We start from the raw sequence: 55,135 nt of genomic DNA, 5'->3' as shown, positions 1-55,135 counted from the left end.
GGAAGTCCATGACCACAGCCGAGGCCCCGACCGGCCCGACCGTCACCACCCGCATCCCCGCCCGGCTCGACCGCCTGCCCTGGTCCCGCTGGCACTGGACGATCGTCATCGGCCTGGGCACCGTGTGGATCCTCGACGGCCTGGAAGTGACGGTCGTCGGCAACATCGCGAGCCGGCTGTCCGAGCCGGGCAGCGGGCTGTCGATCTCCTCCGGGCAGGTCACCGGCATCGCGGCCGCGCTGTACGTGGCGGGCGCCTGCGTCGGAGCCCTGTTCTGGGGCCGGATGACCGACCGCTTCGGCCGCAAGAAGCTCTTCATGATCACCCTGGCGGTGTATCTCGCGGCGACCGCCCTGACCGCCGTGTCCACCGAGGCCTGGTGGTTCTTCGTCTTCCGCTTCCTGACCGGCTTCGGCATCGGCGGCGAGTACGCGGCGATCAACTCCGCGATCGACGAGCTGATCCCGGCGAAGTACCGGGGCCGCGTCGACCTGGTCATCAACGGCAGCTTCTGGCTGGGCGCGGTCGGCGGCTCCCTGCTGTCGATCGTCGCGCTGAACACGGCCCTGCTGCCCGAGAACCTCGGCTGGCGCCTGACCTTCGCGCTCGGCACCGTCCTCGCCCTGGTCATCCTGCTCGTCCGCCGCCATGTGCCGGAGAGCCCGCGCTGGCTGCTGATCCACGGCCGGGAACGCGAGGCGGAGGACATCGTCTCCTCCATCGAACGGCAGGTCGAGGCGGACAAGGGCGAGCGGCTCGCGGAGCCCGAGGGCGAGCTGGAGATCCAGCAGCGGGGGACCGTCGGCTTCCTGGAGATCGCCCGCACGGTGTTCGCGAAGTACCGCAAGCGGTCCGTGCTCGGCTTCTCCCTCTTCATCGGCCAGGCGTTCCTCTACAACGCCATCACATTCGGCTTCGGCGCGATCCTCACCAAGTTCTTCGACGTCCCGTCCGACCGCACCGGCTACTACTTCGCCGTCATCGCCATCGGCAACTTCTGCGGCCCGCTGCTGCTCGGCAAGCTCTTCGACACCGTGGGCCGCCGAGTGATGATCTCCTCGACCTACCTCCTCTCCGGCCTGCTCCTGTTCGGCACGGCCTGGCTGTTCGACCGTGGATCGCTGAGCGCGACCACCCTGACGGCGTGCTGGTGCGCGGTGCTGTTCTTCGCCTCGGCGGGAGCGTCCAGCGCCTACCTGACCGTCTCCGAGGTCTTCCCGATGGAGACCCGGGCGATGTCCATCGCCTTCTTCTACGCCCTCGGCACCGCCGCCGGCGGTATCAGCGGCCCTCTGCTGTTCGCCGACCTCACCAACACCGGCAAGGTCGGCGACACGGTCCTCGCCTTCCAGATCGGCGCCGGCCTGATGTGCGCGGCCGGCCTGGTCGCCGCGTTCCTCGCGGTCGACGCCGAACGCCGCTCCCTGGAGGACGTCGCCCGCCCGCTCTCGGCCGCGGCGGGCAAGGCGAGGGCGATGAGGAAGGGCCGCAAGGACGCCGCTCGCTCCGGGACGTCGAGGACGTCGAGGACGTCGCAGGGGCGGACGGCGTAGGGGATGCGGGCGCGGGGGCGTGCTGTTACGAGCCCTCGCTCCCGCGCCGCGCCCGGTCCCGCCGCCGCAGCATGAGCAGCCCCCCGGCCACGGCGGTGACGCCCGCGGCGGCGGACCAGCCGAGGAGGTCGCTGGAACCGGTGGCCGCGAGGTCGTGGCCGGAGCCGGAGCCGGAGCCGGTGGCGGGCGAGGGGGAGGCGGCCGACTGCGGACGGGCCCCGGAGCCGCTCGTGGACGTCTTGGCGCTCGCCGCCGGAGTGGGCGCGGCAGTCGGGTCCGCTGCCTTGTCCCGCGTGTACGCCAGCGTGCCGAAGCCGAGCTGGTCGTACCCGCCGCTGTTCGGCCCGTAGTCCCCGCCGCCGCCCTCGGGCGCGGCCTTGGCGGCGATCCGGGTGAGGTAGGTGGCGGACAGCCCCCGGCGCTTGGTGTAGTGGTTGGCGATCATCGCCCAGATCGGCCGGGTCATGCCCGGGTCGACGCCCGCCGCGGCACTGGCGGTCTCCGAACCGGACCAGCCGCCCACAGCCCCCTTCTTCCGAGTGTTGGCGGTATAGGGCACACCGCCGCCCAGACTCCACTTGGCCACGTACTGCGCGCCCTTCAGGAAGCGGCTGTCGTCGTACCCGTACAGGTCGATCCCCTGGTTCCAGGCCATCTCGCAGACGGTGCCCATCAGACCGACGCCGAGCAGCGCGTGCCCCTGGTCGCGGCCGGCCTCCAGCCACTCGGCGAGCCCGTCCTCGTGCACGACGGGAATCGCGTTCTTCACCGAGCCGAGCCCGGCCCCGCTCTTGAAGTACTCCACGACCCGCTCGACCTTGTCCCGGTCGTCGCAGAAGATCCCGGTGGCCAGCACACAGGCCATGGCGGTCAGATCCCAGTTGGGCCAGTAGTTGGTGATCACGGCGCCGTTGTGCTGGGTCAGGAAGGACTCGCCGAGCGGCGAGAAGACATCGCGCAGCACCTTCTTCGCCCCCGCCAGGTCGAAGCCGGGGTGGTCGCGGACGAGCTCCGCCGCGTTGGCGAACTGGTAGCCGTACAGCCCCGCCGCGAGGAACCGGTCGGCGCTGCCCGCGATCGACGTCAGCTTCGCCGACCAGGCGTTGAGGATCGCCACGGCGGTGTCCGCGTACACGCTCTCGCCGCTGACGTGGTGGCGCAGGGCGTTCTGGTAGGCGGCGTGGATGTCGTTGTAGAGGATCGCGTAGTTCTGCGGGCTGCCCGCCCCCCGGTACACGGTCGCCTGCGGGTTGGCCCGCCAGCCGCTCTGCGCGTGCCGGTTGGCGGTCAGCTTGGCGAATCCCGCCGTGTAGGGCGCGGCACCCGCCTTCACCTTGGCCGCCATGCGGCCGAGGTCGGTACGGGTGTGCAGCAGCCCGGGGTGCGCGAAGGCCCCGCCGGCGGCCACGGCCGAGGGGGCGCCGCCGCCCACGACGGCGCCCGCGGCTCCCACGGTTCCTACGGCTCCCGCGGCCTTCAGCAGCCCGCGGCGGGTGAGGTGTCGAGTCTCGTGCATGCCCCGGAGACGGGACGCGGCCCCGCCGATAACAAAAACCGCAATCGCAGCCGCACCGCAGCCGCAGCCGCAGCCGCAGACTCATGGTCATGCTCCGGTGGTCGACCCCGGCCGCACGATCATCAGGACCGTCACGGTGGCCCACAGCAGATTGAAGATCCCGGTGAACATGGCGAGCCGCGCGGTAGCCTCGCGCGTACCGCCGCCCTCCACCAGCGCACCCTGCCCGGGCAGCACCAGCGCGACCAGCACGAGCGCGGCGAGCGCCGTCAACGCGATCGACACGATGAGCCAGGCGCTGCCCAGCACACCCATGTTGCTGGCGGTGGCGAACCCGAAGACCGGGACGGCGACACCGACGACGGCGTACACCGTGCAGATCCGGTGCAGCAGCCGCACGGTCTCACCGGCCCGGAGATCGTCAGGCGCGGCCAGGGCCCGCCGGGCGGCGGGCGGAAACATGCTGGCGGCGACGGTGACGGGCCCGACGGCGACGATCGCGGCGAGGACATGGACGGCGAGGAGGAACTTGTTCACGGGCTGACGCTAGGCCGCGCGATGATCTTGCGACAGTGGCGTTATCGCCAGCATCCAACGGAAAAATGCCAGCCCTGCTTCATCCGCCCCCGGCCGCCTACGCCCGTCGGTCGGCGACCGCCCAGGAGGCCAGCGCCACGGCCCCGGCGACCCCGAACACCGAAGGCCACGCCCCGACCTTCTTGGCCAGCGGATGTGACCCGGCGAACGCGGCGACGTAAGCGGCGCTCAGCGCACCCGCGGCCTTCCCTCCGGCCTGCGCGCGCCACTGCTGAGCGGCCGACACCCCCGCGACGGCCAGAACAACCCCGCCGAGCTGCCGCTTCTTGGTCCAGCGGGCGACACCGTACCCCCCGACGAGCCCCGCAGCGGCCACCACAGAACTGGGAACCTTGGCCATACCAGCCTCCTTCTGTCGTCTGCGCCGAAACTAACTCGCGGATCGTCGACTCGCTGAACCTGAGTCGGAGGTTGTCAACTTTCCTCTTCGGGGTTATATAAGAAGGCGTAGGGCATCGCACCCAACACCGAAGAGAGGAGTGACCCGTGATGCTCATGCGTACAGACCCGTTCCGCGAACTCGACCGTCTCGCGCAGCAGGTCCTCGGATCCGACGCCCGCCCCTCCGCGATGGCGATGGACGCCTACCGTTCCGGGGACGATTTCCTGGTCCACTTCGACCTCCCCGGCGTCGACCCCGAGACGATCGAACTGGACGTCGAACGCAACGTCCTCAACGTCCGCGCCGAGCGCAGGTCCCCCGCCCCCGAAGGCGCGGAACTACTCGTCGCCGAACGGCCCACGGGCTCCTTCACCCGCCAGCTCTTCCTCGGCGACACCCTCGACACGGAGCGCATCGACGCCTCCTACGAGGCCGGAGTCCTGACCCTGCGCATCCCGGTGGCCGAGCAGGCCAAGCCGCGCCGCATCCAGATCACGGGCGGCGACACCGGCCGCACGCAGATCAGCGGCTGACCGCACCAGCTGACCGAACCAGCTGACCGCACCAGGAAAGAAGCGTCCCGCGGGCGATCCCCCTTCCCTCGCCCGCGGGACGAGGTCACCCAGGCAAGGGAGCTCACACACGATGACCGCGACGACGGTGCCGACCGTGACAGTGCCCAGAGTGACACTGCCGACGCCGACGACACTGAGCGGACCACCCACACCGCACGAAACCGCACCCGGCGCACGGCCCGAAGGAAACACCTGGACGGACCTGATCGACAAAGTCCAGGAAGCCGGCCGCTACCCCACGCGCCGGGAGGCGGAACACATCACCCGCACGGTCCTTTCCGCCCTCGGTGCCCACGTGATCGGCGACGAACGCGTGGCCCTGGCCCGCGCCCTCCCCGAGGAGGCGGCGAAGACGGTGGCCTCCCAGATCCCGGCCACCCACCCCCGGACCGCCCCCGAGTTCGTCGACTCGGTCGCGGCCCGCATCGAGGGAGCGACCCCCGCCATGGCCCGCTGGGACGTCAGCTCGGTCCTCAGCGTGCTCCCTGACCTGGTCGGCGACGACCTGATCACCCGCATCATCGCCCAACTCCCGCCCGGCTACGCCCTGCTGTTCGGCCGAGCGGACCTGTCCCGCACCCCGTAGCCACTCGCCGACCATCCGCCGGGCCGGGCCGCCGCGCCGCGGAATCGGTGTGGCGGCGGCCCGGCTCACCGGGCGACCATGCCCCCGTGCCCCCACATCCGACAGCCCCCGCGCGCCACCTCACCACTCCGGACGGCACCCGCATCGCCTACCGCGACCACACCCCACCCGGCGCCCGCCTCGGCCGCCGCCCCGTCCTCCTCCTCCACGGCCTGGCGGGCCACATGGGCGAATGGGACGACCTGGCCGCCCGCCTCCTCGCCGACGGCCACCGCGTGGTGACGTACGACGCGAGAGGCCACGGCGACAGCACGCGCACACCCCCGGACATGACGCGAGCGGCGGCGGTGGCCGACGCGGTGACCCTGATCAACCATCTGCGCCTGGCCCCCGCGACCCTCGTCGGCCAGTCCCTGGGAGGCCTGACGGCCTTGCTGCTGGCGGCGAGGCACGCCCCTCTGGTCGACTCCCTGACCCTGGTGGAGGCAGGCCCCGCGGGGCGCAAGCCGGGCCTCCCGGCCGAGATCGGCGCCTGGCTGGACAGCTGGCCGCCCGTCTTCAAGTCGAGGCAGGAGGCACTTGCCTTCCTCGGCCACGAAGCATGGATGAAGGGCTTGGACGAACGGGAGGGCGGCTGGCACTCGAGGCTGGACCGCAACACCATGATCGCAGCAGTCGCGGAACTGGCGACGGACGACTACTGGACAGACTGGTCGCGCATCGCCTGCCCGACGCTGGTCGTCCGCGGCGAGAACGGAACGATGCCGCCCGCCGAGGCGGCCGACATGCGCAGCCGTCGCCCCTCGACCCGGATCACCGTCATCACCGACGCCCGCCACGACGTCCACCTGGACCAGCCTGAGTCGCTGTACGAGACGATCGCCCGCTTCTTGAACGACTGAGGCGGCTCAGACCCGCTCGAGCGGCCGATGCGGCCCCTCCGGCACGCTCACCTTGATCACGTCACCCGGCCGCACCACGCCACCCTCCCGCACGACGCCCATGATCCCGGCCTTCCGCACAAGGCTCCCGTCCTCACCCCGCCCGACGACCTGCTTCAGCAGCCCCCGCTGAAAGTTGTCGATCTGCAGACAGGGATTCCGCAACCCGGTCACCTCGACCACGGCCTCGTCCCCGATCCGCAACAGAGCCCCGGTCGGCAGCGCCAGCAGATCAATCCCCCGGGTGGTGATGTTCTCCCCGAGCTCCCCGGCCGCGACCCGAAAGCCCGCACCGCCCACCTCCCCGAACAGCTCCTCATGGATGAGGTGCACCTGCCGCAGATTGGGCTGAGTGGGATCCTGAGCGAGCCGGGACCGGTGCTTGACGGTCACCCCGGAGTGCACATCCCCTTCGACCCCGAGCCCGGCGAGCAGGTTGATGTTCTCCCGGTTCGGCTTGCTGAACGAGTACTCGCCGTTACTGCTGACAGCCGTGACCACCGCGTTCATGCTGGGCCCCCTTTTCCCATCACGTCAGACGTCACACGTTACTCACCAGGAGCCGGTAACCCACATCGATGGCCTCGAGCCCCAGCAACTCAGCATGCCGCGCGTGCCACCGCCCGCTCGCCAGGTCCCCGGCAAGCCGTTCCAGCCCTGGCGCGATGACGTCTTCCCCGGTCTGCGCACACAGCGAAATCCCCGCCCGCACCTCCGGATCGAGATAAGCCTCGGGCCGACGCCAATAGGCAGCCCCGAACCCATCCGTACAGTCATGAGGCACAGGAACGTTCTCGACCCGAGCCCCACCGAGCAGCTCGGCCAAGACCTCCACCGGCACGGCCCGCGAGTCATCGAACGCAACGGCCTCCGGCAGATACTCCCGCACAAGCCAGAACCGCTCCCGAAACACAACCTGATCCCAGGTCAGCACGACAACCCGCCGCCGAGCCACCCGCCGCAACTCCCGCACCCCCGCGGCCAGATCCCTCCAGTGATGCACGGTAAGCAACGCCATCACGGCATCGGCCGCCCCATCCCGCACCGGCAACCGCTCCGCGACCGCCTGCACGGCCGGCGCGGCCCCCACCGGCCGCTGATCCACCATGACCCGACTGGGCTCCACGGCAAGCACAGTCACCTCCGGCTCATACGACCCGGCCCCCGCCCCCACGTTGATCACATCAGCCATGCCATCCAGCGCGGCATGAATCCGCGAACCGATCCGCGGATCGGGCCGCCGGGTCCGCGCATACGTCGTACCGAGTGAGTCGTAAAGCGCCACACCGCCAGTATCAGAGCCGACGCTACGGCCCGTCACCCACCTTCGCGCCAAGTCACCGCGTCCCAGCACCGGGGCGGAGCCTGCCGCCCTCGTCGAGATCGTCCAGTACCGCGGGCAGACCGACGCTCAGCATCTTCCGCCGCACGCGACCCAGGAACTGGGCCATGAAAAACCCGCCGACGCCCGTGAAGCCCGTGTGGTCATAGCTGAAACGTGTGCCCTCGGCATGCGGCTCAACCCGGTAGGCGACTTCGGTCGTCTCGCCACCCCCGGGGTCGGTCCACGAGTAACGCAGCAGCCGCGGCTCGTCCACCTCCAGCACGACGCAGTCGACGATGCCGCTCCAGCCGGGCTTCGGCTTCGCGACGAACCGGAACCCGGCGCCGACGGTGGTGGTGAACCCCTCCGGCCGCGCACCGGCGCCGGTAGCGGTCCACAGCGGGATGAGCGCGGGGTCGGTGAGGGCGCGCCAGACCTTGGCGGGGGAGTGGGGGTAGTCGCGAACTATGTGGATGGCGCTCATGAGGACTCCCCAAACAGTCGGACGCAAAGCCACGTCATTTCTACAGCAACTAAAAATTTATAGTAGCAGTAATAATCTAGTCACTGGATAGGCTGAGGCCATGAGCACAGTGGACTGGACGGCCTGGCACCCACAGACCAGGGAGCCCGGGACTGAAGGGCTGCGGGAGCGCAAGAAGCGCCTGACGCGGCAGCAACTGTCCGACACCGCGACCGAGATGTTCCTCGAGCGTGGCTTCGACGCCGTGCGCGTCTCGGAGATCGCTCAGGCGTGCGGGGTCTCGGAGAAGACGGTCTTCAACTACTTCCCGACCAAGGAATCGCTCATCCTGGACCGCGGGGAGACCACGATGGCCGCTCTGCGCGCCGGCCTGGCCGACCCCGACCACCCCCCGGTCGAGGCGGTGCTGCGGATCCTCTCCGCCGAGTTGCGAGCCCTGACGTCCTGGATCGCCACCCAGGACGACCCCGTAGAGGCCGCAGCCAAGATCAGGCGCTTCGGCACCTTGACCAGGTCCACGCCCTCCCTCCGAGCCCACCACCGCGACATGACCGACCGCCTCGTCACCGCCGCGGCCGAAGTACTGGCCGAGCGCACCCGGCTGAGCCCGGACGACCCGGAGCCCCAGATCGCGGCAACCGCCCTACTGGGCCTGTGGCCCATCCAGTCCCAGAGCCTGACGAAACACCTGGACGGCATCCGCACCCCCACCCAGCTCCAAGAGGCGGTAACCGCCGACGTCCACCGCGCGGCCCAACTGATCACCACCGGCCTGGCCTCACTCGCCGACGTCACGCATCCCATCGAAGACCAAGAGGAAGACGCCACCACTCCCTGACGCGCAAACCACCCCGCCAGTGAATCCGCCCTCTCGGGGAGCGATTGGCAGATATGGGCCACGCTCAAGCTCCGCGACCTGCGGTTGCCCTCCCCGCTCCCGTCCCATATCTGCCAATCACCGTACGCCTGCGCGGGCAAGGGGCAGTTGCAGCTAAATCGGCGCGCCCCCTGGGAAACTGGCAGGCTCCACCAGGGCGGGTCATGAGAAGGTGCGGTTCGATCCGGCAGAGGGGGAAGAATGGGACTGGTCTACAGCTACGACATCTACCTGCGTCCCCGAAACATCGCCAAGGCGCTGGCCAATATGGCCAAGCTGGCACCACCGGCCCCGCGCGTGCCGCCCCTCGACATCACCCTGCCCGGCGGTGAACGGCTCGTCCTCCCGTTCACGTCCCACTTCGAGAGCGAGCCGGTCGACTGCTCCACGAGCAGCACGCTCGAACTCGACACGTCCCTCATGTTCGACGTCGATGACGCGCTGCGCGAGTACGCGAAGGCGGGTGGCCACCAACCCGGGGCGGACGGGCGCATCCAGATCGGGTACATCTACGCGACGATCCGGTTCGAGTCCTTCCTGCACCCCGGTTACGCGTCGGTGGAATGCTCGGCAGCGACGTCCGGGATGAGCCGCTTGTTCGCGCGGTCGACCAACATCAGGAAGGCGTTCACCGACCTCACCGCCGCCAGCGGCGCAGCATGTTGCCTGTTCGACACCGGCGACGGCGGCCCCGAGCAAGTCTGCTGGCTCAACGGCGAGCCCACCCAGGAGATGGTCTCCGGCCCCCGCTTCCCAGACTGGCGAGCCCTTGCGGCGACTTGGCCGGACCCCGAGAGGTGAGCACCGGCACCCTCAAGCTTCACACGCCGTCAAGGACTTCGCGTCGCAATGCATCGATGAACGCCAGCCAGGCACGTCGCTGAACAGCCACGACCGGCCCATCCGGATTCTTGGAGTCCCGTACGCGGGTGCCGTCCCCGGACCATGCTCACTCGACGCACGCGAGATCGGGCGGGCACAGCGTGATCCTGCCGGTCATCAAGACTTCGTGGTTCGCGAAGAGCGCGTCGAGGCCGAAACTGCGGTGGATGTGCGCGGTCCACTTCGCGTTCGGGAGGTCTTTGTGCGTCGTGACCACCCGAGCACGGCTGGCTTGAGTAAGGATCCAGCGTGCTTGCTCCCCACCGGAGGTACGACCGCCCAGGTCTCGCGCCAGGCGCCACAGCTCGTCACCGTTGCTCTGCGCATCGACGACAGTCACGACCCCGAGGTCACCCAACTGCCGTTCGTCACTGGACTGAGTCGTGTATGCGACGGTGAGGCCCTCCAGGGGAAAGACGGTCACACGGCTCGTTGCGGTCAGCTCCGCCAGGAACACGGTGGGAATCCGTTCTCGAGCGAGGACTGGCGGGCCGATCACGACAGGACCGGCCCGCCTTACCGGGGGATGACGGGATCGCGGTCAGCAGCAGGGGCCGTCGCCGCAGCAGGCGGGCGGGTTGCACTCCGCCGCCGTGCCCCACAGCCGTTCGTCGACGTCGAAGCCCGCGGCGCGGATCCTGCCTACGACGTCGACCATGAGCCCGCGAGTGCGGACCTTGGAGTTCGGCTGGTGGTGCAGGAAGTAGCCGAAGCTGCGTTCGCACCAGTCGGCGTACCAGCTGGTGTGCAGGATGAGGGTGTGCCAGCCGGGGTCGACCTGCTGGGAGGGCGCCATGCTCGCACCCTCACCGCTGGCGCCCATGACGTAGACGAGGGCAAGAGCCTGGTCGATCACCCGGTCGGCGACACAGCGCTCCAGGCCGTACTCGTCGGCGCAGAAAGCGGCGAGGGTCTCGAACTCGGTGTCGGTGACGAGGGAGCGGCCGGTACGGGTCGAGGGGGCGGCGACGGCGCTGGGGGTCATCGAGAGACCTTCTTCGGAACTGGTGGCGCTGCGGAACGGGGTCGGGTCGGAGGCTGGGGCGGGAAGTAACGGAGTCGTGTGCAGCACTGGTTCACCTCACAGTGGGGGGACCTTCGGGTGGCCCTCTCCCACAGCGCCGAATGCCTGTCGTGTGCTCGAGGAGAGGGAGTCGACATACGCTGATCGGCGTGGCGAAGGGCCGTGAGCAGCGGGAAGCCGTGGGAGAGGGAGATCAACCGCTCCCCGACGGGCCAATGCCCCTGCCCAGGGCAGTCTTTCGGGGCTCAAAGCCGTGTGCCGAGGGCGATTCAGTCGTTGCGGGCCTGCCGCGTCATCGCCTTCAGCTGGTGGTCACCGAGGTCGGTGGGTAGAAGCCGCCAGGCCCGTCGCATTGCCGCATTCACCAGGATGGGCCGAGTTCCCGACTGCCCACCTCCTCGACGGGCCAGGCTCGACGCACGGCGGTGGGATTTCGAGCGCGGGCCAGGAGCCGTTTCTGGCTGCCTGCCCGATGGACGGGGCGGGTTTGGAGGCCATGAGCAGGACGTTAGGCGGCACGATTGCGCGCCTGCGTGACGATTGCACATGATTGCGCGCATGGCTGTGGCGCTTGTGGCTGATTGCCTAAGAGAGGTCCAAAGAGGCTCTCGCCCGGCCGATCAGACGGCGTGCCGGCGTCCCGTACTCGGCGGACTCGGCGAGCCAGTCCCATGCCCGCTCATACAAGCGGATGTCCTCGTCCCCGGTGAGCCACAGCTCTTCACTGATCGTCTCGACGATGACCAGGCGACAGTCGTAGATCCAGAACGCGTGCGGTGCCGTACGGCGCAACTGCGCACCGAAGGGAAGAATGCCGAGCTCGATCCGGCGCTGGCCCACCAGGTTGTACAGCCGGTCCAGTTGTTCCGCCATGACCCCCGCGGGACATGAGCGGTGGTAAAGGGCCGCCTCGCACACGAGGAACCGGAACTGCTTCGCAGGGTCGTACAGCGCCTCCTGGCGACGCATCCGGGTCTCTACCGCTGCATCGGTGGTCGGCGTGATGCCACGGAACTCCGCGTTGGAGTCGAAGATGACACGGGCGTACTCCGGCGTCTGAAACAGCCCGGGAACGCGCGAGACCTCCAGCCCCCGGATCACCTTGGTGGCCTCGGTCTGGCGAACGGCGATCTCCTGGCGGCCGCGGTGCCCGCCGGCCAGCTGGCGCTGCCAGGAGCGGTGCCGCTGCTTCATCTCCAGCCCGGCTCGTAGCCCCTGGAGCTCGGTTTCGACGTCCGGTTGGTTGCAGGCCCGCGCCCACGCGGTCAGGTCGGCTGCGGACGGGGTTTGCTTGCCGTTTTGCAGGCGGGAGACCTTCGACGGCTGACAGCCGAGTTTGGCGGCAAGATCCTTGCCATCCAGACCGGCCTCGGTGCGCAGCTCGCGCAGCCGCGCGCCGAGGGCTTCTCTTGCGGTCTGGTAGTCCGTGCTCACACGGTGGAACGTACCTGGCTGGCAAACTCTTCGGTACGGACCGCATGGTGCCAGGCGGCGTCCCGGGCCTGACAGGCCGCTAGGACTTCGACCGGGTCCTCAGTGACGTACACGCCCAGGGTGGTGTCATCGTCGTCGAACGCGAAGCGGGCGAGTACCTTCGAGTCGAAGAGCCAGAAGTCCCAGTCAGGCAAGCGCAGTTCCTTCGCTCGCCTGCGGCTCAGGTTACGAATGTCCTCGCCTGCCGCGACGTTGTTGGGCGCGCTCGCCATCAGGAACTCCTGCCCCTGCGTGAGCGGCTCGTCGACCAGCCGTACGCGCTCGAACCGCTTGCCCTGGGCCGTCTGCACACGGACGTTCTCACGCCAGGCGTTGTCCGGAGCGCCGGTGATGTCCTCGCCCGCGAGGAACCGGGACCATCCGGGGCTCTTGCGGTCGGAGGCATACCCATGGCGGGTCTCCAGGCGCCAGGCGGTATGCCTGAAGTCGCGGAAGAGGTCGGAGATGGAGGCGAACGGCTGAAGCTCTGAGGCGTCAGCCTGGGGCGCGTAGCGGATCAGCAGACCACGCGGGACCCGGACGAAGGTCTCTGACTCCTTGACGTCCCGCAGCTGGGCCAGGTGCTCGGGGTTGGTCTCACGCTCACCTTGGACGAGGACCTCGTCCGTCCCCTCGATGTCGTACAGGGTGGGGCAGTCGCCGTCTTCGCTGGTTGTGCCGAGGAACCTGAGCACCATCTCGCCCTCCTACTACGGTGGTTGAAGATCCAGGATGCGCGTACGGCCTCGACGGGTGCCCAACGATTGCGGCAGATTGCGCCTGCCGAGCGACGACCGGAGATTGCACGCAAGCCGACTCGACGGCCGTCTCCGGGGCGCCGTCATCCCAGCTGGTCTCTCAATAGGTCAGCGGCTGCCAAGAAGCCTGCCCAGACCGTCGCCGACACGGCGAGGTGTGGGTGGCCTGGCTGTTTGGAGTCCCGTATGAGTACGCCAGATGGGGTGAAAGCGGCCTCTACGCACTCGGTGCCGCTGCCGCCGCTGTAAGAGGACTTGAACCAGTGCAGTTCCGACGACGCTGCCATCAAGGCTCCTTGCTGATCCGCTCGATGAGTTCCGCTGAGGACTCGAAGTCCAGGGCCTGGGCGCTGAGGTACTCGAACGCCAACCTATAACGCTCCAGTTCCTGCGGTTTCTCCATGAAGAGGCCGCCGCCGATGAGGTCCACGTACACCACGTCGAGCTCTCGGGTCTGCCCGCGCAGGACGGCGAAACTGCCTACAGCCGCTGCGTGCGCGCCGCGTGCGAACGGCAGTACCTGGACTGTGATGTGCGGCCTTTGGGAGACGGTGAGCAGGTGTTGCAACTGCTGACGCATAACCTCACGGCCGCCGACCAGCCGTCGGATGGCTGCTTCGTCGATCACGCACCAGATGTGTGGTGGCTCCTCCCGATCCAGCAACTCCTGACGCTTCATACGAATGTCGACCATGTGCTGGACTTCGCGTTCAGGGCACTGCACCTCTGAGGCCCGGTGTACGGCTTCGGCGTACGCGCGGGTCTGAAGTAGGCCGGGAACGTACATGCAGGCGTAGTGGTCCTCGCGTACGACCTCGTCTTCGAGGGTCAGCATGAGGTTCATGGACTCGGGGATGGAGTCGGCGAGGGAGCGCCACCAGCCCTGGATCTTGGCGCCCTTGGCTAGCTCGACCAGCGCGAGGCGCTCCTCGTCCGTGGCGCCGTACTCGCGGCAGAGAGCGTCAACGGCCGGCCACTTCACCGTGCCTTCCTTTGTCTCGTAGCGGCTGAGTGTCGCCTTCGAGATGCCGACGCGGGCTCCAGCCTCCTCCAGGGTGAGCCCCGTCGACTCCCGGAGTCGACGTAGGTCTGCCCCCAGCTGGCGCCTGCGAGTGGTGGGTCCAACTGCCATGCCTGAGGCCCTTCCTGCCGGTGCGTAGATCGTCCTCGTCCCCCTAGAGGGACTGCAAGGTGGTGTGCGCCGGGGCGCGTTGCGCGCCGCCGTGCTCCTCCTCGCCAGAAATGAGAGTTCCATTTTGGAAGTCTCAATGCAACTCTTGGTTGCCGTGAGGTTACTGAACGCACAGGGTGCCATTGGCAGGGTGAGCGAGGGAGTCGAGTACGTCATGGACTGCACCGGTTGTATGCCACGAAGGTCGTGGGAACTGCCTTTTCTGGCTGAGGCGGAGGAAGTTGTCGCGCTGCGACGGACCCTGCGACTGCACCTGGAGCTTTGGGGGTTGCAGGGCCTCAGTGAAGCCGCGGAACTCTGCGTCACCGAGCTCGTCGCCAACGTCATCAAGCACGTGGGACCTGGCACCCCCACCACACTTGCGGTCCGCATGAATGGCACTCGCCTGCGCATCGAGGTCCACGACCCGGACCCTCGTGCCCTGCCGAACCTGGCTGACGCGGACTCGGATGCCGAGACGGGGCGGGGTATGGCCCTTATCGACGCCATCAGCGACCGATGGGGCGTCGATCTCACGGCCGGACGCAAGGCGACATGGTGCGAGCTGCTGACGAGTGTCAGAACGACTGTCGGGCACACCACGGGCCCTCGCGTGGTCCGAGCCGCAGACGTGCTCGGCCTCTATACCAGTGAGTCGATTCCGCCGCCGGGCTCGAGTCGCCTACGGGCGTCGGCGGCGGAGGAGGCGGCGATCGGCGTGATCACCGATCTCCTCCACTGGCTTTGGGTGCACGGCCGGGACCCGGAGGAGGTACTCGACCGAGCCCAGGTCCATTTCGAGGCCGAGGTCGAGGCTCGTTGACGGGCAGCCGGGCCCCGTGGATCAGCTCGCCGTGATCGCCGAATACGTCCACACGTCGGCCGGGAGCTCGTGCTTCAGGCGCCAGGTGATCGCCATCGGCTTGCTGCCGGTGTGAGTCCTGTAGGTCGCCGGGCCGAGGAGCATCCATGGCTGGGACTTGCCTATGTCTGTGTTCTTGTAGCGGCGCATGAACAAGAGGACCTGACTCCCGCGCTGTGCGTGCTCCCGGTACCGCATGCCGGTGCGGGACTCGGCCGCCGTCGAGTTCTGGGACTCCCAGTGGAAGAGCGTCGGGCTCAGCGCGTAGTCCTTGTAGCGGACGGTAGGTGAGAAGTCCTTCTCGTTCTTCTCCAAAGTGATGAGCAGGGCATCCGTCTGGAGTTCCTCGACCCACTGCACACCTTGCGCGAAGGACCTGGGCATCTGACCGCCGAAGCGCGCCACCCCGAGAGCGGCGAGTATCTCGGAGCGGTTGTATGCGCTGTGCACCTTCAGCGGGACGTGGCTGAGACGGCCCGACAACGGGATGGGAAAGTGGTCCGCCTGCTCGATGACGTACGACAGTAGCTGCCTCAGTTCGTCTCGGAACACCCGTTGGGGGCGCAGTGACTCGAGGCCCTCCCGGTAGCTGGTGAAGCCACCCGCGTTGTCCCAGAGGTTGAAGAACAGCATGTGGGCGTACGACTGGTCGGTCGGCCCCAGTTCCTCGTATGGCGGGGCGTCGTCTTCGAGGAGGCGCAGGTAGGCCCCGGCGCGCTCGGGGTCGTCCACGTGGAGAAAGGCGTGGGCGCGCTTGAGGAGAGCCGCTTCTTCCAAAGGCGCGGCTTCCTCGATCAGGCCGGCCCGGCGCAGGATGGTCGTCCAGGAGTTGTCGCTCTTGTACAGCTCCTTGATCTCCCGACGGCTCTCACGGAGGTAGTCGGCGAGACGCGGCGTGCTGTACGCCTTGACCTCGGTCACCAACGTCTTGACCGTGGCGCCCAGTTGCGTCCGGATGTTGTCCAGGACGAGGTCCTTGGACTTGCCCTCAAGAATGATCTGGCAGCCGGACGGCAACTGCGGGAAGTCACGCTCGATGTGGTCGAGGAGCCGGTTCCGCGACAGGTTCGTCAGAGCCCGGAACTGCTCCTCGAAGCGGAACTCCGCTCGGTGCTGTCCGATGAAATCGAGGACTGTGAGCACCGGCTTCGTCTCGGTCCGCCTGAGCCCCCGGCCCAACTGCTGGAGAAAGATCGTCGCACTGTTGGTGGGACGAAGGAGGAGCAGGGTGTCGACGTCGGGGATGTCGAGCCCCTCGTTGAACAGGTCGACGGAGAAGATCACCTGAAGTTTTCCGTCGCTGAGGTCCTTCAACGCCTGGGCGCGCACGGCAGCGGGCGAGTCGCTGTCGAGCGCCACGGCCTGCAAGCCGGCCTTGCGGAAGAAGTCCGCCATGAAGCGGGCGTGCTTCTTGCTCACGCAGAAGCCCAACGCCCGCATCGAACCGGGGTGGGAGACCTTGTCCCGGACCTGCTTCAGCACGATCCTGGCGCGTGCGTCGTTACCCGTGTAGAGGTTGTCGAGTTCCTGGTCGGCGTACGCGCCCTTCTGCCAGCCCAGGTTCCTCAGATCTGTTCCGTCCGGGACGCCGAAATAGTGGAAGGGGCACAGCAGGTCGTTCTGCAGCGCCTCCCACAGACGCATCTCGGCAGCGATGCGCCCCTCGAAGAACTCGTCCTGGACGTTGAGCCCGTCCATCCGCTCGGGAGTCGCCGTCAGACCCAGCAACTCCTTCGGCGTGAAGTGGTCGATGACCCGGCGGTACGTGGCGGCGGTGGCATGGTGGAACTCGTCGATGACGATGACGTCGAAGTGATCGGGCGACAACTGCTCCAGTCGACGGACGTTGAGGGACTGAACGCTGGCGAAGACGTGGTTCCACTCGCGCGGGTCTTCCCCCGCGTGCAGCAGCTCTCCGAAGGAGGCGTCGTCCAGCACCTCCCGGTACGTGCGCAGGGACTGGCTGAGGATCTCCTTGCGGTGGGCCACGAACAACAGCCTGGGCCGTGCGTTGGTCGACTTCCTGCACAGACCTCGGTAGTCAAGTGCGGCCATCACGGTTTTCCCCGTGCCAGTGGCCGCGACGAGCAGGTTCCGGTGCCGCCCGCGAATCTCCCGCTCGACCGTGAGCCGCTCGAGCATGTCTCGCTGGTGCGGGAAGGGACGTACCTCAAGACCGGAGAGGTTGATCTTCAGGTCGGTGGTCGGGGTGCCGCCGCCCGCCTGAGTCAACGCTTCATCGAGGCGCTCACCGTGAAGATCGGGGTCGTACGTCTCGAAGGCGATGTCGTTCCAGTACGCATCGAAGGTCGCCTCGAACTTGTCCAGTACAGCGGGCGTGGCGACGGACGACAGACGTACGTTCCACTCCAGACCGTCAAGCAGGGCCGCCTTGGACAGGTTCGAGCTCCCGACGTAGGCGGTGTCGAAGCCTGTCTCGCGTCGGAACAGCCAGGCCTTTGCGTGGAGGCGCGTGGAGCGGGTCTCGTAGTTCACCTTGACGGTGGCACCGAAGTCACGGACGAGACGGTCGAGCGCGTGGCGGTCGGTGGCGCCCATGTACGTGGTCGTGATGACCCGGATCTCCACGCCTCGTTCCTTGGCGGCGCGGAGAGAGTCCTCCAGAACCCGTATGCCGTACCACTTCACGAACGCGCACAGCAGGTCGATACGGTCGGCGGTCGCCAGTTCGGCCCGCAGCTCCGCGCCCAGGCTGACGTCTTCCGGCGAGTTCGTAAGCAACGACGTCTCGGACAGCGGAGTGAGCGGGCGAATCGCGTAGGCCCCCGGTGCTTCCTGCTTGGCGAGGGCGAGCAACTGCCGCGGGCCCTCGACGACCGTGCTCGTGGGCTCGGCGTCACTCTGACCAGACGTGCCGGTGGCCAGGGATTCCAGTATCCGGTTGACGAAGGGGACCTGCTGGCCGGGCGGGAGCTGGTTCAGCCTGCGGGCGACGACCTCGCCGATGTGACGAGCCAGCACATGAGGTGAGGACTCGGCGCTGACCTCCGCGTTGATCGCCTTCCAGCCCCCCGCTTCGAGGCCCGCCAGTTGATCCCGCAGGCGCTCGGTGACGAGTTGTTCGTAGATGCCTGCGGTCGGCTGTCCGAGGTCCCCCGACTCCGTCACGACTGCTCCTTCGATCCTTCGTGAGTGATCACACGCGATCGCTCATGCCGATGAGGGTCTGTTGTAACAGCAGCCACCGACATTCAGAGATTCTGCGGCGAAAGATGATCGATTTTGGACAGCCGTCGATGTGGATCGGGTGCGCCCATTGATTGGATACGTCCGCCTTTTGGTCGCGTGGCTGCCCCATGCCCCTGCTGGGGCAGCAGGGGCCGCCCGGTCACGCCCCGTGGCAACCCTCGTACCCCCGCCCCGCCCCACACCAGCAAGCCACCCCCCGCTGCGGCGGCCAAGCCACCGCCCGCCCCCGTGCCGCCAGCGTCGTCGCGTACTGCGGGAGCAACGTCACGTCCGCCGGGGACGAGCCCTCCGAGGCCGCGAAGGCCTCGTAAGAGGGGACCGTCCCCGTCACGATCCCAAGGTTCGGCGTCCCCGAGGACGCCAGCTCGCGCAGGGACGACTCTATGGTCGCGAGGTGCTGGATGTGGGACGGGTACTCCGTCGCGAGGCTCGGGTACGCGGCGAGCAGTTCCGCCAGCTCGGTGGCCGGCCAGTGGAGGATCGCGACTGGGAAGGGGCGGGAGAGGGCCTCGCGGTAGGCGCCGAGTTCGGCTTGGAGGCGGGAGATCTCGGCCTTCAGCTCGGCGGGGTTGTCCGAGCCGAGGGACCAGACGCGGTTCGGGTCGTGGAGTTCGTCCAGGGAGACGGAGGAGGGGTGGAGGGTGTCGGCGAGGGCGTCCCAGTCGTCGTGGGGGAGGCCGAGCATGCGGCGGACGCGGTGGCGGCCGTAGAGGAGGGGGTGGGTGGCGTAGGGGGGCTCCGCCACGTTCGTCAGGAGCAGGGTCGCGGCCTCCGTGAAGGTGTCGTGCGCCGCCTCCAGCTCGTCGTGGGTCTCCAGGGCCTCCGCCACGATGACCCAGGGGGCGGGGTCCCGCGGAGCGGTCGCGCGGACGCCGTCGATGATCGCGCGGGCCTCGGCCTCGTGGTCGTACTCCCAGAGGTTGGAGGCCTTGAGGGCGCGTACCAGGTGGGGGTTCTCCAGCTTGGCCGAAGAGCCGTCCGACGAGGACAGCAGGCGGTCGTAGAGCGCGGTCGCGGCGGGGCGGTCGCCGGAGAGTTCCAGGTGGGCCGCGGCCTGGAGGAGCAGGGCCTCGGCGTCCTCCGGGTACAGGCCGGCGGTCCGCTCCAGGCGTGCCGCTTCGGCGGTGTGGTCGGCGTTCTCGGCAGGCGTGTCGGGGCGCATGGGGGACACCGTACTGCCGACCGGTGACAAGGGGAGGAGTGAATTCCCAACCAACGCCCATGGTCACCGGTCGCGGTGCCCCCGGGCGCGGTCAGCCGAGGGTCAGTCGCGTCGCCGTCGCCCGTCGTCCTACACCGTCACTCCGTCGATCTGCAGCGTCTGCACCGCCTGCGCCGCGAACGGCACGCTCACCGTCTTGCCGGAGAGGTGGGTGTCCGAGTGGGAGGCGTAGAGGTCGCTGCCGCCGGTCGTGACCGTGTTCCAGCGGGGGACCAGGCCGCCGGAGCCGCCCGTCACCGTGGTGAAGCGGGAGAGGTCGAAGGTCAGGGTCTGGGCCGAGGTGGAGGTGTTGAGGGCCACGATGACCAAGCGCTTCGCCGACGCGTCGTAGGCCGCCATCGCATTGCTCACGCCCGTGTCCAGGATCTTCATTCCCGGGCGGATGTGGCGGCTGAACTGCGCCATCACGTAGTACTTCGTCTGGATCGTCGTCGGCTGCAGGGTGTTCTGGTCGTACGCGATCATCGCCCAGCCCGTCGACGGGTCCATCACCTGCCAGTAGACCCAGGCCGTCGGGTGCAGCCAGCGGAAGTCGTAGAGGAGGTTGAAGGCCATCGTGTAGCCGGTGCCGTCCTTGTCGCCCGTCTCCGAGTTCCACAGGGCCTTGCCCGCGGTCGTCACGACGTCCGTGTAGAGCAGGTCGCGGCGGCCGCCCGAGCCCTGGTAGCCGTGGACGTTGACTCGGTTGACGTAGCCCTTCGTCGTCGAGCTGAAGGAGTTCCAGGTGGTGCGCGCCAGGTCGTAGCTCGTCTCGTCCGACGCGGAGATCTTTGTACCCGTCAGGCCGCGCTTGTCCAACTCACTGCGCAGGTAGGGGAGTACGGCAGCCTGGACGGTCGCGTCCATGTGGCAGCCCTCCTGGGTGCCGGCCGCCGTCCACCAGCTGGAGCTGGGCTCGTTGAAGGCCTCGACCGTCGCGAAGTTCACGCCCCAGTTGTTCTTGGCGTAGAGGGCTACGGCGGCGAGGTGGGAGGCGTGCTGGCGGTAGTTCCAGGACTGGAGGTTGTTGCCGCCGTCGGAGGCGCCGGACGGGTTGTGGTTCAGGCACATCCACCACATCGGGGAGTTCGCGAACAGCTCACTGGTCGCGCCGCGGGCCGTCGCCTTCACCAGCATCGCGCGCTGGGTGGCGTCCGCGGTCCACTTCCAGGCCGAGGAGGTGGGGTCCTCGTTGTTCCAGTCCTGCCAGTAGCCCTCGATCTGCTTGAACGCGGGGATGTTGGCGGAGGCCACCATGCTCGCGCCGTTCACCGTGTTCGAGCTGCACCCGCCGAGGTTGTAGCGGGCGATGTTCAGGCCCAGGCCGGGGAGTGAAGTGCCGTTGTACGTCGTCGACTTGGTGGTGAAGAAGATGTCGGCGAAGTCGTCCCGGGCGCCGAAGACGTTCGCCCACCAGGCCAGGGAGGTGCCCCAGCCCTCCCAAGTCCCGTAGGTCGTGGACGGGTTGACGGCGATCGTCGCGTCGGCGCGGGCGGTGCCCGTGGCGAGCGCGCTGCCCAGGAGGCCGCCTCCCGCGGCGGCCAGAAGTGTTCTGCGTCGGATCATGGCTTGTGTCGTCTGCCTCTCCGTGCGGCTCAAACACCGGTCGTCCGGGTCGGTGGTACGTCGACCGGGCCGGTGTTGACTCGTCCCCCCGCATGCCAAGTGGAAGCATCGGGTGTGGCCCGTGGGGTTGTCGAGGGTTGCGACAGCCCTTTCTAAAACCAGTGGAGGAAGCCTGGGTTCGGCGGTCGCGCGGCCGGAATCCCTTTGGCTCTGGTGACTTGGCGGCGTGCGCCTTATCGTGCGGGCGGCCCCGGTCGAGGTGGCGTGTCAGGGCGGCGCGTGAGGAGGCGTACTGCGTATGCGGGCTTCCGTCGTTCGGCCGCTGCCTGTCGTACGGCACGGCACCCTGCGGCGGCGCGCTCGGCGCCGGCGGGTGCTGTGGGGCGGGGGCGAGGTCCTGGTGACCGTCGGGGTCGTCCTGGCGCTCCTGGTCGTGCATCAGCTGTGGTGGACCAACCGGGAGGCGCGGCGGGGGGCCGAGCGGAAGGTGGAGGCGCTGGAGCGGGAGTGGGGGACGGGTGCCGCCGGTTCCGAGAGTTCCGACAAGGGCTCTGGGGCCGCCGATGGGTCCTCCTCCGGTACGGATACGTCGTCCACGTCTCCGTCATCCGGGGCGCGCACGGGGGTCGCCGCGGGGCAGCGGTCGTACGCCGCCGGCGCCGCCTCGACGCGACCCCGCCGCTCCCAGGCCTACGCCATCCTCACCATCCCGCGTCTCGGGCTGCGCGTCCCGGTCGCCGAGGGCGTGAGCAAGCCGAACGTCCTCAACCAGGGGTACGTGGGTCACTACCCCGGCACCCAACAGCCGGGGCAGGCCGGGAACTTCGCGCTCGCCGGGCACCGGAACACGCACGGCGAGCCGTTCCGCCACCTGCCGCGCTTGCGCCGCGCGGACACGGTGGAGGTCGAGACGCGGTCGGCGACCTACACGTACACGGTCGACAAGATCCTTCCGCAGACCTCGTCGCGTGATTCAGGGGTCATCCGGCCCGTACCCCGGTCCGTCGTCAAACCGGCCTACGGGTACAGCGAGCCGGGGTACTACATCACCCTGACGACGTGCACCCCGGATTTCACCTCCCGGTACCGGATGGTGGTGTGGGGGAAGCTGGTGTCGATGCGGCTGCGCGCGTAGAACAACGCGGCCGCCCGCATCAACAACGCGGGCCGGATCAGCGATCTTTGCCGCCGCTTGGGCCTCCCCATACCTCCCGCATAACCCGTCTCCCTAGTGTCGTGGGGTTGGCATGTGCACAGAGCGAAGTAGTGACGTACGGGGGGATGGGCCGCATGTCTGACCTGAAGAAGGAAGCCGCGTCGATGCACAAGGCGGCCGCGGGGCTGCGGACGGTGGGGCATCACACGGCCAAGCCGCTGGCCGACTTCAAGGAGCAGCAGCACGACCTGAAGGCGCTGGGGGCGCTCGGGTCGTTGCTGGGTGCGAAGGACGAGATAGAGAAGGGCATGACCACTCTGTCCAAGCTGACCAAGCAGCTTGACGAGGAGTGGGAGGCGGAGGCGAAGCTGATCGGTGAGGTGTCCGACGCCTTCGATCTGCTGGACGTACTGCTGGCGGCCCAGGCCCGGGCGAAGAAGGGCTGAGGCGCCGGACCATGGTGGATCTCAACCCGCTGCACTACATCAACAAGTTCAACCACATGTTCGGCGATTCGGTCGCCAGTGGTCTGGAGTTCCTGGGGATCTCGGATCCGGCGGTGGATCCGGACGGGGTCCGGGAGATCGCGAAGAAGTGGCGGCATCTGGCGAAGGGGCTGGAGGACGCCGCCGGTGCCTCCGACCGGGCGCTGGCGGGCGTGGTGTGGGAGGGCAAGGCTGCCAAGGCCTTTCACAAGCGGTCCAAGGCGGCCCGTAAGTCGGCGACGGAGATGGCGCATTCGCTGCGGGAGGGTGCGAAGGCGCTGGACGATTTCGCGGACAAGGCGCATGAGTTGCTGTCCGAGATCGGTGTGATCCTCGCGGAGATCGCGGAGTTCGAGCTCGCGGGGCTGGCGCTTTCGATCCTTACGGCGGGTGCGTCGGAGGTGGCGTCCACGCTGATGGCCGGTGAGCGGGCGCTGAAGGTGGTCGCGCTGGTCGGGCGGATCGAGGAGGAGGGGACGACCCTCGGGTCCGTCGTGCGCGGGGTGATGGAGGTCATCCGGGGCGTCGAGCGGGCGCTGAAGGCGCTGAAGGAGATCCGGGGCGTCGCGGCGGTCGGCCGGATGGCCAAGGAGGGGATGGAGTTCACCGCCTTCCAGACGATGCTGGAGGATCCTTCCGCCTTCGGGGATCCGGACAAGCTGGCGGGGATCCTGGCCGAGGGCGCGCTGATGGGCGTCGGGTTCGGGGTGCTGGGCAAGGCGCTGGGGAAGGGGCTCAAGGCGCTCGGGCCGGCGGCTCTGGCCAGGTTGAGCAAGTCGATGGGGCTGGACTGCGCGGCCTTCGAGCGGCTGAAGCTGAACCCGGGCTTCGACAAGCTGCCGGCCTCGATCCGCAACATGGTCAAGAAGTTCGTGCGGGACCCGATCGACGTGGCCACCGGGGACATGTCGCTGCCGCGTACGGACGTGTCGTTGCCGGGTGTGCTGCCACTGGTCCTGGAGCGGACGCACATCTCGTCGTACCGGTGGGGCGGATGGTTCGGGCCGTCCTGGGCCTCGACGCTCGACCAGCGGGTCCAGGCCGATGACGAGGGCTTCGTCTACGCGGCGGCGGACGGGGCCCGACTGTGCTTTCCCCGGCCGGACGTCGAGACCGACGAGCCCGTCAGGCCGCTGACTGCCGGTTCCCGGCTCCTTCTGTCCTGGGATGCGCAGGTCGACGGGGCTGTCCGAGTCACCGACCCGGACACCGGGTTGACGTATGTCTTCCACTCTCCGGTCGCCGCGGCCGATGACACGGCCGTGGACCTGCCCCTGCAACACATCCAGGACCGCAACGGCAACCGGATCACCATCGAGTACGAGGAAGGCGACATCCCCGGGGCGGTGGTCCACTCCGGCGGCTACCGCATCGCGATCGACCACGACCACGCCCGCTCCCGCATCACCGGGCTGCGCCTGCTCGACTCGGGTCACTCCGACCGGCCGGGCACCACCCTGCTCACCTTCACCTACGACGAGCACGGGCACCTGGCCGAGGAAATCAACTCCTCGGGGCTGCCGATGCGGTACACCTACGATGCCGAGGGCCGCATCACCTCCTGGACCGATCGCAACGGAACCACGTACGCGTACACGTACGACGACCGCGGCCGGGTCGTGGTCACCGGGGGTACGGGCAATGCCCTGGCGTCCGCGCTCACCTACGATGACGCCACCCGCACCACCAGAGTTACCGACTCCCTGGGCCACACCAGGGTCTACGAACACAACACCGGTCTGCGTCTCGTCCGGGAAACCGACCCGCTGGGCAACCTCACCATCCAGGAATGGGACGAGGACCAGCGCCTCGTGGCAGTCACCGACCCGCTGGGGCTCAACACCCGCTACGACTACGACCAACGGGGGCACCTGGTACGAGTCGTACGGCCGGACGGCACCGAGGTCTCGTCCGAGTACAACGAGTGGGGCCTTCCCACGCTGGTGGTGGATGCGGACGGGGCACGGTGGACTCAGGAATATGACGGCAGCGGCAACCTGACGGCCGTCACGGATGCTGCAAACGGCACCACGAGATTCGGCTACGACAAGTGCGGCGGTCTGCGACGTGTCACCGACGCCCTCGGCCACGCCACCGAGGTCCGGAACGACACAGCGGGGCTGCCGATCGAGGTGACGGACGCACTGGGCGGCCGGAGTGCGTATGAGCGCGATGTGTTCGGACGCCCGGTCCGGCTGACCGATCCCGTAGGTGCGGTGACCTGCATGGAGTGGACGGTCGAAGGCAGGCCGGCACGTCGGGTGGCCTCCGACGGTTCGGAGGAGACGTGGCTTTACGATGGTGAGGGCAACTGCACGCACCACACCGACGCGAACGGTGGTGTCACCCGCTTCGACTACACGTACTTCGATTCGGTGTCGGCCCGCACGGGCCCGGACGGAGTGCGGTACGAGTTCGCGTACGACTCTGAACTTCAGCTGGTCCGGGTACACAATGCGCAGGGCCTGACCTGGGACTACGAGTACGACTCGGCGGGTCGGCTGGTCAGGGAATCGGACTTCGACGGACGAGTGCAGCGCTACGGGTACGACCCGGCGGGGCGCCTCGTCGAGCGCATCACCCCCCTTGGCGAGCCGATCCGCTTCGAGCGGGACGCCATGGGACGGCTGCTGTACAAGGACGCGGCAGGGCGGATCACGGGCTTCGCATACGACCTGGCGGGTCGGCTGGTCCATGCTGCCTGTCCGGACGCGGTCGTGGACATCGTGCGTGACGCGACCGGGCAGGTGGTGTCGGAAACCGTCAACGGACGGGTGCTCGTCAACAGCTACGACGCATTGGGGCGGCGCGCAAGCCGTACGACTCCCTCGGGCGCTGTCAGCTCGTGGGAATACGACGCGGTGGGCAATCCCATTCGCCTCACGTCGTCGGGGCAGGTGCTGACGTTCAAACGCGATGCGGCGGGGCGCGAAGTGGAACGGCAGGTGGGCCAGAACGTACGGCTTGCGCATGCCTTCGACGAACTGGGGCGGCTGAGTTCCCAGTTGACCACCGGCGTGAATGGCCGTGTGGTGCAGCAGCGGTCCTACACCTATCGCGCGGACGGATTCGTCGCGAGTGTCACCGATCAGCTGAGCGGTGGTCGTCTCTACGCCCTGGACCCGGTAGGGAGAGTGACGGGTATCCAGGCGGATGGATGGCAGGAAACCTACGCCTACGACCAGGCAGGCAACCTCACTCACGCATCCTGGCCGGAGCGACACCCCGGCCCCGAGACGCGGGGGCCGCGTGAGTACTCGGGTAACCGCATCACGCGTGCGGGCGCAATGCGTTACGAGCACGACGGCGCGGGCCGTCTGGTCCTGAGCCAACAGACCCGTCTCTCCCGGAAGCCCGACACCTGGCGTTTCGAGTGGAACGCCGAGAATCAGTTGACAACGGTCAGTACCCCTGATGGAACACAATGGCGATATCGGTACGACCCGCTGGGGCGCCGTATCGCGAAACTCCGCATGGCCGCTCCCGACGGTGATGCCGTGGCCGAACAGATCGACTTCACGTGGGATGGTGACACCCTCTGCGAGGAGACTTCCGGAACGGCTGATCTGGCGCACGTCGTCGTCCTTACCTGGGACCACGATGACCTGCACCCTGTGGCACAGACCGAACGGATCGCCGCTGCCGGAAATCCGCAGCGAGAGTTCGACCGGCGCTTCTTCGCCATCGTCACCGACCTCGTCGGCGCTCCAGCCGAACTGGTCGACGAGCAGGGAGATATCGCCTGGCGGGCCCGGGCGACGCTGTGGGGCGTGACGGGCTGGCCGGTGGACAGCACGGCGTACACACCGCTTCGCTTCCCTGGCCAGTACTACGACAGGGAGACCGGGAATCATTACAACTACTTCCGCTACTACCTCCCCGATGCCGCCCGCTATGCCGCTCCCGACCCATTGGGACTCGAACCAGCGGACAATCCCTACGCTTATGTGGCGAATCCTTTCTTCTGGATCGACCCGCTAGGCCTCTCACCCTGCCCGAGGACAGCTAACGCCGCGCAATTGCAGGATTTCTACGAGCAGGCGCAGAAATACGGAAAGGGCGGCTACAAGGAACTGGCCAACGGGCGGTTCAGGTTCTACGGTGAGGTCAGTCCTGCTCGAAATCCTGGAGAAATGATTGGCCGGCGTTTGGTGCGCGAATGGGATCCGGCGACAGGTGCCAAACGAATCTGGCACGAGACACTCGATGCGAATGGGCGGGTGAGGATCGTGCGTCCGGACGTAAATGTGACAGGAGGGAAGAAGGTACACTATCAATTCGATAGAGACGGCAACTTCACAGGGACGTTCTGATGGGTAACGAGGGTCTGGGCACGGAGATCGGTTTGCGCTTGCGCCGCCTTGTCGGAGGGGAAGTCGGTCGTGACGAGGTCGCCGATTGGGCAATGACTTTGATGGAGTCAGACGAGCCTGAACTGAATGACGGCAGGATTTGGACCGCACTTGACCGTTTGGCCGGAGCTGACCTCATGGTGGGGCCCGGGCAGTACCTGCACGGGCCTGAAGACTTCGAATCGTGGCTTGCGGAATTCGACGTGAGTGGTGAGTAGTGATGCGGGGGCCGTGGCCGAACGGGAGGAGAGTTCGAGAACGTGGTGACGATCGCGCCGAGCGATGGGACGGAAAGTGTCTAATGCTGCCCACACCGTTCGACCGCAGCCGGTCACTTGAGCAACTGGATGGTGAACGCTGGGGCGATCCGCCGACGGAGACGACCTCCCTGGTCAGGACTGTCAACGAGTGACGCCCCGTTGGATCTTTGGAGCCCCATCAGTTGGCGTCTCTACACTCACCGACCTGTAGATCCATGTGAAACCGGAGGTCGACGCATTCCTCGCGTCGCTTCCCGAGGGTGTGTGATCGGGTGTGGGACAGTAATGAGGGCGAATGTCAAAATGATGGCCGTCTTCGAGACCGATGGTCCTTTCGCGCCCCGCATGAGAGAGGTTCCAAGTGCTTTTTCGTCCGTGGTGACCGGCGGATGGTTCGTTGGTCCGCGTGATGCGCAGTTGCTTCAATCGCTGAGTTCCGGATATTCTCCATACGATCCTTCGGTTACGTATCCCTTTCTGTGGATGGGCTGGATGATGACTTCCTGACCTCGAATGTGACATTCTGTACGCAACGAGTCGCTGTCATGCCGTACGTTGACGATATCGAGGCCTTCACGGCTGAAGCCCTTCTGGAAATCTCTCAGGAGGATGCAGCGAAATTGATGTCAGGCGACGACGGTGGAGAGGTCTGACCGTGCCCACTCCCGATCGGAACCGGTCGACGGCCGTGGGGTCCAGTGATACATCGATCGGTGGAGCAGTGGGCGGGCTGCACACGGCCTTCCGTAGCTGGGAGACGCGCTACTTTCCCGCTGGGGAGCCCGTGTTGGCTGCCGAGCCGATCGCCGGTTTCGATGAGTCGGAGGACCGTCTGCTCGCCGACCATCCGCGGATGCGCCGCATCCTGGTGCGCGGACGCCCCGGCCGGCCGTTGCACCGCTACTACCTGCATTGGAGCGATGGAGCCGACCTGGCCTCGCTCGACAAGCGGGTGGCTTCCGGGGCGGCGACCGAAGCGGACTTCGACGGGGCCGTGGTCGGAGAGCCTCTGAGCATCACGCATCCGGACTGCGGCACTGGCCTCCGCGTTGTCGCACTGGACGTCGTTCTTCCTCTCTTCCCTGACAGCGCGGAGCGCTCGCGCGTCCACTCGTATCGGACAACGTGTCCTGTGTGTGGACGCCGACTCGCTGGGAGCGTGCTTGAGTTCATCGTGTCCGCGGCACCGTGATGTCAGCCTGCGTCTGACATCACGGCATAGAAGACGATCACCGTTGAGCCCGGTACGCGACGTCTGTGCCGGTGGCCATGTGCGGTGCCGCGCGGCCGCGTCGAGGACAACGAGCGGAAGCGGCTGCGGCTGTCGCGGCAGGCGGCGCCGGAGGACGTGCCTCCGGTCCTGGAACTCGCGCCTTGGATCGAGTTCGGAATGCCGCATGACTGGTTCTTCTCGATCCGACAGGCCAGGGACGCCCCATGGGTGTTCCTGGCGAACGACCTCGGCACGGTAGCCGCAGTCAGCGAGCAGGAGTACCAGTTCGAGTTCTTCACCGCACGTACTGCCTAAGGGATGTCCCTCGACCAGCAGTTACGGGACAGCCCTTGAACAAGCCGCGCACGCGAGCAGGCGTCCCAGATCGTTGACGGACCGCATTGTCGCTACTTGAACTTCAGCTGCGTGCCCTTGGGCACGATCTGGATGTCGAGTTCGACCTTGATGTTGGAGCCAACGACTGCGATGCCACGGGCAAGCATCGTCTTCCAGTTGATGGTGTAGTCCTCACGGTGCAACTCGGTTGTGGCGTTGACGGCCACGCGGGTCTCATCCTCCATGCCGACGCGAATACCGCCGTAGTTGGCGTCGAGGGTCACCGTGCGGGTGACGCCGTGCAGCGTGAACCCGCCGGTGATAGCCCAGGTGTTTCCGCCTCGGTGCACGAAGCGGTCGCTGTAGAACTCCATGGTGGGGTAGTGCTCCACGTCGAGGAAGTCCGCGGACCGCAGATGATCGTCGCGCATCTGCACATTGGTATCGATCGAAGCGGCGTCGATGACGACATGCATCGCCGAGTCCTCGATGGTGTTGCCGATCCGGATCGCGCCGGCGAAGTTGTTGAAGCGGCCGTAGACCTGGGCGAGACCGATGTGGCGTGCGGCGAACCCGATCCGGGTGTGGGCCTGTTCGATCTCCCATTCGCCGGGGTCGGGCAGCGGAAGCGATGGGGCTATCTGGAGCGTGATGTCTCCGGGGCCGGTCGGCCCCCCGCCATCGGTGACCGGAATGCTGTCCCGGTAAGGGGAGAAACCCTCGGCGGAGACGGCCAGTCGGTATTCCCCGAAGGGAACCATCGCCACGACCAGGCCGTAGGGATCGGCCTCACCACTCACTACCTTGCGACCGTGGCTGTCTTGCACCGTGAACTCGGCTTGGCCCACGGGCTCGCCCAAGGGGTCGAGGACCCGGCAGGTGAGGAGACCCGCGCCGGGCGGCACGGTGACTCCGGTGAGTGGGCTTCCCCTCCGCTGAGAGGCCTTCCGTCGGCCGAGAAGGCTGCTGATCATGGTGTGCGTACCCCTATGTGGTCGCGCTCCGCGGGCCGCGCACGGCGCGATGTCGGCCAGCGGCCCATGACGGATATGCATTCGATTCTTGCCTGTTCGAGGCAAACGTACAGGCAAGCGGAGGCTCTGGATCAGCCGTGATTAAGGAGTCCCGTGAAAATGTTAGGGGGTCCTGTGAAAATGAGTCTTCAGGTGTCGCCAGCAGATGACGGCCATGCAGAGGGTGAGAAACGCTTCGTGAATGTCGTCGCGGACCTCCCAGTGGATGCGTAGGCGGCGGAACCGGTGTGGGGCCGGGGTGCTTTCGGGGGCGGCCGCGTTTGCCCTTGACGGCGGGCACGGCGCCGACCAGCGGCATGAGCTGGGTGACGTCGTGGCGGTTTCCGCCGGTCAGCGTGGCCGCGCTTGCCACGCCCCGGCTTGATGCCAGTCCCGCAGCCTGCGCCAGCACGTACCGCCAGAGCCGTACCCCAACTCCTGGGGCAGGAACTTCCAAGGGAGCCCCGTGTGCAGCACGAACAGGATCCCGTTCAGCACCCGCCGGTCCCCGGCCGCCGACGGCCCGGATACCGCACCCGGCGCTCGACCACCGGAAGTAGCGGAGCGATCCGCTCCCACAGGCCGTCTTCGACCTCCCGCGGCCCCCGCTGCGCCATGCCCAACGCCCCCAGCGCTACGCCAGAATGAGGCACAACGCCGTGATCACCGCGGAGCTGCCGGAGGGGTGACAGATGAGGGGTGTGGCCGAGCGTCTGGTGAACCCGGAAGCGCTCCTGGTCCTCTACGGCGAGGTTCCTGAGCAGCCGGGCGGTGGTGTCCGGATCCGGTCTCTCAATCTGAACTGGCGGGGTCCCACGCTGACGTTGCGCGTCGATCTGCCGTCCTTTCCCCGGTTCCCGCCACCGGAGTGGGTCGAGGAGGGGATGGACACCGTGCAGTGTCAGCTGGAGTTTCTGGCGGTGGAGGGTATCTCCCTCAGCGAATGGGACCCGCCTGCTGTCGGTGGCATCGAGTTCGCTCCGTTCGGGAGCGAGCGGCGTATGCGGGTGGCTGTGGACGGCAGCGGGGTGTGCTTGCGGTTCGAGTGCGGTGAGTTCGTGACCCTGCGGCATGTGAGTGCGTTCAGGGGCGGGGGTGATGGGGCGGACGGTGGGCGGCATCTGTTCGTGGGCGAGGTCGACGCGCGGCGGTATCGGTCGCTTCCCGGGACGGAGGAGAAGACCTTCTATGAGCGGTGACTGGCTGGAACTGGTGGAAGCCGGTGGGTACGGGATCTTCTACGTGCACATCGACGAGCGTGGGGACTCGGTGACCTTGGGGTTCGAGAAGGTGGAGGAGGTTGAGGGTTTTGAGTTCCACGTCGTTTTCACGGGGGTGCGTGGGTTGACGGTCGCAGGGTGGGGTGCGGAGGAAGCGAAAGGCGTCCGGGTGTCCGTCCGTGAGGGCGAGGGGTTTGATGTCGTCCTGGGTGAGCCTCGTTCCGGGATCACCTTTCGGGCTGCCGCTGTCCGCTTGGGCAAGAGCCGTACCTATCTGGTGGGGAGTCGCTGATCCGGCGCACCCGCCGAGCCGCCCTTCACTCCCGCCCGCGAGCCACCGTCACAGTCGCCGCCCCCGCCACGGCCAGACCCGCCGACACCACCATCGCCACGTTCGCGCCCTGCGCCAGGCCCTCGCCGGACGACGTGGCCAGGGCGATGGTCAGGGCCACGCCCGCGCACGAGCCGATGTAGCGGAAGGTCTGCTGGGCTCCCGAGCCCATCGCCGCACGTGCCGTCGGTACCGATTCCACGGCCAGCAGGGGGAGCGCCGCGTTCAGCAGGCCGCTGCCCACGCCGCCGAGGATCAGGCCCGGCAGCAGGCGCGGCCAGGACCCCGCGCCGATCGCGCCCAGCATCGACAGGGCGCCCACCGCGTGGAGGAGGAAGCCGGCCGCCAGTTGGCGGCGCGGTGGCACCCGGCCCGCGAGGCGCTTCGCCTGGAGGGCGACCAGGAAGGACATGCCGGACCAGAGCAGGAACAGCCAGGCCGTGTCCATGGCGGAGAGGCCGAGCGTCTGCTGGAGCAGTGCCGGGAGGAAGCTGAACAGGCCGATCACGGCCAGCCCCGTGAACAGGCCGCCGGCGGAGGATCCCAGGAAACGGGGATGGCGGAGCAGGCTCAGGTCGATCATCGGGGTCTTCGACACCCGCTGCTCCACGACCGCGAACAGGCCCAGCAGCGCCACCGTCGCCGCCAGCAGCAGCCCCACCGGCGCCCGCAGCCAGCCGTCCCGGCCCAGCGTCAGCGCGGCCACCAGGGCGACCAGGGCCAGTCCGAAGGTCAGGGCGCCAAGGACGTCGGGGCGGCCGTCCCTGGGTGCGCGTGACTCGGACAGTCGTCCCATGCCCAGGGCGGCCACTGCCAGCGCCGCCGCGCCCAGGACGCCGTACGCCACCCGCCAGGACGGAAGCGACCCGGCCACCAGTGGGCCGGCCGCTATGCCGCCGCTGACGAACGCGCCCCACACGCCGGTCGCGTGGAGGCGGCCCCGGGCGGTCGGGAAGGCTGTCACCAGCAGGCCCAGGCTGCTCGCCAGGATCGCCGCACTGGCCGCGCCCTGGGCGACGCGGGCCACGGTGAAGGCCCAGGTGGAGGTCGCGAGGCCGCCGACGGCCGTGGTCAGGCCGAGGGCCAGGGTGCCGGACAGGAAGATCCGGCGGCGGCCGTAGTCGTCGGCCAGGCTGCCGGCCACCAGGAGCAGGGCCGCCAGGCCGAGCGGCGTGCCGTTGAGGAGCCAGGCCTGGGCGGAGAGGGGGGTGTGCAGGGCGGCCGCCGTGTCCGGGAGTGTGACCATCGGGGCCGTGTACGTCATCAGGGCCACCGCCGTCGCGACGCTGGTCAGGGCCAGGGTGGCCCGGGAGTGTGGGGGTGACTCGGCGTGCGGGGGTGTTGTGGATGTCGTCGCTGTCGTCGCCGGCTTCGCTGTCGTCGTTGTTCGCGGGGGTGCGTCGGTGGTGGGGGTGTCCGGGTGAGTCATGGCTGGCCTCTTCCGGGCTTGGTGAGTTCGTTCACTGAACCTGCCTGCAGTCCCGACCGTAGCACCCTGGGTTCGGTCATTGAATCAATGCTTCGGAAAATGGATACAGTGGATCGCATGGCACTGGGCAAGGACTACGCGACGCAGGAGTGCTCGATCGCCCGCGCGCTGGAGGTCGTCGGCGAGCGGTGGACGCTCCTCGTCGTCCGCGATGCGATCTACGGCGTCCGGCGCTACAACGACTTCCTCGTCCACCTCGGCATCCCGCGCGCCGTCCTGTCGGCCCGGCTGCGGACGCTGACGGAGGAGGGGATCCTCGAGAAGCGCCGGTACCAGGAGTCGCCGCCCCGGGACGAGTACGTCCTCACCGAGCGCGGCGTCGCGCTCTGGCCCGCGCTGCGCGCGCTCGCCCTCTGGGGGCGCGAGCAGCTCATGGAGACCCAGCTGCGGTGCTACCGGCACGCGGACTGCGGTACGGAACTCGGGCCGTACGGCGAATGTCCCGCATGCGGAACTTCCGTGCCGGTCCCGGACGTTCTCGTGACACCGGGTCCCGGACTCGACCCGGACCCGGCCGACCCGGTCAGCCGGGCGCTGCTCAAGCCCAAGCGGCTTTTGCAGCCCATCGAGACCGAACAGGCATAATCGAACGAGGATCGTAAGGGGGGAGGGTCGATGGCGCGTTACTGGATCACCGCACGCCCTGCTGTAACCCTCCTGCTCTTCCTGCTCTCCGTCGCGCTGCTGGACACCGGCAGCCTCTCCACCACCGTCGCGCTCGCCGCGACCGCCGCGGCCGGGGCCGCGCTCGCCGCCTGTTCCCTCGTGGCCGCGCGCTGCGCGCCCGCCGTGCCGCCCACGCGAATACGTACGGCCATACGTGACCGGGCTCGGCGTACGGCGTTCCTGCCGCAGCGTGACCCGGACGGCCCGGGCCGCCGCCGGCCCCGGGCACCCGGGCACACCCTCGCGACGACCACCGCGTAGGGCGAACACGCGCCATCCCCGTCCGTGACCCCGCGCGGGTCGTCATGCCGCCATGCCCGTCTTCATTCCGGCACGACGTGACCCACGGAGGGCTCACCCATGTCCGTTTTCGCGCATCTCGTCGAGCAGCTCGCCGACCTGCTCCTGCCTCTCTTCCACGCCTCCGCGGCGGCTGCCGCGATCGTCCTGTTCACCGCGCTCGTACGACTCCTCGTCCATCCCCTCTCCCGGGCCGCCGCGCGCGGGCAGCGCGCTCGGGCCGAGCTCCAGCCGAAGGTCGCCGAGTTGCGGAAGAGACACCGGAAGAACCCGGAGAAGCTGCAGAAGGCGATCCTCGAACTGCACGCCGAGGAGAAGGTGTCGCCGCTGTCCGGCTGCCTGCCCAGCCTGCTCCAGCTGCCCGCCTTCTTCCTCCTCTACCATCTGTTCTCCAACTCGACGGTCGGCGGGGAGGTCAACGGGCTGCTGACGCACCAGCTGTTCGCCGCGCCGCTCGGCGGGCGTTGGGCGGACGCGCTGGGCCACGGAGGGGTGTTCGGCGCGGCCGGCCTGGTCTACCTCGGGCTCTTCGTGGTCGTCACCGCCGTCGCCCTGTTCAACTACCGCCGTACAAAGCAGACGATGGTGAAGAACCCGGTCGCCGTCGGGGACGGCGAGCAGGTTCCCGGCCTCGGCGCGGTCAACAAGGTCATGCCGTTCATGTCCTTCTTCACTCTCGTCACGGTCGCCGTGGTGCCGTTGGCCGCCGCTCTGTACGTGGTGACCAGTACGGCGTGGAGCGCGGTGGAGCGGGCGGCGCTGTATCGCTGACGGTCCCTGATGGTCCAGTTCGTGAACAGGGTCTTGCGGACTGGACATCCGGCTTGGAGTATCGACCAGTCCTCCGATGACTGCACACATCGGGCGGGCGCCCGCGATCGAGGGAGATGGTGACCATGAAGCTGCTGCGAGTCGGTACGGCGGGGACGGAGCGGCCCGCGCTGCTGGACGCCGAGGGGGACCTGCGGGACCTGTCGGGGATCGTGCCGGACATCGACGGGGCGCTGCTCGCCGACGACGCCGCGCTCGGCCGGATCAGGGCCGCCGCCGATGCCGGGGAGCTGCCCGTGCTGGACGCGACCGGGCTGCGGGTCGGGGCGCCGCTGGGGCGGATCGGCAAGATCGTGTGCATCGGGCTCAACTACCACGACCACGCCCGTGAGACCGGGGCCGAGCCGCCCGCCGAGCCGGTCATCTTCTTCAAGGCCGCGGACACGGTGGTCGGCCCCTACGACACCGTGCTCGTCCCGCGCGGGTCCACCAAGACCGACTGGGAGGTGGAGCTCGCGGTCGTGATTGGGCGCACCGCCCGCTATCTGGGGTCGCACGAGGAGGCGCTCGCGCATGTCGCCGGGTACGCGGTGGCGCACGACGTGTCCGAGCGGGAGTTCCAGATAGAGCGGGGCGGGACCTGGGACAAGGGGAAGAACTGCGAGACGTTCAACCCGCTGGGGCCGTGGCTGGTGACGGCGGACGAGGTGCCCGATCCACAGGCGCTGGCGCTGAGGTTGTGGGTGAACGGGGAGATCAAGCAGGACGGGAACACCGCCGAGCAGATCTTCCCCGTCGCTGAAGTCGTGCGGTACGTCAGTCAGTTCATGACCCTGTATCCCGGGGATGTGATCAACACGGGTACGCCGGCGGGGGTCGCGCTGGGGCGGCCCGAGCCCAAGCCGTTCCTGCGGGCCGGGGATGTCGTGGAGCTGGAGATCGAGGGGCTCGGGCGCCAGCGCCAGGAGTTCAAGTCGGCCTAGCCCCTCGGATCTCGGGCGGATGTCAGGCCAGCAGCTCGGCCAGCCTGCGCCAGCCCTCCCGCTGGAGGCCGTCCCTCGGGCCTCCGTCCACCACTTGGAGGGCGATGTGGTCCGCGCCCGCCTGCTGGAAGGTGCTGATCCGCTCGCGGATGCGGGTCTCGTCGCCCCAGGCGAACACCGCGTCGACCAGGCGGTCGCTGCCGCCGTCGGCCAGGTCGTCCTCGGTGAAGCCGTGGCGGAGGAAGTTGTTGGTGTAGTTCGGGAGGGCCAGGTACATGGCGAGGCTCTCGCGGGCCAGGGCGCGGGCGCGGGACGGGTCGGTCTCCAGGACGACCTTGAGCTCGGGGGCCAGCAGGGGGCCCGCGCCCAGGGTTTCGCGGGCCTGCGCGGTGTGTTCGGCCGTGACCAGGTACGGCACCGCGCCCGCCGCCCGGTCGCGGGACAGCTCGAGGGTCTTCGGGCCGAGGGCGGCCAGTACGCGGCGCCCGGCGGGCACGTGGGCCTCGTCGAGGGCGTCGAGGTAGGAGACCAGCGCCGAGTACGGGCGGCGGTACTGGTCGGCGAGCTTGGCGTGGCTGACGCCCAGGCCGAGGAGGAAGCGGCCGGGGTGGGCCGAGTCCACCTCGGCGAAGCCCGCCGCGCTCGCCTGGGCCTCGTACTGCCAGATGCTCTGGATGCTGGTGCCGACGACGAGGGTGCCGGTGGCCTCGAGGAGCGGTACAGCGTGGTGGGCGGCGCTGCTGCCGCCCAGCCACACGGCTCCGTAGCCGAGTTCCTCCAGCTCCGCGGCGGCCTCGCCCAGTTCACCGCGCCGGGCGGGGTCCTCCGAGCGGAGGCCGACGCTCCAGATGCCGTACCGTCCGACGGTCTCCTTCAGTGCAGCGACGCTCATCGGGTTCTGCTCCCTCCGGTCGGGTGTTCTGCCGGTGCCGTGGCGGCCCCGGTGACGGTGCCAACCGGAGGGGGCGTCCAGTTAATCCCGGCCCAGGAACTGCTCCAGCGCCTCCACCACGAACCGGTGGTCCTGCAACTGCGGCAGCCCGGACACGGTCACGGTGCCGATCACGCCGACGCCCTCGACGTTGATCGGGAACGAACCGCCGTGGGCGGCGTAGGTGTCGGGGTCGAGGCGGGAGGACTCCTCGAACGTCGTGCCCTTGGCCCGGAAGCGGGCGCCGACCAGGTACGACGCGGAGCCGTAGCGCTCCACGACACGGCGCTTGCGGGCGATCCAGGCGTCGTTGTCGGGGGTCGAGCCGGGCAGGGCGGCGTGGAAGAGCTGCTGGCCGGAGCGGTGGATGTCGATGGCCACCGGGGCCTGGCGCTCCCTGGCCAGGTCCACCAGGAGGGAGCCCAGGGTCCAGGCGTCCTCGTGGGTGAACCGGCGGAAGACCAGCCGGCGCTCCTGAGCCTCCAGTTCCTCGACCGAAGGGGTGAGTTCGGGGGCGAACCTCGGGGTGATGCGCGGGTGGTCGGTCACAGTGCCACCGCCACACCGTCGCGGGCCGAGCGCCGGGCCGCCTCCAGTACGTCCAGGGTGGCGGCCGCCTCCAGCGCGGTCACCGGGTTGGGGCCGGCGCCGGTGAGGGCAGCTGCCACGGATGTGTAGTAGGCGGGGTAGTCGCCGGCCAGGGTCGGTACGGGGTTGCCGCCGCCGGACAGCGGGGACTCACCGGCGCCGACGCGGCCCCACAGCGACTCGGCTTCCTCACCCCAGCCGGGGCCGGGCCGCTGCCCCTCCCGCAGGGCAGCCTCCTGCGGGTCCAGGCCGTACTTCACATAGCCCGCGCGCGAGCCCAGTACGCGGAAGCGGGGGCCGAGCTGGGCGGTGGTGGCGGAGACGTGGAGGTGGGAGCGGACGCCGCTCGCGTGGGTCAGCGCGATGAAGGTGTCGTCGTCGGTCTCGGCGCCGGGGCGGCGGATGTCCGTCTCGGCGTACACCTGGGTGGCCGGGCCGAACAGGACGAGGGCCTGGTCGACGACATGGCTGCCGAGGTCGTACAGCAGACCTCCGATCTCTGCCGGGTCGCCGGACTCGCGCCAGCCGCCCTTGGGCTGCGGGCGCCAGCGCTCGAAGCGGGACTCGAACCGCCAGGCGTCGCCCAGTTCGCCCTCGTCCAGGAGTCCCCGCAGGGTGAGGAAGTCGTTGTCCCAGCGGCGGTTCTGGAAGACCGACAGCAGCAGGCCGCGCTCCTCGGCGAGGGCGGCGAGGTCCCGTGCCTCGGCGGCCGTGCCGGCGACCGGCTTGTCCACGACCACCGGCAGGCCCGCCTTGAGGGCGGTGGTGGCCAGCGGGACGTGCGTCCTGTTCGGGGAGGCGATGACGATCAGGTCCAGCTCGTCGGCGCGGTCGAACAGTTCATCGGGGGCGGCGGCGATGCGGACGTCCGGGAACTCGGCCCTCGCCTGCTCCTGCCGTTCGGGGTTCGAGGTGACCACCGTGTCGAGCGTGAGGCCCTCGGTGGCGGCGACCAGCGGGGCGTGGAAGACGGAGCCCGCGAGGCCGTAGCCGATGAGGCCGACGCGGGCAGGGGTACCAGTTCCAGTCATGCCTCCCACTTTCGCAACGCTGTTGCCAAAGTGCAAGCGGTGGGGAGAATGGGACGCGTGAATCGCGTGAACAGGACGAGGAGCGGCGGGCCGGCGGGGGCGAACCTGCTCGCGGTGCGCAGCCACAACACCGCGCTGGTGCTGGATCTGCTGCGTACCGCCGGGACCGAGGGGATCAGCAGGCTGGAGCTGGCCGAGCGGACCGGGCTGACCCCGCAGGCCGTCAGCAAGATCACCGCACGGTTGCGCGAGGAGGGGCTAGCGGTGGAGGCCGGGCGGCGGGCGTCCACCGGGGGGAAGCCGCGGACCGTGCTGCGGCTGGTGCCGGGGGCCGGGCACGCGGTGGGGGTGCACCTCGACCGGGACGAGCTGCGGGTGGTGCTGTGCGATCTGACGGGGGCCGTGGTGACCGGGCGCCGGGTGCCGCTCGACCTCCGGCCGGGGGGCGGGGCCGAGGCGGTCGTGGAGGCCGTGGCCGGGCAGGTGGGGGAGTTGCTGTCCGAGTCGGGGGCGTCCGTGCTGGGGGCCGGGGTCGCGCTGCCCGGGCCGCTCGATCACGTGCGGGGTGTACTGCGCCGGGTCACCGGGTTTCCGGAGTGGGACGGGTTTCCGCTGCGGGAGGTGCTGGCCGGGCGGCTGGGGGTGCCGGTGGTGGTCGACAAGGACACGAACGCGGCTGCGCTGGGGTTGGCGGTGCGGGTGTGGGGGCGGGGCGGGGGTGCCGAGGGCTTGGGTTCTGGCGGCTCCTTCGCGTATCTGCATCTCGGTACGGGGCTGGGGGCCGGGCTGGTGATCGGGGGGAGGGTGCACCGGGGGGCGCGGACGGGGGCCGGGGAGTTCGGGCATCAGGTGATCCAGCTCGACGGGCCCTTGTGCGGGTGCGGGAATCGGGGGTGCGTCGAGGTGCTGTGCCTCGGGGCCGTGGGGCGTGGCGAGCTGGGGGCGGCGGCGCGGGTGCTCGGGGCGGGGGCGGCGAATCTGGTGGGGCTGCTCGACATCGACGCGGTGCTGTTGGGTGGGCGGACGGTGGAGGGGGCGCCGGAGGTCTTCGTCGACGGGGTCGGGGCGGTGCTGGGGGAGCGGGCCCGGCGGGAGGGGGCGGTGGGGGTGCCCGTGCGGGTTGCCTTCGGCGAGGGGGGGTGGGGGGTGGCTGAGGGGGCGGCGCAGTTGTTGTTGGGGGCGTTGTTCGGGCGGGTGGATGGGTGACGGTTTGTTTTTGGCGGGGGGCTTGCTGGGGCGGGGTTGGTGGGGGCCCGGGGTTGCTGCGGGATTTGCTGGGCCGGGGTTGGTAAGGCGCGCGGGGTTGCAGCTGGGGTGGGGGTCGCGCGGCCCGGCGCTTACGGGGTGCCGCTGCGCCCACCCGTGCCGCCCCAGCGGCACGACTGCCCGCAGCTACGTGGGCTCGCGGCATGACTGCCCGCAGCTGTGTGAGGTCGGGGCTGAACGGGCGGTAGTGGGCGGCTGTTCGGGGGCTGGGGCTGGGCTGGGTCGTTTGTGGGGGGTTTGGGGTGGGTGGGTTATGTGGTTATGCGACTGTGTATGCCCCTGGCCTTCTGCCTCGCCGCCGTCGTTCTCGGGCCCGTGGGGGCGGCGCACGGGCGGGAGGTCGGTCTGGACTGTGCCGATGCCGGGTCCGAGGGGCGGGACTTTCCGCTGGGGGCCCGGATTCACGGGGGGCCCACGTCGTACGAGGCCGGCGGGGGATTCGGCACCTGGTACATCGACCTCACCAACACCACCGACCGCGCCTGCACCGCCGTACACCCGGTCGTCGTGCTCGTCGACGAGAAGCGGGCCCTGAAGCCCGAGCAGGCCCGGATGGAGTTCTACGACGGTTCGCGCGCCCACCCGGTCCACTTCGAGAGCACCGACGAGGCCGAGCTGGTGGGGGCGTTCGACGACGGGTTCCCGGGGTTCGCCGTGGGCCCGGGCAGGACCGTCTCCGTGAAGGTCAGGCTCACGGTCACCTCCGACGCCGTACCGAACCAGGTCACCGCCAAGGCCGCCGTCGTGGAACGGCGGGGTGACGACGGCGAGTGGCTGGGCGAGTCCGGCGACTACCGGTTCGGGATCGACAGCGAGCCCGCCCCCGAGCCGTCCGCCGCCAGCACCGGCACCACCGCCATGCCGCCCCTCGCCCTCACTCCGATTCCAGGCCTCGCCGTCTCCCCCTCCTCCGCCTCCGCGCCGTCCTCCCCCTCCTCCGCCTCCGCGCCGTCCTCCGCCTCCTCCGCCTCCGCGCCGTTCTCCGCCTCCTCGCCCTCCCCCTCGCTGTCCCCTTCCCCGTCCCTCTCACCCCCGCCCCCCGCCCCCCTCAGCGACCTCCCCTTCGCCGACGAACTCGCCCGCACCGGCCTCGGCACCCCCTACGGCGCGCTCGCGGCCACCGCCCTGCTGCTCATCGCCGGCGGGGTGCTGCTGCTCGCGCGGCGGAAGCGCTGAGGTCCGGCGACCACACAGTGAGCAGGCCGTTCCCGCAAGATCGGAGGTGTGTTTAGGCTGGGGCCCACGCAGCACCCTGTACGGCAGGAGACGGCCCATGGCAGACCGCAAGCCCATCGAGTCCTGGCTCACCGACATGGACGGAGTGCTCATCCATGAGGGCGTGCCGATCCCCGGCGCCGATGCCTTCCTGAAGAAGCTGCGCGAGTCCGGGAAGCCCTTCCTGGTGCTGACCAACAACTCGATCTACACCCCGCGCGACCTGCACGCGCGGCTCGTCCGCATGGGCCTGGACGTGCCGATCGAGAACATCTGGACGTCGGCGCTGGCCACCGCCAAGTTCCTGGACGACCAGCGGCCCTGCGGCTCGGCGTATGTGATAGGCGAGGCGGGGCTGACCACCGCGCTGCACGACATCGGCTACATCCTGACCGACCACGAGCCCGACTACGTGGTCCTCGGCGAGACCCGCACCTACTCCTTCGAGGCCATGACCAAGGCCGTACGCCTGATCAACGGCGGCGCCCGCTTCATCTGCACCAACCCGGACGAGACCGGCCCCTCCACCGAGGGTCCGCTGCCCGCGACCGGTGCCGTCGCCGCGCTGATCACCAAGGCGACGGGCAAGAAGCCGTACTTCGCCGGCAAGCCGAACCCGCTGATGATGCGCACCGGCCTGAACACCATCGGCGCCCACTCCGAGACCAGCGCGATGATCGGCGACCGCATGGACACCGACGTCCTGGCCGGCATGGAGGCCGGGATGCAGACGTTCCTGGTGCTCACCGGTCTGACCCGGCCCGAGCAGGTCGAGTCCTTCCCGTACCGGCCGTCCAAGGTGGTCGACTCCATCGCGGACCTCGTCGACCGGGTCTGAAGGCCCAACTGAAAAAGCCCGACTGAAAGCCCGACTGAAAGCCCGACTGAAAGCCCGACTGAACGCCCTGCGGAAGGTCCTACTCCGTACGGAGCAACACGGCGCCCCCCGAGGATGCGGAGGGGCGCCGGACGGGGCAGCCTCCAGATATTCCTGGAGGTTTCACGATGGGCTCAGCGCGTCTCACTCCCCGCACTCCCCGCACTCCCCGCACTCTCCGCACTCTCCGTACTCTCTGTGCCGGACTCCTCGCCGCCGTCGCGTTCGCCCCGGCGGCATTCGCGGCGGACGGTGCTGCCGGGCTTTCGGTGGCCCCGTCGTCCCCCGCCCCCGGCACCGACGTGACGCTCCGGGTGAGCGGCTGCTCCGGGGCGACCGGCACCGCCGTCTCGGACGCGTTCGTCGCGAACGCCCGACTGACCGGCGCCGACGGCACGGTCACCGGCGAGACCCGGATCCGCACCTCGCTGAAGCCCGGCTCGCACGGCGTGCGGGTCACCTGCGCCGACCATGTGGTGGGCGGCAGTATCACCGTCGGTCCCGCGAGGGCCTCGGGGCAGCCCGCTGCCCCCGCCTCGCCCGTCGCCCCCGTCCACGCGGGCGGCGGCGGAACCGCCCGCCTCGCCTCGGCGGAGGCCCGTCCTGCCGCTCCCGGTACCGCCCACGCGGTGACCGGTCTGGTCCTCGCCGGTATCGCCTCGGTCGCCGTCGGGCTGCTCGGTGCCCGCCGGAGCCGCGGCACGCGGTGAGGCGGCCGGTGATGTCCGATGACGAGCCCGCCTCCGGCACCGGCCGGCTGCTGGCCGGTGTGACCTGGGCGCTGCTGCTGATCGGGCTGTGGCTGTGGGGCCGCGAGGTGACCGACGTACCCGCCGGGACATCAGGGTCCGCCACCGGCGACGTGGCCGCCGTGGGACGCCCTGACGGGTCCGGACTGCCGCCCGCCGCCCGGCCGTTGGGCGAGGCGCTGCCGCAGCGCATCGACATTCCCGACCTCGGTGTGCAGGCGCCGGTGGTGGCCCGTGGCCTGGATGGGCAGGGCGCGATCGATCCGCCGCCGTTCGACCAGGCCGGCGTGGTGGGCTGGTACGCGGCCGGGGTGAAGCCCGGGGCGGCCGGGACCGCGCTGATGGTGGGGCACGTGGACACCGAGACCCGGCCCGCCGTCTTCTACCGGATCAGCGCGCTGCGGCCGGGGGAGACGGTGCGGGTGGTCCGCAGCGACGGCCGGGTCGCCGAGTTCACGGTGGACGACGTCCGGGTCCTGTCCCGCGACCGTTTCGACGCTCAGCAGGCCTACGGCCCCCGCGAGTCGGGCCGCGCGGAACTGCGGCTGATCACCTGCGGCGGCACCTTCGACCGGGCGAGCCGCAGCTACACCGCGAACGTGGTGGTGTCGGCGTATCTGACGGGGACCGGGCCCTGAGCCACCTGGCCCGGTCGGCGGCCCGCTCCCCCGGAGGCCGCCGACCGGACTGGTCCTCGACCGTGCGCGCGCGGGCTGCGGGAGTGACCCGGCGTACTGCACGGGAGGTCTGGAAGACCACGGTGGGTGAACCGGCGGCCGGGGCTGGGGCCGGCGGGCACGACTCTAGGGCGGAGGGGCACCGTTGGCCTAGAGGGAGTCGGTAACTGCTCCCCGGCATCCTCGACATCCTCGTACGACCGCGTGACCGGCACGGCGGATATGTCACGATTGCCACCTGAAATACCGTGTACCAGGGGGGAATTGGATGTACGACAGCTGGGGGGCCCGGTCTTCGGTACGGGCCCTGTCCTCGGTACGGGCCGGGGCGTCGGCGGTGTTGCTGGGGGTGGCGTTATCGGTCGCCGGGTGTTCGGCCGGCGGAGCATCAGGGGGAGGGGGCAAGGGGGACGCCCGTAGTCCCGTGATCACCCAACAGCCCAAGGGCGCCGACCCGTTCTGGGTGAACCCGGACGGGAACGCGGCCCGGCAGGTCGCCGCCTACGTGAACGACGGCGACAAGGCCGCCGCCGAGCAGATCAGGAAGATGGCCGAGCAGCCGACCGCCGAGTGGATCGGCCCCGAGAACCCCGAGCGGGAGGCCCGGGGCTTCACCGAGGCCGCCGAGAGGTCCGACCGTACGGCCCTGCTCGTCCTCTACGACATCCCGCACCGCGACTGCGGCCAGTACTCGAGCGGAGGGGCCGCCGACGGCGACGCCTACCGGGCCTGGATCGACGCCGTCGCCCGGGGCATCGGCGACCGCGCCGCGACGGTGATCGTGGAACCCGACGCCGTCCTGCACCTGGTGGACGGCTGCACCCCGGCCCGGTACCGCGAGGAGCGCTACTTCCTCCTCAAGAGCGCCGTGACCAGGCTCAAGTCCCTGAAGAACACGAAAGTGTACCTGGACGCCGGGAACGCCGGGTGGGGCCGCCCCGACCAGATCCACGAGCCCCTCCGGCGGGCGGGCATCGACCGGGCCGACGGGTTCGCCGTCAACGTCGCCAACTTCTACTCCACCCGGGACTCCATCACCTACGGCAAGCAGCTCTCCGCCAAGGTGGGCGGCAAGCACTTCGTCATCGACACCAGCCGCAACGGCAACGGCCCGTACACGGGCGGCGATCCGGCCGAACGGTGGTGCAATCCGCCGGGCCGGGCCCTGGGGGACACGCCGACGACCAGTACGGCGGACCCGCTGGTGGACGCCTACCTGTGGGTGAAGCGTCCGGGGGAGTCGGACGGAACCTGCAAGGGCGGCCCGAAAGCCGGTGACTGGTGGGCGAGTTACGCGTTGCGGCTCGCGAAAGCCAGCAAGTAGCCCGGGCCGCGATGAACAGGAGGGCCTGTGGGTCCCCTCCCGACCGGGAGGGGCCCCACAGGCTCACCGCCGTACCACCGTGCCGCTACGGCACCTTGACCCACTGCGCCTTGCTGGGCGTCCCGTGCTCGTCGTCCACGAACAGCATGTACCACCCCGACTGCACCAGGTTCCGGTTCTTCGGCACGGTCACCGTGATCCTGTCCCCGGACGCCTTGAAGTCCAGCGCGACGGACCGCTGGTCCACGTCCGTCACATGCGTCGAGGCGCTGGGCCGGATCAACCGCACCTTCCTGATACGCGCCGCGTCCCGCGAGGTGAACGTCCCCGATGCACCCCGCGCGATGGTCCGCGGGCCCCCGCCGAGCGCCGGCCGCGACCCCCGGTAGAGATACGGCGGGGTGTAGATCTCGATCCGCTGCTCGAACGTGCCGGGCTTGGTGCCGGCCCGGTCCCCGTACAGCGAGTCGGAGCCGAAGAACATCACGCGGCCGTCGGGCAGCAGGACCGACCCGGAGTGGTAGTTGCGGCCCACCAGCGGGTCGGCGACCCGGGTGAAGCTGTTGCTGTCCGGGTGGTAGAGCCGCGCCTGGCGGATGTCGGAGTCGCCGCGGCCCCGGTAGTCCTCGGAGCCGCCCGACACCAGCACGGTGTCGTCGGGCAGGATCGAGGACTGCGGATACCGGGTGCCCTTCTCCAGCGACGGCCCCTCCCTGAACCTCGGGCCGGCGGCCTTCAGGTCGATCAGCCGGGTCCTCCTGCTGGACAGCTTGGACTCGCCGACCCCGCCGCCCCCGATCACCAGGAACTTCTCGTCCTGCGCCGGCGGCAGCAGCACCGTGCCGGAGGTCTCCATCCGGTCCGGGTCGCTCAGCCCGGGCAGCTTGGTGAACCTGTTGCTGCTCACGTCCCAGACGCCCGGGTCACGGCCGACGTCGTCCGGCCCGTAGCCCGCGTTGGACCCCGAGTAGAAGATCTTCCCGTTCTGCAGCAGGAACAGCGCCGGATAGGTCGGGAACTGCCGGATCTTCCCGGTGTAGGACCACTTCCTGGTGCCGGGGTCGAAGATCTCGTTCTTCCCGGGGACGAGCTGGCCGATGTCGTCGAGGCCGGAGACGCTGAGGACCTTGCCGTCGCTCAGGGTGGTGAGCGTCGGGTACCAGCGGGCCTCGTTCATCGGGTCGACCTTGATGTACCTCTCGGCGACCGGGTCGAACTCGAAGGCGTCCCGGATCCCCTGGAAGTCCTTCTTGTCGAGGGCCAGCTTCTGCGCGATGCCGTAGGTGTTGCGGGCGTCGAGGCCGGTCAGACCCCGGATACGGTAGTTGTCCTGGGTGCCCGTCTCGTACCTGGTGCCGCTGCGCTGCGCCTCGACGTAGATCCGGCCGAGGCCGGGGTCGTTGCGCAGGTACTTCCCGGTCTTCTTGTCGAAGACCTTCTTCGCCCTCGGGACCAGCACCGGGTCCTTGGAGACGAACGTCCTGCCGTTCTCCCTGCCGGTGAACCTCGTGCCCGCGGGCAGCGTGATCGGCTTGTCCGGGTTCTCGTTGTGGACGATCATCAGGCCGCCGGCCTTGGTGACGTCGCCCTTGAGCTTCTCGTACCGCTTCGTACCGCCCGCGATCAGCAGGTTGCCGTTGGCCAGCTGGGTGTGGCCGGTGCAGAACAGGTCCTTGGGGGTGGGGATCTTCTTGATCGTGCCCTTGACGGGGTCCCAGACCCGGGTGTCGAACCGCTTCTTGTCGAAGTTCTTCTGGTTGTTGCCCGAGCCGGCGACCAGAAGGACCTTGCCGGTGTGCAGGAGCGCCGCGTGGATGGTGTCCTGGCGGTACTCCTCGGGGAACTGGACGATGTCCCAGTGGCCGTTCTCGGCCTTGTACCGGGGTCTGTTGATCTTGTACTGGTGGTACTCCTCGCTCCCGACGCGGTACACCCACGGCCCGTTCATCCCGGCCAGCGCGAGCACCGCCGCCGTGCCGATCGCGAACCGACGGGCCCGGCGGAGGCCGGCACTGTCGTTCATTTCTCACGTCCCCCAAGTCCCGCGGGCACGGCGTCCTGCGGCTCGGGCTCGGCCGGCCCCGGAGGGGCACCCGGGCCGACGGCGGTATCAGAGCCGACCTCGGCATCAGGGCCGCTGGTGGCATTGGTGCCGCTCATGGCATCGGTGCCGGTGCCGGTGGCGGCGGGCCGTTTTCTCTCCCGCCGCAGCGTGTACCGCCATGCGAAGACCGGCGAGGCCGTGATCAGCAGGGCGAAGGAGGCCCAGGTGATCATCGCCGGGTGCGAGTGGCCGAAGACGAAGCCGGCGGCGAGCGAACCGGCGAAGACCAGTATGAAGAACCAGTGGATCCGGAAGGTCCCGAACAGCGTGTCGGGGCTGGCCGACTCGCCCTTCGGGGTCACCACGAACCTGCTCTTGCGGCGCAGCACGGCGTCCATCAGCGAGCGGGCGTAGACCGGTGCCGACAGCGCCGACATCACCATGCCCGCGACACCGCCGGACCCCTCCGGCTCGTGCGGGGAGACGTTGTGCCGCCGGTTCCAGATGTACAGGCCTATCTGCAGCGCGGAGGCGTTGCCGTAGAGCATCAGCCACACGGTCGGGTCGATGTTCACACCCGAGGCGCCCAGGCCCAGGAACAGGGCGCAACTCAGCGCCGCCAGGATCCAGTTGAGGGCGGACATCGGATAGAAGATGATCATCATCGTGTAGTTGAAGAGCTTGCCCGGGGGCATCGAGAAGAAGCCCTTCCAGTACTGCTTGAGGATCGTCTCGTACGTCCCCCGCGACCAGCGCAGCTGCTGGGTGAAGAAGTCCGTCCAGGCGTTCGGGCCCTCGCCGACCGCGAGCACGTCCGGGGTGTACACGGACCGCCACGTGCGGCCCGTGGCCGGGTTCTCGGCGCGGTGCATCTCGAAGCCGGTGGCCATGTCCTCGGTGATCGAGTCGTACAGGCCGCCGATCTGCTTGATCGCCCTTATGCGCACGGCGTTCGACGTGCCGACGAACATCGGGGCGCCGTACCGGTTGCCCGCCCGCTGGATGAGCGCGTGGAAGAGGAACTGCTGCGACTCGGCGGCCTTGGTGACGAAGTTGTCGTAGTTGCCGTACACCTGCGGGCCGATGACGAAGCCGACGTCCGGGTCGCGGAAGTAACCGAGCATCCGCTCCAGGTAGTTGGGCAGCGGCACGTGGTCGGTGTCGACGGAGGCGAAGAAGTCGTAGCTGTCGCCGTGCGCCTCCAGCCAGGCGTTGTAGTTGCCGTGCTTGGTCTTGGCACGGTGCGGGCCCGTGGGCCGGTTCCAGCGCTCGACGCCCTTGCGGGTGAAGTGGTGCACGCCCAGGCGCGCGCAGACCGCCTTCACCTCCGGGTCGTCGCCCTCGTCGAGCAGCCAGACGTGCAGGACACCCCGGTGGCGCAGCCGAACGGCCGCCTCCAGGGTCCCGGTCACCATCTCCAGCGGTTCCTTGCCGGGCACGAAGGTGGTGATGAAGGCGACCCGGGTGCCGGTCTCGGGCACCACCGGGACCGGGTCGCGGGCCACCAGGGTGGCGTGCGCGTTGGACAGCACGTTCATGCAGCGGAACAGCTCGATCAGACCGATCGAGACCAGCATCACCACATCCAGCGCCGGCAGGAAGCCGTAGGCCGGGTAGTCGCGTTCGGTCCAGTGGCCGGGCTGGAGCAGCCAGGTCAGCAGGACCAGCGAGAGCAGCGGTGCCGCGCCCAGCATGAGTGCGGCCCGGACGCGGTGCGGCTCCTGCGAGAGCAGTGAGCGGTAGCGCACCCGGTAGGGCTTGTCCGGGTCCGGCTGGGTGAGGGGACCGGCGAGCCGGCTGTAGTGCTCGTAGTCGTACCTCGGCAAGGTCTTCGTGGTCCGGTGCGATGGCCCCCTCAGAAGACCGCTTTGTGATCGATCGTGTGCACTGTGTGACGATTCGTGAGTGTGCCGGGCGCCCGTCGGCGTCGACGTCATGAGTCATCCCCCCACACGCAAGTTCAGCGCGTGTTTGTTCGGTCCTGGTGAGCCGCAGTCACCATGTCTTCCACTCCCCGGGCACAGGGAACCGTGACATTCCGGTCGCCGGACGCCCCCCTCGGCATCCGTTCACTAACGGGACCCCTCATCCCGTAGCCCCCGCAACCGGCTACTCGCCCCCCAACTACCGCGAATCGGCGGCATGTTGGACCGCCAGGGTTCTATGCTGTCCAGCATGATCGCAAGTCGCGCAGTGCGGAGCTCACCGGTCTAGTACGGCCACGGGGGACAGGCGTGCGCGAATGTTGCCGAAGTGGTCCCGTATCGCTCGTTCCGCCCTTATGGAGTCGCCTGAGCGCACCGCGTCCAGGATCTCCCGGTGCTGGCGGCAGGTGGTCCGGGGGTCCTGCGGCACCTCCACCAGGTCCTGCTGGACGCGGTGGAAGGCGTCCCAGAACGCCTCGAGCACCTCGCTCAGCAGCGTGTTGTCCAGCCCCCGGTAGAGGGTGGCGTGAAACGCGCGGTCGGTCTCCGCGAGGCCGGCGCCCTGCTCGGCCTGCTGTTCCATGCGGTCGACCAGCCGGTCCAGCTCCGCCAGGTCGGCCTCCGGCAGCCGCCCGGCCAGCCGGGAGACCAGGCCGGTCTCCACCGCCTCGCGCAGCTCGAGCAACTGGAGCAGGGAGTCCTCGCCCCGGTAGTGCCCGGCGACCGTGCGGAAGGCGAGGCCCTCGATGAGGGGGGCGAAGGACATGGGGCCGACATAGGTGCCGAAGCCGTGCCGGATCTCGACGATGCCCATCGCCTGGAGCGCCTTCAGGGCCTCCCGCACGGAGTTCCGGCTGGCGCCGAGGAGCTCCATCAGCTCGGGCTCGGTCGGCAGCGGGGCCCCGGAGGGCAGCCTGCGGTCGACGATGAGCTTCTTGATCCGCTCCTGGAGGTCTCGGGCTGCCATGGCCAGAGGGTATCCGGCCAAACAGAAGATGGGCCCCTCGTTCGTACGAGAGACCCATCGTCATCGTGCGCCGCCAGGGACTCGAACCCCGGACCCGCTGATTAAGAGTCAGCTGCTCTAACCAACTGAGCTAGCGGCGCCTGCTGACGTCGTTAACTCTACCCGACCTCGAAGGGTGCTCCGGACCACCGGGGCGCCCGGTGGGCGCAGCAGGGGGCGTCGGGTGTCCCCGGTCGGGTGAGTGCCGGGTACGACATTCGGACCGTCAGCATGCGCACCCTGACGACAATTGGGAAACTGATCAATGTGCACAGACGCGGACATTTCACCCCGGGAGTCGACTCGGAGGTCGCCCCGGCCATCTACCCGGACATCTACCCGGAACGTGAGGCAGATCGCATGGTGGCTCCGGTATTCGAGGACGTCGACCCCGAGAGCGACTGCGACTGCCCTGGATGCGCCCAGTGGCGGCGCCCGCGCCTCTCGGCCCCGACCGGCCGGTTCGGCGGTCACCCGGCGGCCCGCCGGGCCCTGGTCGTGGCCGCCGCCGCGTCCGCCGCCGCCGTCGGCGCGGGCCACCCGGCCGCCGCCCTCGCCGGCGCGCCCGCCCCGGACCGGCCCGGCGGGCCCCACGCCCCGGCGGACGGCGACGTACCCGGCACCCCGCAGGGCGCCAAGACCCCGCTGCACGGCCCCGGCGGCAAGCCGGCCGAGCCCACCGATCCGGCCAACCCGCCCGCCACCACCCGCACGGCGATCATCGACCGGGCCAAGACCTGGGTCACCGCGCAGGTGCCGTACAGCATGACCGAGTACTGGTCCGACGGTTACCGGCAGGACTGCTCGGGTTATGTCTCGATGGCCTGGAACCTCGGCAGCAACGAATGGACCGGCAGCCTCGACCAGTACGGCGTGAAGATCACCAAGGAGGAGCTGCAACCCGGCGACATGCTGCTCTTCCACAACCCCTCCGACCCGGAGAAGGGCTCGCACGTCGTCCTCTTCGGCGGCTGGACCGACTACACGCACACCAACTACACCGCCTACGAGCAGACACCCCCGCACGCCCGCCGCCAGGCGACCCCGTACGCCTACTGGACCAACTCCGACAAGTACGTCCCCTACCGCTACAAAGGGGTGACCACCGCCGCGGCGGACTCGACGGCCGACTCGAAGCCGGGCGACGCGGCCCCCACGTCCGCCGACGCGGCGCCGGCCCCTTTCCCGGGGGCGGTGTACTTCGGGCCGGGCGCCGACAACAAGTACGTCACCCAGCTCGGCCGGATGCTGGTCGCCCGGGGCGCCGGGGCGTACTACCCCCAGGAGCCCGGCCCGCGCTGGACCGAGGCGGTCCGGCGGGCGACCCGGGCCTTCCAGCTCGCCCAGGGCTGGACGGGCGCGGGCGCGGACGGGTTGCCCGGACCGCGCACCTGGGAGCTGCTGGCGACCGGCAAGGGCAAGGACATCGCGCCCGGCGCTCCCGACTCGCACGGCGTCGCCGGCTATCCGGGCCGGAACCTGTTCCGCCCGGGGGCGGACAACCCGTACGTCGAGCGGCTCGGACGGCAACTGGTGAAGAAGGGGTTCGGCCGGTACTACCCCGACGGTCCCCACTCGCGCTGGAGCGAGGCGGACCGGCGGGCCGTCGAGGCCTTCCAGCGCGCCCAGGGCTGGCGGGGCGGCGCCGCGGACGGCTACCCGGGACCGGAGACCTGGCGGCGGCTGTTCTCGTAACCGTTGAAGCGTCTGGCGCGGAGGCTGGAGGCACGTATGAGCACGACCACTGAGCACACGTCCGATTCCGAGGGGCCCGCCGGGGAAACGCCGAGACCCGCCCGGCTGATCCACAACGAGGCCACCACCGAGATCCCCGTCCACCTGCTCTTCCGCGACGACCCCGACCCGGCGCCGGTGCCACTGCGGCCGGCCGTGGTGGGCCGCCGGCAGGGCACGGGCGAGCAGCCGCGGCTGGTGGGCCGGCCGCCCGGGCCGGCCGGGGCGCGGCCGGTGCCCTCGGCCGACCCCGAACTCGTCGAGCGGCCGGCCCGGGCCCTGCCCGGAGCCGCGGGGGTGCTCGCCGGAACCTGCGGGATCGCCGGCTGCCTGGCCACCTCGTGGTGGGCGGGGGCGGGTCCGGCCCAGTGGGCGGCGTACGCCGGGGCCGGGGCGCTCGGGCTGCTGGGCTTCGGCGGTCTCACCCGGGGCCGGACCGGGCGGGCCTGGGTGCTCGGGCTGTTCGGCCGCTACGGAGGAACGGTTCGCCGCACCGGCCTGCTGTGGGTCAACCCGCTGACCCGGCGGCACCGGGTCGACGTACGGCTGCGGCACTGGCGCAGCGAGTCGATGCCGGCCGGTGACGGCAACGGGGTGGCGCTGCGCGTGGTGGTCCTCGTGGTGTGGCGGGTGCGGGACACGGCGCGGGCCTGTCTCGGCGTGGACGACCACGAGACGTATCTGCGGGAGTGTGTGGAGGCGGCCCTGGCCCGGGTGCCGGTGGAGGTGCCGGACGGCGGGCGGGTGTTCGTGGCGGCGGCGGGCGAGGCGCTGACCCGGCTGGTGGCGGCGGACGCGGCGGCCGTCGGCCTGGAGGTGTTCTCCGTGCGGCCGGTCCGGGTCGAGTACGCGCCCGAGGTCGCCGCCGTGATGCAGCGCCGGCGGATCGCCGCGCTGGACGCCCAGCAGCGGTCCCGCATGCTCACCTCGGTCGTCGACTCGGTCGAGGACACGGTGACCCGGCTGACCGTGCGGGGGCTCGTCGACCTCGACGACTACGAACGCAAGTCGCTGGTGCGGGACCTGACGGTGGCGTTCTGCGTGGGGCGGCCGCAGCCGGGTGTGTAAGGGAAACCCGGGCCGCGATTGGTATGGACATGTTCAAGGAGCGGCAATAATCTGACACTTGGTCTAGACCTGCACAGCTCACCGAACTCCCCCACGTTCTCCAGGAGCGGCAGCATGCGCACACAGACCAAGGTGTCCGCAGCCGTGCTGGGCCTCGCCACCGCCGGAGCCTTCGTGCTCTCCACCGGCGGTGCGAGCGGTCACGGCTACACCGATCTCCCCATCAGCAGGCAGAAGCTCTGCCAGAACGGCACGGTGACGAACTGCGGCGACATCCAGTGGGAGCCGCAGAGCGTCGAGGGCCCGAAGGGCTTCCCCGCGGCCGGTCCGGCGGACGGCCAGCTCTGCAGCGGCGGCCTCAGCCGGTTCGCCCAGCTCAGCTCGCCCAGGACGCCGTCCGGCGCGGCCTGGCCGACGACGAAGGTGAACGGCGGTCAGAGCTACACCTTCCGCTGGCAGCTCACCGCCATGCACGCCACGACCGACTTCAAGTACTACGTCACCAAGCAGGGCTGGAACCAGAACCACGCCCTGTCCCGCTCGGACCTCAACACCACCCCGTTCCTCACGGTCCCCTACGGCGGCCAGCGCCCGCCCGCCACCCTCAGCCACAGCGGCACCCTGCCGACCGGGCTGAGCGGACATCACGTCATCCTCGCGGTATGGACGATCGCCGACACGGGCAACGCGTTCTACGCCTGCTCGGACGTCACCTTCTGACCGCCGCTCAGGTTCAGAGGTTCTCTTGAGGCGCGTGCGCCGGCGGGCGGGATACGTTCCCGCCACGCCGATCATTCGGACCGGCGCACGCATCTCGGGGGATCCCATGGAAGCCCTGTTCTACGTCATACCCCTTGTCATGATCGCGTTCGTCGCATCCATCGCGATCCGGCTGATCGGTCGTTCCCGGCAGATCAGCAACGCCTGGAACAGTGGCCTCACGGCCGAGGCGCGGTGTCTGCGGTCGTACACCACGACCAGTGGTGGCGGGGACACATCCGTGACCACCACGATGCACCACGTCTACGAGTTCACGACCCACGACGGACGCACGGTTCGATTCGACGAGACGAACGGCCCCGCGACCACCCTCGAGGGCGACTTCGTGACCGTCCATTACCTGCCGGACCGTCCTGAGAAGGCCACGGCGCACGCCCCCGCACGCGGCAAGCTCGCCGCGAGCACCGGCTGCATGCTGGCCTTCTTCGGCGTGTTCATCGCAGGCTGCGTCGGGTTCATCTTCCTCGCCCATTTCGTCTTCGCGGAGTCGGACGGCCTGATGCCGTAGGCCTCCACATCTGACGATGTGTCAATTACCGTGCGTGTCCATGAACTCCAGTGAGCGCACGGTCGCCGAGCTGATCGCGGCGCGGTGGGGTGACCACCGGCCGGGGCTGTGGTTCGAGGAGCGGGTGCTGACCCACCACGCGGTCGCGGCCGGGGCCGCCGCCCGCGCCGCCCTCCTGGCCGACCTGCTGCCGCCGCGCGCCGAACCGCACGTCGGGGTGCTGCTCGACAACACCCCTGAGTTCCCGCTGTGGCTGGGCGCCGCCGCGCTGGCCGGCGCGGCGGTCGCGGGGATCAACCCCACCCGCCGGGGCCCCGAGCTGGCCCGGGACATCCTGCACGCCGAGTGCCCGGTCCTGGTCACCGAGCGGGCCCACCTCCGTCTCCTCGACGGCCTCGACCTGTCCGGCATACCTGTCCTGGTCACCGGCACCCCGGAGTACGAGGCCCTGCTCGCCCCGTACGCCGGCGCCGTACCGGACCCCGGCCGCGCCACCCGGGAGGACCGGCTGCTCCTCTACTTCACCTCCGGCTCCACCGGCGCCCCCAAGGCCGCGATCTGCTCCCAGGGCCGCCTGGCCGCCGCCGGGGGCTCCCTCGCCGCGCAGTTCGGGGTCCGCCCGGACGACGTGCACTACATCTGCATGCCGATGTTCCACGGCAACGCGGTGATCGCCGACTGGGCGCCCGCGCTGATGGCCGGGGCCGGGGTGGCGCTCAGACGGCGGTTCTCGGCGTCCGGGTTCCTGGCGGACGTGCGCCGGTACCGGGCGACGTACTTCACCTACGTCGGCCGGGCGGTGCAGTACGTCCTGGCCACCGAGCCGCGCCCCGACGACCGGGACAACCCGCTGCGCCTCGGCTTCGGCACGGAGGCCGGGGCGGTGGACGCGGCGGCCTTCGAGCGGCGGTTCGGGGTGCGGCTGGTGGAGGGCTACGGCTCCTCCGAGGGCGGCGCCGCGGTCCAGTGGTCGCCGGGCACGCCGTCCGGCGCGGTGGGACGGGCGGCACCGGGGCTGGTGGTGCTCGATCCGGACACGGGTGAGGAGTGCCCGCCGGCTCGCTTCGACTCCGCGGGGCGGCTGGTCAACGGGGACGAGGCCATAGGTGAGCTGGTCAACCGGGGGCCGAACCCGTTCGAGGGCTACTGGCGCAACGCCGAGGCGGATGCCGAGCGCCGCCGGGACGGCGCGTACTGGACGGGCGACCTCTTCTGCCGGGACTCCGACGGCTACCTCTACTTCGCCGGCCGCACCGACGACCGCCTCCGCGTCGACAGCGAGAACCTGGCCGCCGCGATGATCGAGAACATCCTGGCCCGGTACGAGGGCGCCACGGCTGTCGCCGTGTACGCGGTGCCGGACCCGGTGGCCGGGGACCTGGTGATGGCGACCCTGGCCGGGCACTTCGACCCGCCGGCCTTCGCCGAGTTCCTGCTCGCCCAGCCCGACCTGGGCACGAAGATGGCGCCCCGTTTCGTCCGGGTGGTGGAGCGGATGCCGGTGACCGCCACGAACAAGATCCAGCGTGCCGGGCTCAGGCGGGAGGGTTTCCGGTGCGGGGATCCGGTGTGGTGGTGGCCGCCGGGGGAGTGCGCGTACCGGAGGCTGACGGCGGGGGACAGGGCCGCGCTGGTCGAGGAGTACCGGGTGCGGGGGCGGGAGGGGCTGCTCGGCCGGTGAGCCCCGGCCGAGTGGGCGCGGGGGTGTGGGTGGCGGAGCCCCCACTGCGCGCGGCGAAGCCGCGCAGACACGACGGCGGCGCCCCGTTTCGTCCGGGTGGTGGAGCGGATGCCGGTGACCGCCACGAACAAGATCCAGCGTGCCGGGCTCAGGCGGGAGGGTTTCCGGTGCGGG

Annotated in this window: 53 protein-coding genes, 1 tRNA gene and 2 pseudogenes; 30 read left to right on the top strand and 26 right to left on the bottom strand. The window is 69.4% G+C overall.

The window, feature by feature from the left end; genetic code table 11:
• Positions 1-8: 8 nt before the first annotated feature.
• Positions 9-1,553 carry an MFS transporter gene (locus ACH45E_RS28885; RefSeq protein WP_361450377.1) on the top strand — a complete coding sequence of 515 codons (1,545 nt, stop codon included), beginning with the start codon at positions 9-11 and terminating at the stop codon, positions 1,551-1,553.
• Positions 1,554-1,578: 25 nt separating this feature from the next.
• Here the strand turns inward: ACH45E_RS28885 and ACH45E_RS28880 are convergent, their stop codons facing one another.
• The 3 genes from ACH45E_RS28880 to ACH45E_RS28870 all read right to left on the bottom strand — a co-directional run bounded on the left by ACH45E_RS28880 (position 1,579) and on the right by ACH45E_RS28870 (position 4,006).
• Positions 1,579-3,069, bottom strand: a complete 1,491-nt coding sequence (locus ACH45E_RS28880) for an alginate lyase family protein (RefSeq protein ID WP_361450378.1) — start codon at positions 3,067-3,069, stop codon at positions 1,579-1,581.
• 87 nt (positions 3,070-3,156) lie between these two features.
• Positions 3,157-3,606, bottom strand: a complete 450-nt coding sequence (locus tag ACH45E_RS28875) for a hypothetical protein (protein ID WP_361450380.1) — start codon at positions 3,604-3,606, stop codon at positions 3,157-3,159.
• Positions 3,607-3,703: 97 nt separating this feature from the next.
• The gene (locus ACH45E_RS28870; RefSeq protein WP_361450382.1) at positions 3,704-4,006 is read right to left on the bottom strand and encodes a hypothetical protein; all 303 of its coding nucleotides are present in this window, start codon (positions 4,004-4,006) and stop codon (positions 3,704-3,706) included.
• Between the two features lie 149 nt (positions 4,007-4,155).
• On the opposite strand from ACH45E_RS28870, the gene ACH45E_RS28865 reads away from it, so the two are divergent.
• The 3 genes from ACH45E_RS28865 (at position 4,156) to ACH45E_RS28855 (ending at position 6,111) form a co-directional block, all read left to right on the top strand.
• On the top strand, positions 4,156-4,581 hold the full coding sequence (locus tag ACH45E_RS28865; RefSeq protein WP_361450384.1) for an Hsp20/alpha crystallin family protein: 426 nt from the start codon (positions 4,156-4,158) through the stop codon (positions 4,579-4,581).
• A 112-nt stretch (positions 4,582-4,693) separates the two neighbouring features.
• On the top strand, positions 4,694-5,209 hold the full coding sequence (locus ACH45E_RS28860) for a DUF2267 domain-containing protein (RefSeq protein ID WP_361450387.1): 516 nt from the start codon (positions 4,694-4,696) through the stop codon (positions 5,207-5,209).
• A gap of 86 nt (positions 5,210-5,295) precedes the next feature.
• Entirely contained in the window at positions 5,296-6,111 is an 816-nt protein-coding gene (locus ACH45E_RS28855; protein WP_361450390.1) for an alpha/beta hydrolase, read from the top strand.
• Between the two features lie 6 nt (positions 6,112-6,117).
• Here the strand turns inward: ACH45E_RS28855 and ACH45E_RS28850 are convergent, their stop codons facing one another.
• Genes ACH45E_RS28850 through ACH45E_RS28840 form a run of 3 tightly spaced genes read right to left on the bottom strand, consistent with a single transcriptional unit; the run spans position 6,118 to position 7,958 of the window.
• On the bottom strand, positions 6,118-6,660 hold the full coding sequence (locus tag ACH45E_RS28850; RefSeq protein ID WP_361450393.1) for an MOSC domain-containing protein: 543 nt from the start codon (positions 6,658-6,660) through the stop codon (positions 6,118-6,120).
• Positions 6,661-6,691: 31 nt separating this feature from the next.
• Positions 6,692-7,435, bottom strand: a complete 744-nt coding sequence (locus ACH45E_RS28845) for a methyltransferase domain-containing protein (protein WP_361450396.1) — start codon at positions 7,433-7,435, stop codon at positions 6,692-6,694.
• Positions 7,436-7,487: 52 nt separating this feature from the next.
• Entirely contained in the window at positions 7,488-7,958 is a 471-nt protein-coding gene (locus tag ACH45E_RS28840) for an SRPBCC domain-containing protein (RefSeq protein WP_361450399.1), read from the bottom strand.
• 100 nt (positions 7,959-8,058) lie between these two features.
• On the opposite strand from ACH45E_RS28840, the gene ACH45E_RS28835 reads away from it, so the two are divergent.
• Together ACH45E_RS28835 and ACH45E_RS28830 are read left to right on the top strand one after the other, a co-directional pair.
• Complete coding sequence (locus tag ACH45E_RS28835; RefSeq protein ID WP_361450402.1) at positions 8,059-8,796, top strand: TetR family transcriptional regulator; 738 nt, start codon at positions 8,059-8,061, stop codon at positions 8,794-8,796.
• Positions 8,797-9,036: 240 nt separating this feature from the next.
• Positions 9,037-9,636, top strand: coding sequence for a hypothetical protein (locus ACH45E_RS28830; RefSeq protein ID WP_361450405.1), 600 nt, complete (start codon positions 9,037-9,039; stop codon positions 9,634-9,636).
• A 19-nt stretch (positions 9,637-9,655) separates the two neighbouring features.
• Here ACH45E_RS28830 and ACH45E_RS28825 read toward each other — a convergent pair.
• The 7 genes and pseudogenes from ACH45E_RS28825 to ACH45E_RS28795 form a co-directional block, all read right to left on the bottom strand.
• Positions 9,656-9,751, bottom strand: a pseudogene (locus ACH45E_RS28825) (DUF397 domain-containing protein); the annotation flags it as partial.
• A 33-nt stretch (positions 9,752-9,784) separates the two neighbouring features.
• On the bottom strand, positions 9,785-10,174 hold the full coding sequence (locus tag ACH45E_RS28820) for a hypothetical protein (protein ID WP_361450408.1): 390 nt from the start codon (positions 10,172-10,174) through the stop codon (positions 9,785-9,787).
• 84 nt (positions 10,175-10,258) lie between these two features.
• Entirely contained in the window at positions 10,259-10,702 is a 444-nt protein-coding gene (locus ACH45E_RS28815; protein ID WP_361450411.1) for a hypothetical protein, read from the bottom strand.
• A gap of 624 nt (positions 10,703-11,326) precedes the next feature.
• Positions 11,327-12,175 carry a helix-turn-helix transcriptional regulator gene (locus ACH45E_RS28810; protein ID WP_361450414.1) on the bottom strand — a complete coding sequence of 283 codons (849 nt, stop codon included), beginning with the start codon at positions 12,173-12,175 and terminating at the stop codon, positions 11,327-11,329.
• Positions 12,172-12,912 (bottom strand): DUF6879 family protein, encoded by a 741-nt coding sequence (locus ACH45E_RS28805; protein ID WP_361450417.1) that lies wholly within the window; start codon positions 12,910-12,912, stop codon positions 12,172-12,174. The genes ACH45E_RS28810 and ACH45E_RS28805 overlap by 4 nt, the downstream gene beginning before the upstream one ends.
• Positions 12,913-13,055: 143 nt before the next feature.
• The gene (locus tag ACH45E_RS28800; protein ID WP_361450420.1) at positions 13,056-13,259 is read right to left on the bottom strand and encodes a DUF397 domain-containing protein; all 204 of its coding nucleotides are present in this window, start codon (positions 13,257-13,259) and stop codon (positions 13,056-13,058) included.
• Positions 13,259-14,104, bottom strand: a complete 846-nt coding sequence (locus tag ACH45E_RS28795; RefSeq protein ID WP_361450423.1) for a helix-turn-helix transcriptional regulator — start codon at positions 14,102-14,104, stop codon at positions 13,259-13,261. Before ACH45E_RS28795 ends, ACH45E_RS28800 begins: the two co-directional genes overlap by 1 nt.
• 214 nt (positions 14,105-14,318) lie before the next feature.
• On the opposite strand from ACH45E_RS28795, the gene ACH45E_RS28790 reads away from it, so the two are divergent.
• Entirely contained in the window at positions 14,319-14,966 is a 648-nt protein-coding gene (locus tag ACH45E_RS28790) for an ATP-binding protein (RefSeq protein ID WP_399041805.1), read from the top strand.
• 21 nt (positions 14,967-14,987) lie between these two features.
• Here the strand turns inward: ACH45E_RS28790 and ACH45E_RS28785 are convergent, their stop codons facing one another.
• The 3 genes from ACH45E_RS28785 to ACH45E_RS28775 form a co-directional block, all read right to left on the bottom strand.
• Positions 14,988-18,134, bottom strand: a complete 3,147-nt coding sequence (locus tag ACH45E_RS28785) for a DUF3427 domain-containing protein (RefSeq protein ID WP_361450429.1) — start codon at positions 18,132-18,134, stop codon at positions 14,988-14,990.
• 220 nt (positions 18,135-18,354) lie between these two features.
• Positions 18,355-19,377 (bottom strand): hypothetical protein, encoded by a 1,023-nt coding sequence (locus ACH45E_RS28780; protein ID WP_361450432.1) that lies wholly within the window; start codon positions 19,375-19,377, stop codon positions 18,355-18,357.
• Between the two features lie 129 nt (positions 19,378-19,506).
• A complete protein-coding gene (locus ACH45E_RS28775; protein WP_361450435.1) occupies positions 19,507-20,982 on the bottom strand; it encodes a beta-1,6-galactanase in 1,476 nt (491 codons plus the stop codon).
• A gap of 298 nt (positions 20,983-21,280) precedes the next feature.
• Between ACH45E_RS28775 and ACH45E_RS28770 the strand changes: the two genes are divergently transcribed.
• The 6 genes from ACH45E_RS28770 (at position 21,281) to ACH45E_RS28745 (ending at position 28,763) form a co-directional block, all read left to right on the top strand.
• A complete protein-coding gene (locus ACH45E_RS28770; protein WP_361450438.1) occupies positions 21,281-22,117 on the top strand; it encodes a class E sortase in 837 nt (278 codons plus the stop codon).
• Between the two features lie 155 nt (positions 22,118-22,272).
• Positions 22,273-22,584, top strand: coding sequence for a hypothetical protein (locus ACH45E_RS28765; protein ID WP_361450441.1), 312 nt, complete (start codon positions 22,273-22,275; stop codon positions 22,582-22,584).
• Between the two features lie 11 nt (positions 22,585-22,595).
• On the top strand, positions 22,596-26,936 hold the full coding sequence (locus ACH45E_RS28760; RefSeq protein ID WP_361450444.1) for a DUF6531 domain-containing protein: 4,341 nt from the start codon (positions 22,596-22,598) through the stop codon (positions 26,934-26,936).
• Positions 26,936-27,193, top strand: a complete 258-nt coding sequence (locus ACH45E_RS28755; protein ID WP_361450447.1) for a DNA-binding protein — start codon at positions 26,936-26,938, stop codon at positions 27,191-27,193. The genes ACH45E_RS28760 and ACH45E_RS28755 overlap by 1 nt, the downstream gene beginning before the upstream one ends.
• 829 nt (positions 27,194-28,022) lie before the next feature.
• Positions 28,023-28,427 (top strand): hypothetical protein, encoded by a 405-nt coding sequence (locus ACH45E_RS28750; RefSeq protein ID WP_361450450.1) that lies wholly within the window; start codon positions 28,023-28,025, stop codon positions 28,425-28,427.
• Between the two features lie 84 nt (positions 28,428-28,511).
• Positions 28,512-28,763 carry a hypothetical protein gene (locus tag ACH45E_RS28745; RefSeq protein WP_361450452.1) on the top strand — a complete coding sequence of 84 codons (252 nt, stop codon included), beginning with the start codon at positions 28,512-28,514 and terminating at the stop codon, positions 28,761-28,763.
• 92 nt (positions 28,764-28,855) lie between these two features.
• Here the strand turns inward: ACH45E_RS28745 and ACH45E_RS28740 are convergent, their stop codons facing one another.
• Positions 28,856-29,758: a YceI family protein gene (locus tag ACH45E_RS28740; RefSeq protein ID WP_361450757.1), complete on the bottom strand. Its 903-nt coding sequence runs from the start codon at positions 29,756-29,758 to the stop codon at positions 28,856-28,858.
• 162 nt (positions 29,759-29,920) lie between these two features.
• Positions 29,921-30,414, bottom strand: a pseudogene (locus tag ACH45E_RS28735) (transposase).
• A gap of 84 nt (positions 30,415-30,498) precedes the next feature.
• Between ACH45E_RS28735 and ACH45E_RS28730 the strand changes: the two are divergent.
• Together ACH45E_RS28730 and ACH45E_RS28725 are read left to right on the top strand one after the other, a co-directional pair.
• The gene (locus tag ACH45E_RS28730; protein WP_361450455.1) at positions 30,499-30,996 is read left to right on the top strand and encodes an Imm50 family immunity protein; all 498 of its coding nucleotides are present in this window, start codon (positions 30,499-30,501) and stop codon (positions 30,994-30,996) included.
• A complete protein-coding gene (locus ACH45E_RS28725; protein WP_361450458.1) occupies positions 30,986-31,309 on the top strand; it encodes a hypothetical protein in 324 nt (107 codons plus the stop codon). Before ACH45E_RS28730 ends, ACH45E_RS28725 begins: the two co-directional genes overlap by 11 nt.
• A gap of 25 nt (positions 31,310-31,334) precedes the next feature.
• Here the strand turns inward: ACH45E_RS28725 and ACH45E_RS28720 are convergent, their stop codons facing one another.
• Complete coding sequence (locus ACH45E_RS28720) at positions 31,335-32,777, bottom strand: MFS transporter (RefSeq protein WP_361450461.1); 1,443 nt, start codon at positions 32,775-32,777, stop codon at positions 31,335-31,337.
• Between the two features lie 117 nt (positions 32,778-32,894).
• On the opposite strand from ACH45E_RS28720, the gene ACH45E_RS28715 reads away from it, so the two are divergent.
• The 4 genes from ACH45E_RS28715 to ACH45E_RS28700 all read left to right on the top strand — a co-directional run bounded on the left by ACH45E_RS28715 (position 32,895) and on the right by ACH45E_RS28700 (position 35,557).
• Positions 32,895-33,422: a helix-turn-helix domain-containing protein gene (locus ACH45E_RS28715; protein ID WP_361450464.1), complete on the top strand. Its 528-nt coding sequence runs from the start codon at positions 32,895-32,897 to the stop codon at positions 33,420-33,422.
• Positions 33,423-33,452: 30 nt separating this feature from the next.
• A complete protein-coding gene (locus ACH45E_RS28710) occupies positions 33,453-33,764 on the top strand; it encodes a DUF6412 domain-containing protein (protein WP_361450467.1) in 312 nt (103 codons plus the stop codon).
• A 99-nt stretch (positions 33,765-33,863) separates the two neighbouring features.
• Positions 33,864-34,574, top strand: a complete 711-nt coding sequence (locus ACH45E_RS28705) for a YidC/Oxa1 family membrane protein insertase (RefSeq protein WP_361450469.1) — start codon at positions 33,864-33,866, stop codon at positions 34,572-34,574.
• A 125-nt stretch (positions 34,575-34,699) separates the two neighbouring features.
• Positions 34,700-35,557 carry a fumarylacetoacetate hydrolase family protein gene (locus ACH45E_RS28700; RefSeq protein ID WP_361450472.1) on the top strand — a complete coding sequence of 286 codons (858 nt, stop codon included), beginning with the start codon at positions 34,700-34,702 and terminating at the stop codon, positions 35,555-35,557.
• 22 nt (positions 35,558-35,579) lie between these two features.
• Here the strand turns inward: ACH45E_RS28700 and ACH45E_RS28695 are convergent, their stop codons facing one another.
• The 3 genes from ACH45E_RS28695 to ACH45E_RS28685 all read right to left on the bottom strand — a co-directional run bounded on the left by ACH45E_RS28695 (position 35,580) and on the right by ACH45E_RS28685 (position 38,107).
• Entirely contained in the window at positions 35,580-36,449 is an 870-nt protein-coding gene (locus ACH45E_RS28695) for an LLM class F420-dependent oxidoreductase (RefSeq protein ID WP_361450475.1), read from the bottom strand.
• Positions 36,450-36,530: 81 nt separating this feature from the next.
• Positions 36,531-37,037, bottom strand: a complete 507-nt coding sequence (locus ACH45E_RS28690; RefSeq protein WP_361450478.1) for a heme-degrading domain-containing protein — start codon at positions 37,035-37,037, stop codon at positions 36,531-36,533.
• Positions 37,034-38,107: a Gfo/Idh/MocA family oxidoreductase gene (locus tag ACH45E_RS28685; protein WP_361450481.1), complete on the bottom strand. Its 1,074-nt coding sequence runs from the start codon at positions 38,105-38,107 to the stop codon at positions 37,034-37,036. Before ACH45E_RS28685 ends, ACH45E_RS28690 begins: the two co-directional genes overlap by 4 nt.
• 48 nt (positions 38,108-38,155) lie before the next feature.
• Here ACH45E_RS28685 and ACH45E_RS28680 point away from each other — a divergent pair, with 48 nt between their 5' ends.
• From ACH45E_RS28680 to ACH45E_RS28655, 6 genes are all read left to right on the top strand, one after another.
• Positions 38,156-39,313, top strand: coding sequence for an ROK family protein (locus ACH45E_RS28680; protein WP_399041728.1), 1,158 nt, complete (start codon positions 38,156-38,158; stop codon positions 39,311-39,313).
• A gap of 333 nt (positions 39,314-39,646) precedes the next feature.
• Positions 39,647-40,549: a hypothetical protein gene (locus ACH45E_RS28675; RefSeq protein WP_361450487.1), complete on the top strand. Its 903-nt coding sequence runs from the start codon at positions 39,647-39,649 to the stop codon at positions 40,547-40,549.
• 97 nt (positions 40,550-40,646) lie between these two features.
• Entirely contained in the window at positions 40,647-41,426 is a 780-nt protein-coding gene (locus ACH45E_RS28670; protein WP_361450490.1) for an HAD-IIA family hydrolase, read from the top strand.
• A 308-nt stretch (positions 41,427-41,734) separates the two neighbouring features.
• Positions 41,735-42,175, top strand: coding sequence for a hypothetical protein (locus tag ACH45E_RS28665; RefSeq protein WP_361450493.1), 441 nt, complete (start codon positions 41,735-41,737; stop codon positions 42,173-42,175).
• Between the two features lie 11 nt (positions 42,176-42,186).
• The gene (locus tag ACH45E_RS28660; protein WP_361450496.1) at positions 42,187-42,852 is read left to right on the top strand and encodes a class F sortase; all 666 of its coding nucleotides are present in this window, start codon (positions 42,187-42,189) and stop codon (positions 42,850-42,852) included.
• A 307-nt stretch (positions 42,853-43,159) separates the two neighbouring features.
• On the top strand, positions 43,160-44,215 hold the full coding sequence (locus ACH45E_RS28655) for a glycoside hydrolase family 6 protein (RefSeq protein ID WP_361450499.1): 1,056 nt from the start codon (positions 43,160-43,162) through the stop codon (positions 44,213-44,215).
• Between the two features lie 85 nt (positions 44,216-44,300).
• Here ACH45E_RS28655 and ACH45E_RS28650 read toward each other — a convergent pair whose 3' ends face one another.
• From ACH45E_RS28650 to ACH45E_RS28635, 4 genes are all read right to left on the bottom strand, one after another.
• A complete protein-coding gene (locus ACH45E_RS28650; protein ID WP_361450502.1) occupies positions 44,301-46,238 on the bottom strand; it encodes a kelch motif-containing protein in 1,938 nt (645 codons plus the stop codon).
• A complete protein-coding gene (locus tag ACH45E_RS28645) occupies positions 46,235-48,196 on the bottom strand; it encodes a glycosyltransferase family 2 protein (protein ID WP_361450505.1) in 1,962 nt (653 codons plus the stop codon). The genes ACH45E_RS28650 and ACH45E_RS28645 overlap by 4 nt, the downstream gene beginning before the upstream one ends.
• A 265-nt stretch (positions 48,197-48,461) precedes the next feature.
• Entirely contained in the window at positions 48,462-49,151 is a 690-nt protein-coding gene (locus ACH45E_RS28640; RefSeq protein ID WP_361450508.1) for a FadR/GntR family transcriptional regulator, read from the bottom strand.
• Positions 49,152-49,217: 66 nt separating this feature from the next.
• Positions 49,218-49,291, bottom strand: a tRNA-Lys gene (locus ACH45E_RS28635).
• A gap of 259 nt (positions 49,292-49,550) precedes the next feature.
• Here ACH45E_RS28635 and ACH45E_RS28630 point away from each other — a divergent pair.
• The 5 genes from ACH45E_RS28630 to ACH45E_RS28610 all read left to right on the top strand — a co-directional run bounded on the left by ACH45E_RS28630 (position 49,551) and on the right by ACH45E_RS28610 (position 54,961).
• Positions 49,551-50,885, top strand: a complete 1,335-nt coding sequence (locus tag ACH45E_RS28630; RefSeq protein ID WP_361450760.1) for a peptidoglycan-binding protein — start codon at positions 49,551-49,553, stop codon at positions 50,883-50,885.
• A 36-nt stretch (positions 50,886-50,921) separates the two neighbouring features.
• Positions 50,922-51,992, top strand: coding sequence for an SPFH domain-containing protein (locus ACH45E_RS28625; RefSeq protein WP_361450511.1), 1,071 nt, complete (start codon positions 50,922-50,924; stop codon positions 51,990-51,992).
• 114 nt (positions 51,993-52,106) lie between these two features.
• On the top strand, positions 52,107-52,712 hold the full coding sequence (locus ACH45E_RS28620) for a lytic polysaccharide monooxygenase (RefSeq protein ID WP_361450514.1): 606 nt from the start codon (positions 52,107-52,109) through the stop codon (positions 52,710-52,712).
• 106 nt (positions 52,713-52,818) lie between these two features.
• A complete protein-coding gene (locus tag ACH45E_RS28615) occupies positions 52,819-53,280 on the top strand; it encodes a DUF3592 domain-containing protein (RefSeq protein ID WP_361450517.1) in 462 nt (153 codons plus the stop codon).
• 40 nt (positions 53,281-53,320) lie between these two features.
• Positions 53,321-54,961 (top strand): long-chain-fatty-acid--CoA ligase, encoded by a 1,641-nt coding sequence (locus tag ACH45E_RS28610; protein WP_361450519.1) that lies wholly within the window; start codon positions 53,321-53,323, stop codon positions 54,959-54,961.
• Positions 54,962-55,135: the final 174 nt, after the last annotated feature.

Origin of the sequence: Streptomyces sp. NPDC020299, from assembly GCF_044387825.1 — a bacterium.
In the GTDB taxonomy this organism is placed as follows: domain Bacteria; phylum Actinomycetota; class Actinomycetes; order Streptomycetales; family Streptomycetaceae; genus Streptomyces.
This window is presented reverse-complemented; position numbering and strand designations above follow the sequence as displayed.

Bases quoted from the DNA above. Each gene is read 5' to 3' on its own strand.
- ACH45E_RS28885 (WP_361450377.1), top strand. From the start codon at position 9: ATGACCACAGCCGAGGCCCCGACCGGCCCGACCGTCACCACCCGCATC.
- ACH45E_RS28880 (WP_361450378.1), bottom strand. From the start codon at position 3,069: ATGCACGAGACTCGACACCTCACCCGCCGCGGGCTGCTGAAGGCCGCG.
- ACH45E_RS28870 (WP_361450382.1), bottom strand. From the start codon at position 4,006: ATGGCCAAGGTTCCCAGTTCTGTGGTGGCCGCTGCGGGGCTCGTCGGG.
- ACH45E_RS28865 (WP_361450384.1), top strand. From the start codon at position 4,156: ATGCTCATGCGTACAGACCCGTTCCGCGAACTCGACCGTCTCGCGCAG.
- ACH45E_RS28860 (WP_361450387.1), top strand. From the start codon at position 4,694: ATGACCGCGACGACGGTGCCGACCGTGACAGTGCCCAGAGTGACACTG.
- ACH45E_RS28850 (WP_361450393.1), bottom strand. From the start codon at position 6,660: ATGAACGCGGTGGTCACGGCTGTCAGCAGTAACGGCGAGTACTCGTTC.
- ACH45E_RS28840 (WP_361450399.1), bottom strand. From the start codon at position 7,958: ATGAGCGCCATCCACATAGTTCGCGACTACCCCCACTCCCCCGCCAAG.
- ACH45E_RS28835 (WP_361450402.1), top strand. From the start codon at position 8,059: ATGAGCACAGTGGACTGGACGGCCTGGCACCCACAGACCAGGGAGCCC.
- ACH45E_RS28830 (WP_361450405.1), top strand. From the start codon at position 9,037: ATGGGACTGGTCTACAGCTACGACATCTACCTGCGTCCCCGAAACATC.
- ACH45E_RS28815 (WP_361450411.1), bottom strand. From the start codon at position 10,702: ATGACCCCCAGCGCCGTCGCCGCCCCCTCGACCCGTACCGGCCGCTCC.
- ACH45E_RS28805 (WP_361450417.1), bottom strand. From the start codon at position 12,912: ATGGTGCTCAGGTTCCTCGGCACAACCAGCGAAGACGGCGACTGCCCC.
- ACH45E_RS28800 (WP_361450420.1), bottom strand. From the start codon at position 13,259: ATGGCAGCGTCGTCGGAACTGCACTGGTTCAAGTCCTCTTACAGCGGC.
- ACH45E_RS28795 (WP_361450423.1), bottom strand. From the start codon at position 14,104: ATGGCAGTTGGACCCACCACTCGCAGGCGCCAGCTGGGGGCAGACCTA.
- ACH45E_RS28790 (WP_399041805.1), top strand. From the start codon at position 14,319: ATGGACTGCACCGGTTGTATGCCACGAAGGTCGTGGGAACTGCCTTTT.
- ACH45E_RS28780 (WP_361450432.1), bottom strand. From the start codon at position 19,377: ATGCGCCCCGACACGCCTGCCGAGAACGCCGACCACACCGCCGAAGCG.
- ACH45E_RS28775 (WP_361450435.1), bottom strand. From the start codon at position 20,982: ATGATCCGACGCAGAACACTTCTGGCCGCCGCGGGAGGCGGCCTCCTG.
- ACH45E_RS28770 (WP_361450438.1), top strand. From the start codon at position 21,281: ATGCGGGCTTCCGTCGTTCGGCCGCTGCCTGTCGTACGGCACGGCACC.
- ACH45E_RS28765 (WP_361450441.1), top strand. From the start codon at position 22,273: ATGTCTGACCTGAAGAAGGAAGCCGCGTCGATGCACAAGGCGGCCGCG.
- ACH45E_RS28760 (WP_361450444.1), top strand. From the start codon at position 22,596: ATGGTGGATCTCAACCCGCTGCACTACATCAACAAGTTCAACCACATG.
- ACH45E_RS28755 (WP_361450447.1), top strand. From the start codon at position 26,936: ATGGGTAACGAGGGTCTGGGCACGGAGATCGGTTTGCGCTTGCGCCGC.
- ACH45E_RS28740 (WP_361450757.1), bottom strand. From the start codon at position 29,758: ATGATCAGCAGCCTTCTCGGCCGACGGAAGGCCTCTCAGCGGAGGGGA.
- ACH45E_RS28725 (WP_361450458.1), top strand. From the start codon at position 30,986: ATGAGCGGTGACTGGCTGGAACTGGTGGAAGCCGGTGGGTACGGGATC.
- ACH45E_RS28720 (WP_361450461.1), bottom strand. From the start codon at position 32,777: ATGACTCACCCGGACACCCCCACCACCGACGCACCCCCGCGAACAACG.
- ACH45E_RS28715 (WP_361450464.1), top strand. From the start codon at position 32,895: ATGGCACTGGGCAAGGACTACGCGACGCAGGAGTGCTCGATCGCCCGC.
- ACH45E_RS28710 (WP_361450467.1), top strand. From the start codon at position 33,453: ATGGCGCGTTACTGGATCACCGCACGCCCTGCTGTAACCCTCCTGCTC.
- ACH45E_RS28705 (WP_361450469.1), top strand. From the start codon at position 33,864: ATGTCCGTTTTCGCGCATCTCGTCGAGCAGCTCGCCGACCTGCTCCTG.
- ACH45E_RS28700 (WP_361450472.1), top strand. From the start codon at position 34,700: ATGAAGCTGCTGCGAGTCGGTACGGCGGGGACGGAGCGGCCCGCGCTG.
- ACH45E_RS28695 (WP_361450475.1), bottom strand. From the start codon at position 36,449: ATGAGCGTCGCTGCACTGAAGGAGACCGTCGGACGGTACGGCATCTGG.
- ACH45E_RS28685 (WP_361450481.1), bottom strand. From the start codon at position 38,107: ATGACTGGAACTGGTACCCCTGCCCGCGTCGGCCTCATCGGCTACGGC.
- ACH45E_RS28680 (WP_399041728.1), top strand. From the start codon at position 38,156: ATGGGACGCGTGAATCGCGTGAACAGGACGAGGAGCGGCGGGCCGGCG.
- ACH45E_RS28675 (WP_361450487.1), top strand. From the start codon at position 39,647: ATGCCCCTGGCCTTCTGCCTCGCCGCCGTCGTTCTCGGGCCCGTGGGG.
- ACH45E_RS28670 (WP_361450490.1), top strand. From the start codon at position 40,647: ATGGCAGACCGCAAGCCCATCGAGTCCTGGCTCACCGACATGGACGGA.
- ACH45E_RS28660 (WP_361450496.1), top strand. From the start codon at position 42,187: ATGTCCGATGACGAGCCCGCCTCCGGCACCGGCCGGCTGCTGGCCGGT.
- ACH45E_RS28655 (WP_361450499.1), top strand. From the start codon at position 43,160: ATGTACGACAGCTGGGGGGCCCGGTCTTCGGTACGGGCCCTGTCCTCG.
- ACH45E_RS28650 (WP_361450502.1), bottom strand. From the start codon at position 46,238: ATGAACGACAGTGCCGGCCTCCGCCGGGCCCGTCGGTTCGCGATCGGC.
- ACH45E_RS28645 (WP_361450505.1), bottom strand. From the start codon at position 48,196: ATGACGTCGACGCCGACGGGCGCCCGGCACACTCACGAATCGTCACAC.
- ACH45E_RS28640 (WP_361450508.1), bottom strand. From the start codon at position 49,151: ATGGCAGCCCGAGACCTCCAGGAGCGGATCAAGAAGCTCATCGTCGAC.
- ACH45E_RS28630 (WP_361450760.1), top strand. From the start codon at position 49,551: ATGGTGGCTCCGGTATTCGAGGACGTCGACCCCGAGAGCGACTGCGAC.
- ACH45E_RS28625 (WP_361450511.1), top strand. From the start codon at position 50,922: ATGAGCACGACCACTGAGCACACGTCCGATTCCGAGGGGCCCGCCGGG.
- ACH45E_RS28620 (WP_361450514.1), top strand. From the start codon at position 52,107: ATGCGCACACAGACCAAGGTGTCCGCAGCCGTGCTGGGCCTCGCCACC.
- ACH45E_RS28615 (WP_361450517.1), top strand. From the start codon at position 52,819: ATGGAAGCCCTGTTCTACGTCATACCCCTTGTCATGATCGCGTTCGTC.
- ACH45E_RS28610 (WP_361450519.1), top strand. From the start codon at position 53,321: ATGAACTCCAGTGAGCGCACGGTCGCCGAGCTGATCGCGGCGCGGTGG.